Genomic DNA, 55,406 nt, shown 5'->3' with positions numbered 1-55,406 from the left:
CTCCGAGGCCGCTATGAACACGGACACGACCCGCTGGTAAACCGGTTACATCCCGCAGCGAGCCGCGCGCCCTGGCTACAGGATCGCCCGACGCCGCCGCATCCTCACCGGCAAGCTCCCCACTCGGCTGCTCGGCCAACATTCGGCCACCGTCGGCGGCTCTTACCGCCTAGATGATTGATGCGAAGGGTTGGTGGTCGTAGGCGGTCAAGGAGCGCATGACGGGTTGGCCGGTGTGGTCGTTGTGCCAGATCGCGCTGGTCAGGGCGAGGATGCGTTGCAGGACCCGGACTGTCACCCCGGTCGGGGTGCGGCCCTGGTGGCGTTCGAGGTCGAGTTGGGCCTTGAAGGTCTGGTTGACGGAATCGATCACCTGCCGCAGTGGCTTGAACAGGCCGGATCCGGCCCGTGGGGGGCTCGCCCTTGCGGGCCGGCGGCAGCAGGTGGAGTCCCCACTCGGCCAGTTCGTGCTCGAACGCGGCGCCGTAGTAGTGCCGGTCGGCGATGAGGGTCTGTCCCGGGCGGGTGTGGACGAGGCCGGGTTCGGCGTGGAGCATGCCGAGCAGGGTCTGGCGTTCGTCGGCCTTGGCTCCGGTGAGGGCGAAGGTGACGGGCAGGCCGTGCAGGGTGCACACCAGGTGCAGGCGAAGGCCCCAGAAGTAGCGGGAGTGGTTGGCGCAGTAGCCGTACTCGGTCCATCCGGCCAGGTCGGAGCGCTTCGCGGTCTCGCGTGAGCGGCCGCATTCCACCGGGGTGGAGTCCACGACCCACACGCTGTCGCTCCACAGCGAGGTGTCCGTCGCGAGCAGGCGGTTGATGTGGGCGATGAGGTCGGCGGCCTTGCGCAGCCGCCTGTTGTGGCCGGACTGCCCGGGCAGGTACGGGAACAGGTGCCGTAGGTGTGCGGTGGCGTGGCGGAGCCAGCGGCGCTCGGGGGTGAAGCCGAGCAGGGCCTGCATCACCGCGAGGGTGACCAGTTCGTCGTCCGTGAGCCGGGGCTCGAGGCCGACCGCGGGCAGCCAGGGCGCCAGGTGCGGCGATTGTTCAGCAGGTCGTCGGTCTTCACGTAGAGTGCGGTCGCGAGGGAGTCCAGGTCAGGCGTCACAACCGACCTTTGGACTCCCCCGCTTCATCTCATGCGCGCCAGCGAGCCCTTCGCATCAATCATCTAGAAAGCTCGCTGTGGACCGCGCCCGGCCGGCCCGGCCACGGTCCGTGCCCTCGCTCGCAACTCGTCCACCTGCGCCAGCGTCGCCGCCTCCCGGCGCTTCAATTTCGGTTCGGAGTTTTGGCCCTGCTGTCATTGGTTCAAGTGAAAGAATCGGCCCGGCTGCCATGCGCATCAAGATCCGCGCGCTCGCCGGCTGAAGTGTTCGCGACGAGGGCCGCAGACGAGGATGCACCTGATCATGAGCAATGAAGCGATCCGCGATGCACTCGCGGCGGTTGGCTACGAGTTTGTGCAATTCGAGCCTCCCATCCCCGGCGGGAGAGACAGATGGCGTCCCGACGTCGTGGCGTGGGCCGCTGACTCCAACGGTGCCCTGACGCCTCGGGTGGCTATCGAAGTAGTGAAGTCGCGCGCGCCTATCCGCCCCGAAGCTGGTCTCCGGGCATTGGCCCGTGCCCGAGACATGCTCGGTACCGCTGACCATTATGTCGTGGTCAACGATGCCGAGTGGTACCGGGCCGACCCGGGACTACAGCGGCTAACGCAGGTGGAAGGGCCGGAAGCCCCGCCCAATGGGGGAGAGGGTGAGATCGAAGACGTGGAGCTCGTCACGGCACTGCTCAGCCATGAGCTTTGGAAGACGGCTTCACGCGCTCGCGACAGTGGTTCGCATGCCTCCGACTCCAGCTTCAACCTCGGTGCGGCGATCGACCTCACGGGCTTCCAAACGTTGACCAGCTCAGGGGTGCGGGTTAGCCCGGAGACGCTCTGGCAGGCACGACGCCGGGCCGTTGTTGACTTCGAGCGTCGCCACAAGGAGGCAGGGGAGTTCACCAGCCACAAGGGCGTCTCCAAGGCGGTTGCCCATCTGGCAGGATCCAGGCTGACGCGGGATCTGCTCGATCCGTTCTGCGGCGCGGGCTCATTCCTCTGGGAAGCCATCGATTACGCGCAGGACCACGTGACCGGGCTTAACACGGTCCTCGGTTACGACGTCAACCAGCGGATGGCGGACGTTGCCCGTTCGATCGGGAGCGTTTCGCCGGTCCCGGTGGAGATCATTACGGGGGATGCCTTCAAGACTGATCTGCCGCCTTCGACCTGCTTGGTGTCGGCACCCCCGTTCTCGCTCAGACTGCAGAAGCACTACGAGCTGCTTGACGGGTCAACCACGCGGGACGGTGACCTGGCCGTCCTCGACCGCGTCGTGCGTCTATTGGGTGAGGGCAGCCGGGCAGTACTGCACTTGCCAGCTAGCGTGACCTATCGCAGCAACGGCGAGCCTTACCGACGCTTTCTGGCGTCGCGTTTTCGCGTAGCTGCAATCCTCGGCCTTCCTCCGGGGGTCGTGGCAGGTACGGCGATCCGATCGATCCTGATTGTCATCGACAAGGCCGAGCCGGGTGACACCTTCATCGCGCAATTGGGAGAAGACTGGGAGTCGCAGCTCGCACCTGGCGGCGCGGCACTCGAAGCGGCGCTGGTGCACGTTGACGGAGCACGGCCGTGATCACATCGGCGGTGGTATCCCTCAGGGATGAGCGGTCCTGGGATCCCTCGATCCTCACTGCGGCTGCACTCACGTGGGCTGGGGGGCAAAGCGTGACGCTCCCACTGCGTGAACTGGCGTCATCGCTGCCGACTGACAGTTGGGTCGAGCGAGAGGTTCCAGTGATCACCCCGGCAAGCCTAGATCCGATCAGCGGTGGCGTACGCAGGCGCAGCCGAAGGTATCGCGGGGCGGTCTACCAGGTGCGGGAGTCCGAGCGGGGACTTCGACCAGGCGATCTGCTCGTTCCTATGAACCCCGAACTGCCGCTGCTGATCGTGCGCCCTGACCATGTTGGCTCGCTCGTGTCGTCGGCCTTCCTTGCGCTCCGCCCCCGTGACGGGCTGGGCCCTTGGATCTGGGGCGTGCTGACGAGCCGAACCGGTCGTGCCTTCCGCGTGCACTTGGCGACTGGCGCCATCGGGCGGGCGACCGCCAAGACCGTGCTGCTCGATCTAATGATTCCGATCCCCCCGCTCGCCGAAGTCCGTGTCGTCGAGAAACGGCTTCTGCGCATCGAGACTGCGACTCATCGGGAAGAGGAAGAGGCCAGCGAGACCTGGTGGCGCACTGCTGACCTCACTCGGGGCGAATGGTCGATTGCTCTCGCTACGCCGAACCCCGATGTGCTGGACGTAGGCATCCCGCTTGGCGATCTCTGTAGCGAGATCACCCGAGGACGCCATGTCTCGCTTGAGGAGTACCGCGACCAACCAGGGCCCGATCTGATGCCGCTCACTGACATCGCCGTGCTCGGTGGCAAGCCGGTACGTCGTTGGGTGCGGGTTGAGCCACGGACCGTGATTGCCCAGTCGGCTGATGTCTTCGTCGCGGCAGTGGGCGCCCGCCCCCACGCTATGTTGGCGACCGAGACGACGGTGGTCGACCGTAACGTCTTCGTCCTCCGCCTCCGAGACCAGGGCCACGGGCCGGCGATCGTGTATTACCTCAACGGCCAGACCGGCTACGGCCTTCGCCAGGTTCTCCTGACCGGCGACTTCATCCCCGGGATGCGCAAGGACAACCTGGCGCGTCTGCCCGTGCCGCCTGAAGCTCTCGACTTCACCGGAAGCACCGAACAGCTGGTGCCTTTGGACCTGCAGTTGGAGCGTGCGTTGTGGGGCTGAACTGTGAGCTCTCGCCGCTCGTCTTCGCTGTACTGTATCGGATGCTCGCCGCGGATAGTGGCCGTTCTGAGCTGCTGGAAGACCGGCTAGCCGAGGTTGGACTCGAGCTGACCTGGCTGGAGGAAGCAGTGGAGCGGTACGAGGCCGCCTGGCAGGGCAACCGGCGTAGGGGGGCCGAGCTGGGCGGTCTGATCGGCCTGACTAATGACCACTCACTGTTGGCGAGCTGGATCCTCGCAGCGCTGCGGGGCAGCGGTTCCAGTCACGACTTCGGTGATGATCTGCGCGCGGCCGTGACCGAGCGAGCCGTTGCCGAGATCGCGGACCCTCCCGCAGAGTTGCCGAGCCGCTGGAAGCCTGTGGTATTCGGTTGGACCTTGGGCAAGGTGGTGGGGCGCGTCGACCACAGCCTTCCGGTGGCGCCCGCGATGCTCCCGACCGACGTCAACGTCCGCGCCGCGTACGAAGGTCTGGTTGAACACGTGCTCCACCTTGGGACGTTGCAGGAGCCGTGGCCGGAGATGATCGGTACATCCACCTTTTGGCGAGGGGCTGGGCTTGCCGAGGGCTTGCTTCCCGAAGCGCGGAACGGACAAGACGCTATCAAACAGCTAGTTGTCGAGGTTCGACGGATCCTGCCTGAGCACATGGGAACGCTGATCGGGCGGCACTTTTCGCAGTTTGCCGAGCGGCGGAACACACTGTCGCATGTAGCCGACATGCCTGACCGGCCGCGCTTTATCGATGTGAAAGAACTAGCTCGTGACTGGAATCAGGTCCGGCTCACGATTATGGGCATCACGCAGTTCCTGTGCTCTCAGGTCGCTCTGGAACTCAAGGAGTCGGCTTCCCGGGCGGTCCGGGAAGGAACCTGGGACGATCTTGTATGGGAACTCGTCGCTTTCGATGACTGAGTTGAGAGGCCGTGACCGGCCGACTGATCGGCGCCGTTGGCGGACGTCAGTCAGGCGGGGCGTACCAGGGCGTCGAGCATTTTCTCCAGTAGGTCGTTGTTCGCGTTGAAGCTGGCTACCGATGCGGCGATGTTCTCCTCTTGGTCCATGTCCTGCCAGGAGATGGTGTATCCGGCTTCGCGGGCGAGTTGGGCGAGGAAGGCGCGCTGGGTGCGGCCGTTGCCTTCCCGGAAGGGGTGGATGGCGTTCACGTCGCCGTACAGGTCGGCCAGGGCTCGGATGAACTCCGGGCGGTCCAACCTATGCAGGTGGTCGTTGTTGGCGAGCTTGCCGAACACGTCCTCCGCGAAGGAGACGATGTGGATCGACGGGCAAAACGATGTGCCCTTGGAGATCTCAATGGTGCGCAGCTCCCCGGCCCACGGGTACACGCTGCCGAAGATCTGCCGGTGGAACGCTTGCAGGTGTGCGAGGTCGTAGCTACCGGGTAGCGGCTCGGCGTCCAGGATGGCGAGTTCCACGGTGGCGATGTCCGCTTCGGCTTCGGAGAGTTCGGTTGCATCGGTGATGCCGAGACTGTTTCGGAGGACGCCATTGGGTTCGCTGTAAGGGTCGGTCACTCAGCAGCCTTGCGGGTGTAGCGGGCGAGGGTGCGGGCTCGCAGGGCCGCGGCGTCGAGTTCTCCGTGTGCGTAGGCGTCGAGGTCGGCGGTGGTGTCTGCGCTGACGCGCAGCCCCTCGGCCTCGGTGGAGCCAATGGCGGAGGCGACCGCCGCTTGGCGACGTTGAGTCTGCTCGTTCTGTTCGCGTCGCCGGTAGTCCTCCAGGGACGCGACGTCCACACGGCGATGGGTGCCGACCATGCGGTACTCGATCGCGCCCTTGTCGAGTAGCTTGACCAGGTGGGGCCGGGAGACGCCGAGGGTCTTCGCAGCCTGGATAGTGGACAGCTCCATACTTTTGGCGATTACCTCGACCGCGCGGCCGGAGGTAATGAGCGCCATGGTCTCCATGAGGACCGCCAGGGCTTCGCGCGGTACCTCCATGGTGACCTTGCCCGCTTCGGCGACGGTGATGTGGAACGTCTCGGCACTGCTGGTGAGTGCGTCACGCAGGCGCGGCACGGCCTCCTCGACGCTGCGCTTGCGCTGCTCCCTCCGCGTCCGCTGCGCTTGGGTCCCACGTAGTGCCGGCGGGTTCTCAACAGGGCGCCGGCGCAGCAGCCTCTGCTGGGTGCGGGAGGTTTTGATCTCGTAGCCGAAGGTCGTCGTATTGTCGCCGGTGGGGTGCTTCTTCTGCTTGGCCGGTTTCTGTTCCTGGTGGGTCACGGGCATAGGTGCGTCCCCAGCTTTGAGTGGCTACTACCCCCAATCATATGAAACAAGTGAACCAAGTGCAATATGTGCAACTCTGTGGAGTTGTGGCGCCGCCCCCTTGGGGCGTCGTGCAGGGCGGTCCGCGCCTTCCTCCTCAGCTGGACGAGGAGGACCTTCGGGGGCCCCGGGAGTGTTGGGGAATCGTGTTCGTGTAGCCGGGCAGTGCGGAGGGTCTGTCTTGCTGGCTACACCGAGGACTCGTGGGGGGTGCGGCGATGAGATCCCGATAGGGAAGTGGGCTGATCAACGTCCGCGAAGATCGCCCGGTGGTCGGACGCCTCATTGCTCGCCGCGCTCACATGGACCCCGTAGTGCTTCACCGCGGGGGCGACGGGCCGGGTGGCGAGGATGAGGCCGATCCGGCGCGACCCCCACGGGTGCGGGTCACCGCGCCCGCGCCCGTCCTCCCAGTGGCCGACTGTCGGCTGCCAGGGCGCGCCGACGTGTGCAGCGACGTCCACCATGTACCCGCCGTGTAGCAGAGCCTCCGTCAGCCGCCGGTTGGCCAGCTGTTGACCGCCGACCGTGCCGGCCGCGAGCTGGTACTCCAGATCGTCGTGGTCCTGCGTCAGGTACGGCTCGGTGTCGTAGTAGCGCGGTGCGCGACCGGGGTCGGCCACTGTCGCGGCCAAGAGGGCGTTGAAGTCACCGAGGGCGGAGGCCGACGAGTTCTTAGATTCCCGACGCGTTCCGAGCCTGAACCCAATGCCCATCGTCATGGGAAAGGCTACCGTCCGTTGGGTTCCGAACATCAGGAATCCTGCGGGTATGGCCGGGAGCGGGCTAGAGTCCCGACATGTCATCAACTTCACGGCCACAAAACGCCTCTGGACCTTGGGGGCCGTGGCAGCGTTGTGGCTTGATCGACAAGAAGGTCAAGCACATCATCCGCGTTGCTGACCGCTCGGGATGCGAGGGTGTATTGAAGCTGCCACGTAAGGACGACGAGGTGACGGTCCGGCGCTTCCGTGAGGAGGCGCGTCGGATGCAAGCACTGACTGAAGCAGGTAAGGCAGGCATCCTGCCGGTGCTGGACATTGACCTTGGGTCGGAGCCTGGCTGGTTCGTCATGCCGACGGCACGGATGTTGTCCGATGTGCTCCGCGAGCGGAACGAGGACGGGGCGCCCAATCTCTGGGACGTGGTGGCCGCAGTCGCCGAGATCGCGTCGATCCTCGCCAGGCTGGCCGAGCAGAGGATCGCGCACCGCGACATCAAGCCACCGAACCTCTTCTGGCTCGGCGACAAGCCGGTTGTAGGTGACTTTGGCATCGCGGCGTGGCCCGACCGACCCGGGCTGACGCTGACTGGCGAGAACGTCGGACCGATGTACTTCATCGCGCCTGAGATGAGGCAGCGCCGCAAGTTTTCCCGAGACTTTCCGGCGGACGTCTGGTCCCTGACGAAGACCCTCTTCGTGCTGGCGCGTGGGCTCCGTTATCCGCCGGAGGGAACCCACTACGTGCAGGGACCCGAGTTCGATCTCTGGAACAGGGGAGGACCGGCGGCCATCGACCTTGCTCGAATCCTCGAGGCCACCACTGCCTACCGCCCTCACGAGCGGCTCACCATGGCAGAGTTCACCAATGAGTTGAACACCTGGCTCAGGCAGCACGCTCGAGACACTGTCGTGCCCAGGACCTTCCGCACTGGCTGGGCCTCGATCGACATGAGTATGGAGCAGGCCCGGCGGTATAGTCGCGGCCTTCGTCAGCTTCTGCCTGATGCCGCCCACGAGTTGGCGTTGGCCCTACATGGCGACGCGAGCCACTGGGAGGCGCCCGAGGAGGGGAAGCACCGGCCTTCCGATGTAAGTCTGCTTGCTGATCACGGCCTTCCTGAGAACTCTCGGGACGGCTTCGAGCCGGATGACATCTGGGTCCTTAGTACGAAGCCGGACCCAGTCGGCCGACGTATTGCCCTCGGTGGCCTCCTTCTTGGCCCGGAGGCCATGCTGGTCGCCGAGATCCAGCGAGTGGAGAACGGCAAGGTCGTGGTGAAGGCCCACTGGAGACGCGACGGACGGGTGCTGCTGTCGAGCGGGGCGGCGGCCCGAGATGCATTGGTGACAGAGGTCGAGGCTTGGCTGCGAAGTTCATCTGAGAACCGGCCGTGACTTGCAAGTACGAGTCCTGGTCCCGGCTCACTGAGCAACTCGGCGGCATCGAGCGGCAGATGAGGCAACTGGGTTAGCCCGCCGTAGTGAGGCCCGAGTGATCTCTGACGACGGCTGGTCCCGGCTCCACGCCGCGCGCACCGACTGCCTGTCCAATGTGTCAGTTGCCCACGACGCGGTGCTGCTGGAGGTCTCGCAGCGCATCGCCTTCTCCGGCAGCATCGGAAAGTCAGACATCGGCGCCCTGCTGTTCTGGAAGCGCCTTCGAGCGAACACGCGATGGGCAGCTGCGTTGCTGGCAATGCCGGACGAGGCTGTCCGGAGGGTGACGGCGCCAGCTGTCGAGTCGATGCGCGATGAGCGACTGGCACTCGCTGAGGCCGCTCGGCAGGGTAGGGCAGCGCTGACCTCGCTGCCGGGTTTCAAGAATGGCGATGCCCTCGCGTCGGCCTTGCTGACCGCAGCGGCTCCTCACCGCATGGCCGTGTACGACGAGAGGGCGCAGTCGGGCCTTGAGCTCTTGGGCCTCTCCTTGACCTCACCCAAGGAATGATATGGCAGGTGCATGAAGATTGTAGAAGACCTGGTTGTTGCCGGCCGGGAGCGCCACGAACAGTGGACCTCGCGTTGTACTGGCTTGGCCGGCCTTCGGCCACGTGAGATGTTCAAGCTTCGAGCACTGGAACCCACAGTGAGAGGCGAATCGGTCTCGGGGTTCCAGAACCGAGGTCAGCGGTGCCGTGGATGCTCCTTACTGTTTGTTGGGCGGCATCATGAGGATGAAGGGGTATCTGCCATGAGGGAGCGCCCGCAGCTGGTTGTTACCAGGCTGCTCCGGCAAGTGGTGAACGCCGAGATCGAGGTCGAGGTTTCGCCGACCTGGTTGCTGCGGCCGGGGCGCGTCGAGTGCGCTGGCGCCTGGGAAGCCGTGAGCCGGATCTACGCTGAGCTAACCGGATTGGCGCTCCCCGAACACGCTCCGCCCCGGGAACGCCGTCGCCTGGATGTTGTACTGACCCACCTGAGCGGAAGGCGGCAGGTCCTAGAGGTCGACGAGCGCCAGCACTTCACAGCGGCCCGGGCTACCAGCCTTGAGCACTATCCGCCGGGCGCGCTCCTCGGCTTCGAAGTAGCAGCGTGGTTGGAGCGGTCGCGCGAACTGTCTGGACGTGAACCTGGCGGCGGCTTCGCCCGGCCTCGACCGCCCTTGTTCCCAGGCGACGGCGGCCGCCACCGCCAGCGCGCCTTCCGCGACGCCCTCGCCGACCTGTTGCCACCGGAGTACGGCTGGCTTCCCACCATCCGAATCAGTGACACCGAGGCTGAGGCCACAGCGGCTGCCGTGAGCCCGATCGCAGCCCTAACGGCCCTGCTGGCTGAGCGAGGAATACCAGACACCGAACTCCGTTCAGCGTAGGCCCAACGGGTTGCAGCGCCAGCGTCCTCCCGCTGAGCTGCTGTTCGCCTGGTCGGCATCGGCGGATCGGCCTTCCCAAATAGGACGGCGGAGCTAGCGTTGCTCATCGACCAAGTGCAGGTCGCAGGCGTGCAGTTGACGACTGTGGTGCAGAGCCTCAGCAAGCCGCCGGCAGGGTGCTGCACAGGGCCGAAGCGCTCAATCCATCGGCCATTCGAGTGCTCGTGGCGATACCATTCGCGAGCGGGACGAACGCGGGACTCGCGCAACGCCTCGCAACCCTTGTGGAGGTGTCGACGATGGTTCTGCCGCGCGTCCCGCTCGTCATCATCATCGGCAGCGGCATCACGGGAGCTTGCGGCGTGGTTGCGGGCGCCGTCGGTGGCGTGCAGGTCAAGCGTGCTCGAGTGCAGATCCGACGTCACACGACACGCTACGAGAGTCGCCACACCGCTCACCTTGCCAAGGTCGAACGAGCGAACGCAGCGATGCAGTCGCTCGGTCGAACGCAGGAACGAGCACAGCGCGACGTCATATTCCGGATGCGAGACTTCCTCGAGCGCCATGCCAAGCAGGTTCGAGCGCATGAGCAGCTCATCCTCGACGGAGTCGACGCCTCAAACACCACCCAGGTCGTAGGGATAGCGAAGCTCGATCCAGATATCGCGGGTTGGGTCCGAGGCATCGTTGGCGCAGCCTTAATCGGGAGCGCAACTCCGGCGGCCCTCCGTAAGGCCGTTAGCCAACTGGCAAAGGCAAGCACTGGGGCGCCGATCGCGAACCTCCGCGGAGCAGCGGCAGAGCGTGCAACGCGTGCATTCCTCGGCGGCGGAAGCCTCGCTTCTGGCGGCGGTGGGATGGCGCTCGGAGCGACGGTCCTCAAAGTCTCAGCCGCTGGCCCCAGCGTCCTCGTCGCAGGCCTCACGATGAAGAATCGAGGAACCAAGGCACGAACTGAGGCTGACAACCTCCGGACAGCAGTCGACGTCGCCTTCGCGCAACTCGACGTTCGTGACCAACTCCTCCGTGGAGTGAGGGAGCGAGCGCATGAGCTGGACGACATCCTCATTCGGTTGGTTTCACAGGCAACGAATGCTCTCGACCTGCTCGAATCCGAACCTTTCGACATCGACGCGCACGGCAAGTGTCTCCAAACGGCTCTGGTCCTGGTCACGTCGGTGCGGAATGTAGCCACGGCACCCGTCGCTGACGAAGACGGCAACCTCGACATGAACACCGAGCAACTCATTTTCAATTATCGCGACGCGCGCAAGGAGACGACGGATGCCTGATCAGAAGGGCTTGCCCAAGGGCACCCCCCTGCCTGCGAAGGCAACCGAGCCAGTGGTCGGGGCGGCCGGAAGGCTCAGCGCGGCAGACGCGCTCAACGCACTCAACCAACTCGTTAGTGCTACGCGCGAATCGATTCAGATCCACGAAACGGAGAGCACAAAGCGCGAAAAGCTCAGGACGTACCGGGAGACCGAGGTCGCGCGAATCAAGGCGTCCGAGAAGTCTCTGCGGGACTACTTCGACCGCGCCTTCGAAGAGCGGCGCGAGACGCACAAGCGGCTATTTGACGGCCTTGACCGGGCACTTGAATCTGGCGACGTCGCAGCGATGCAGATCGTCGTCGGGGGAATCATCGAAGTGGCACGCACATCGCCTCTCGCCATTATCGGAAACATCGGCGAACTGAGGCGCGCCATGGACGACCCCAACACCGTGTTCGAGTTCTAGGGCGTGTATCTGGTTGTGATCAATTTGCGGGTTTCGCTCTCGTGGTGGCCCTTGGTTCGGTAGATCGTGTGGTGTGACGCGAGTGCAACTGACAGATGCCGAGTGGGAGTTCATCGAGCCGTACCTGCCGGTCGGTGAGTACGGCCCGTACCCCGAGCGGTTGCGTCGGCAGTTCGAAGGCGTGATCTGGCGGTTTCGGACGGGCGGGCAGTGGCGGGAGGTGCCGGGCGAGTTCGGGGCCTGGTCGACGGTCCACAACCGCTTTCGGCAGTGGAGGGACGCCGGCGTGTTCGAGGCCTTGCTGGAGGGCGCGATCGCGGAGGCAGCGAAGCGGGGCGAGGTGGACCTGTCCCTGGTCGGCGTCGACTCGACCACCGTGAGGGCCCACCACGACGCCGCCGGGATGCACCTGGACCCCGACACTCTCGCCGACCTGGAGAAGGCCGCCGAGGAAGCGGAGAAGGCCCGGCAAAAGGGGGCTGCACGGAGGGACAGGACGGGCAGGGCGCCACGGACGAGCGGCGGCGTGTGCGCCGCAGACGCCGGCTCCGCCTGAAGGCCGCCCTGCTCGGACGGTCCAGGGGCGGCCAGACCAGCAAGGTCCACGTCGCCGGCGAGCGCAGGTGCCGTCCGCTGGCCTTCGTCCTGACCGAGGGCCAGGCCGCCGACAGCCCGCAGTTCATCCCCGTGCTGAAGAGGATCCGGGTTCGCGGGCCGGTCGGCCGCCCGCGGACCCGACCCGGCGCGGTCGCCGGGGACAAGGCCTACTCGTCCTGCGGCAACCGCGCCTACCTGCGCAAACGCCACATCAAAGCGGTCATCCCGGAGAAGAAGGACCAGGCCGCCAACCGCAAGAAGAAGGGCAGCGAAGGCGGCCGCCCCGTTGGCCACGACACCGAGCTCTACAAGGACCGCAACACCGTCGAGCGCCTGATCAACAAGCTGAAGGCCTGGCGAGGCATCGCCACCCGGTACGACAAGAAGCCCGAGAGCTACCTCGCCGGCCTCCGCCTTCGCGGCGCGATGATCTGGCTCAAAGACCTCACCAAGCCCACCCCTTGATCACGACCGAATACGCCCCCTAGTGCGATGTGCCCACCCCGCTGGGGCGTCGCGCGGCCAGGTCGGTGCGGGCCATCGCGCCCGCGAGAACGTGCCTGCTCCTTCGCGGCAGCGTGAGCCATCCGCTGGTAGCTCGCGAACCACCCCCTCGGCATCGCCTGTCCGCACCAGCTCGATCAGGCTCATAGCCTGGCCTCCGCGATCTTTTCCAACCCGCTCAGATGTCACAGACCGTAAACCACGGGACGGAGAGTCACTCTCCGTTCCGCCAGGCGTCGGCTTGGCCGGGGGAGTGCAGGCGAGGAGCTCACCCTGCCAGGGCGTCAAATGGTTGATGCCGTGAGGGCCCCGGTGACCGAAGACCAGTGGAGGCCATGCTCTCCTGATCGGCGCCTCGAAACCGCGGCAGCAAGACACCTGTCCAGACGTGGCCGGAGGCGTGGCAGGCGATGCCGACGGCCGGAGTGTCGACCACCTCCCGAACATTCGTCAGGGGTGAGCAGTGGAAGGTTTGTCGAACGGTGCGGGGAGGTCGAGCGCGCGGGCGAAGGCGGTGGTGACGGCAGCGGCGTGGTCGGGGAGGTGGTGGGCGGCTCATATGGCGGTAAGGCGGAAGAAGCCGGCGAAGTCGTGTTCAGTGTCGGCGAGGAGACGGCGCAGGTCGGCGACGGGTAGGTCGGTCGTGGGGCTGTCGGCGCGGTCGCCGTCGACGGTCAGTCGCACGGTGTCGCCGTGGCGTTCGGCGAGCCGGAGCGGATCGTGGCCGAAGAAGGCCTGCCTTTGGCCGTCACCGTCCATCACGTCCAGCCAGCCGCGCCGCCGGTTGAGGCCTGTGCAGCAGCCGGGCGCGAAGATGATGCCGGTGGCGGTGGCGGTAAGGCGCAGCCCGCCCGGGGCGAACGGGTTCTTCACCGTCAGCAGCGCGTGCAGGAAGGCCCCGAGCGGGTCGGCGGGCTGCGGTGCGCGGCGGAGGGCCTTGGGTGAGAGGACGTGGCAGGCGGCGATGCTCATCAGACCGTGCCGACCTCGGCCCGGTCGAGTGCGCAGTTCAGCGGCGGGAAGCGCTGCTCCCATGTCACGACCGGCCGCAGGGAGAAGTTGTCGGGGCCCCAGATTTCGAGAATGGGCTCTATCGCAATCACGGGGTGAGTCTGCCGCCATAGTCGACCGCTGGTTCGAGGTGCCGATCTCGATCGAAAGTCCCCGAGAAGTCCCCAGCGGTCGGATCGGACCCCAGATCGCGCAAATTACCTGGTCAGGCGGATCGGGAGGTGATCGTCGCCAAGGTTGGACCAATGTCGGCGTACAGGCCGACTCGTCCGCCGCCTTCCGCTTCGAAGGGCCCGGCCGCGCACGCGCGCGGCCGGGCCCTTCGGCGTGGGCGGGGACGGCCGGGGTCAGCCGACCGAGGAGTTGTAGCTGTCGATGGCGGGCTGGAGTTCCTTGGCGGCGTCGGTCAGGGCCTGCTGGGCGGTCTTGGAGCCGGAGACGGTCTGTTCGATGGCGGTCTCCACGCCCTTGCGGGCCTGCGGCATGACGCCGAGCAGGCAGCCGGCGGTGGCGGGGGTGGGCTTGGTGGCGGCGAGTTGGTCGACGGCGGTCTGGAACTGCGGGTACTTGGCGATCCACTCCTTGTCGGTGGGGACGTCCAGCGACTTGGTGTTGACCGGGAAGTAGCCGGTGCCGACGTGCCAGGCGGCCTGCTGTTCGGGGGCGGTGAGGAACTTCTCGAGCTCCCAGGAGGCCCGCTTCTGGGCGTCGGAGTGGCCGGGGCCGGAGATCCAGAGGGAGGCGCCGCCGATGACCGGGCCGCCCTGGTCGCCGGCGGCGGTCTTCGGGAACGGCGCGGTGCCGACGGTGAACTTGGCGGCCTCGGTGTAGCCGCGCAGCACGCCGGTGGACTCCAGGTGCATGGCCACCGTGCCGGCCTTGAACGCGGCCTGGGCGTCGGTGGTCTGACGGCCGGTGTTGGCGGCGTAGCCGTTCTTGACCAGGTCGGCCCACCACTGGACGATCTCGGCGCCCTTGGCGGTGTCGAAGCCGACCTTGGCGGCCTTGCCGGTGCGGCCGTTGCCGTTGTCGCAGTACAGCGAGCCGGACTCGGCCATCAGCTCCTCGACGAACCAGCCGTAGACGGCCGCGCCGAAGCCGTAGCGGACGGTCTGCCCGCTGCCGTCCTTCTTGGTCAACTGCTTGGCGAGGTCGCCGAGTTCGGCCAGCGTGGTGGGCGGCTTGGCCGGGTCGAGGCCGGCCTCCTTGAAGGCGTCGTCGTTCAGGTAGAGCAGCGGCACCGAGGAGTTGAACGGCATCGAGGCGAGCTTGCCGTCCACCGAGTAGTAGTTGCGGATGTTGGGCTGCAGGTCGTCCAGCGCGTAGCCGTCCTTGTCGGCGAACGCCTGGGCCGGGACGGTCTGCTTGGAGTCGATCATGAAGCGGGTGCCGATGTCGTAGACCTGCACCAGCGCCGGGGTGGCCTTCTGCTGCACCGACGCCTTGTACTTGGCGATCAGGTCGTCGTAGGTGCCCTGGAAGACCGGCTTCACCTCGATCCTGCCCTGGTGCGCGGCGTTGAACTGGGAGACCAGCGCGGTCAGCGTCTCGGCGTTCTTGCCCGTCATCGAGTGCCAGAACTCGACGGTGGTCACCCCGGACGCCTGGTCGAGCGCGGAGGCGGCGGGCGCGGCGGCGTCACCGGAGGCGCCGCCGCCCCCGGAGCCGCCGGAGCTGCAGGCCGTCAGGGCCAGGCCGGACACCAGCAGGGCGGCGAGCGCGCGGGCACTCTTCTTCACGGGTTCTTCTCTCTTCTACGAGGGTGGGTGCCGGGAGAGTCGAGCGGAGCGGGAGGGCCGGCCGTCAGCGGACGGCGCCGGTGGTCAGGCCGCGGACGATGAAGCGCTGGCCGAACACCACCAGCGCCAGCGTGGGCAGCAGCGACAGCACCACGCCGGCCAGGATCAGGCCGGGGTCGGCCATCTCCGAGTCGCGCAGCGTGGACAGGCCGATCTGCAGGGTCTGCATCTCGGCGGTGCGGGTGATGATCAGCGGCCAGAAGTACTGGTTCCAGGCGGACAGGAACACGTAGACGGCGAGCGCCGCCAGCACCGGCCGGTTCAGCGGCACCAGGATCCGCCACAGGAACCGCCAGTGGCCCGCCCCGTCGATCCGGGCGGCGTCCCGCAGTTCGGCCGGGAACTGCCGGAACGACTGCCGCAGCAGGAACGTCCCGAAGCCGGAGGCCAGGAACGGCAGCACCAGCCCGAAGTAGGTGTTCCCCAGGCCCCAGCCGGACAGTGTCAGGTAGTTGGGGATGACCACGGACTCCCACGGCACCATCAGGGTGGCCAGGAACAGCCCGAACACCGGCTTGCGGGCCCGCAGCGGCAGGAACACGAAGGCGTACGCAGCCAGCACCGAGGTGAACAGCTGCGCCGCGGTGATCACGCCCGCCACCAGCACCGAGTTGGCGTACTGGCGGACCAGCGGCACCGCGTGCACGGCGCCGGAGAAGTTCCGCCCGGTGACCGAGTGCGGCACCAGCGCGGGCGGGTAGCCGGCGATCTCGTCCGGGCGCATGAAGGCGCCCGCGAACACGTAGTAGACCGGGAACAGCACCGTCAGCGCGGCGGCCAGCAGCAGCAGGTACACCGCGGCCCCGGCCAGCGCGCTGCGCGGGTGGACCCGGCGGCGGGCGGCCCGGGCGGGCGCGGCGGCGGGCGCCCCGGGCTCGGTGAGGGCGGCGGTCATGCGTAGTGCACCTTCCGTTCCAGGGTGCCGAACTGGACGGCGGTGCAGGCCAGTACGACCACCAGCAGCACCACGGCCTGGGCGCTGGCGGTGCCGAAGTCGCTGGAGCCGTAGGCGAACGCCTTCTGGTAGACGGAGTAGACCAGGGTGCGGGTCGAGCCGTCCGGGCCGCCCCGGGTGAGGATGTGGATCTGGCCGAAGCTCTGCAGCGCGTTCACCGTGGAGACCACGACCAGGAAGAACAGGCTGGGCCCGAGCAGCGGCACCGTCACCGAGCGGGCCAGCCGCAGCCCGGAGGCGCCGTCCAGCCGGGCGGCCTCGGTGATCTCGTCCGGGATCGAGCCGATGCCCGCCGAGAGCACCAGCACGTTGTAGCCGAGGTTCATCCAGACCGTGGACGCGGCGACCGAGAGCAGCGCGTACCGGGAGTCGGTGAGCCAGCCGACCGGGCCCAGGTGGAACTGCGACAGCAGCCCGTTGAGCACCCCGCTGGCCGGGTTGTAGAAGACCGAGAACACCACCGAGGCGCTGGCCACCGAGAACGCGAACGGCAGCGCGAAGGCCGAGCGCAGCAGCCGCACGCCGCGGATCCGGCTCTCCAGCAGCAGCACCAGGAACAGCGCCCCGAGCACCCCGGGCACCACCGTCAGCAGCACGAACAGGGCGGTGGTGAGCAGGGTGTCGCGGAACTCGGCCGAGGCCAGCAGGTCGGTGTAGTGCTGCAGGCCGACGTACCGGGAGGGCGCGCCGAACAGGTCGTTGGCGTGCGCGCTGAGGTAGAGGGTGCGCCCGAGCGGATAGCCGATGAACAGGGCGAAGACGGCGACCGAGGGCAGCAGGAACGCCCAGGCGAGCCCGTGCTCCCCGAGGCGGCGCGGCGGCGCCTGCGCGGGTGGTGCGGTCGGCATGGGGCGCGTCCGCCTTTCGTACGTCGGTTCCGGCCAAACCGTGTCGCGCCCGAACGACAGGCCGGCGAGGGGAGGGTGAGCGGAGCGTGTCGCGTTTCTTACGCGTTCGCGTCACACCGGGCGGGCCCCGTGTGGCTACCCCCCTCCCGCCACTTCTGCACCTTCCGGATGTCACCGGTTCGCCGGATTCCGCGGTTGGCCGGATCCGTGCGGCGCGGGGGAGCCGCGGTACGGGCGGGCCGGGCCGGTCGTCGCTGTTCGGTTGTCAAGGAGCGGTGGTGCGTCGGGAGTTCAGCGCAGCAGGCGGCGCTCCTTGGCGATCGCCACCGCGCCGGAGCGGGTGTCCACGCCGAGCTTGGCGTAGATCCGGCCGAGGTGGGTCTTGACCGTCGCCTCGCTGATGAACAGCGCCCGGGCGATCTCCTTGTTGCCCAGCCCCTGGCCGAGCTGGTCCAGGATGTCCTGCTCGCGGTCGGTCAACTGGGGGAGCGGGGAGCGCATCTGGGCCATCACCCGGGAGGCGATCGGCGGGGACAGCGCGGGCCGGCCCGCCGCCGCGGCCCGGATCGCGGCGAACAGCTCCTCCGGCTTCTCGGCCTTCAGCAGGTAGCCGGTGGCGCCCGCGTTGATCGCCCGGCTGATGTCGGTGTCGGTGTCGAAGGTGGTCAGCACCAGGACGTGGCTCTCGCCGGGCCCGGCGAGGACCCGCCGGGTGGCCTCCACGCCGTCGATGCCGTCGCCGAGTTGGAGGTCCATCAGGACCACGTCCGGCCGGAGGGCGGCGGCCAGCGAGACCGCCTCCTCGCCGGTGCTGGCCTCGCCGACCACCTCGATCGCCGGATCGCTGGACAGCAGGGCCAGCAGCCCGGCCCGGACCATGGCGTGGTCGTCGCAGATGACCAGCCGGACGGTGTCGCTGCGGACGGTGTCGTTCATGAACCGCTCCTTCCGTGTGCTCCTCGGCGGCCGACGCTACCGGCCGGGGCCGTCGGACCGGGGCCACCGCCAGGGCCGGTGCCGCTGCCGTGCCCGGCGCCCCCGGCCCGGGTTCAGCGGCCCTCCAGCGGGATGGCCGCCGAGACCACCGTGCCCTCGCCCGGGGCGGACTCGATGGTCAGCGTGCCGCCGAGCTGGCGCAGCCGGGCCCGCATCGCCGGGAGCCCGTGCCCCCGGCTCCCGCCGGCCGGGCGCTCGCCGCGCTCGCCCCGCCCGGCCCGGCCCGGGGCGAAGCCGCGCCCGTCGTCCGCGACGTCCAGCACCGCCTGGTCGCCCAGGTAGGAGAGGGTGATCGAGGCGTGCTCGGCCTGCGCGTGCTCCCTGGTGTTGGCCAGCGCGCCCTGGGCGATCCGCAGCAGCGCGGACTGCGCGGCGGCCGGCATCGGCGCGGGCGCGCCGTCCAGGTGGAAGCGGACGGCCAGGCCGCTCTCGGCGGCCTCCCGGTCGGCCAGCGCGGCCAGCGCGGCCTCCAGGGTGCCCTGCTCCGCGAGGTCGGCCGGGGCCAGGTCGTGGACGAAGCGGCGGGCCTCCGCGAGGTTCCGCGCGGCGATCGAGGCGGCCGTCCGGACGTGGCCGCGGGCCGCCGCCGGGTCCTGCTCCCACGTCCGGTCCGCGGCCTGGAGCAGCATCTGCTGGCTGGACAGGCCCTGGGCGAGGGTGTCGTGGATCTCGACGGACAGCCGCTCCCGCTCGGCCAGCGCGCCCTGCCGGCGCTCCACCGCGGCCAGCTCCCGCCGGGTGCGGATCAGGTCGATGATCAGCTTCCGCTGCCGGGCGCCCTGCCGCTGCATGTACAGGAACACCGCGGTGGCCAGCGCGGCGACGGCGGGCGGCAGCAGCAGCATCGTCGGGTCGAAGCCGCCGGGCAGCCGCAGTTCGGAGACCACCACCAGCACCGTCAGCACCGTCACCAGCGGGATCGCGGCCCGCGGCGGCAGCGCCCGGAGCACCGTGTACACCAGCGGGACCGCGCACCAGGCGAAGCTCGGCGCCATCAGCACCAGCACCGCCCAGCTCGCCAGCACCGCCGCCAGCCAGCCCTGCCGCCGCTCGGACAGCCCCGACAGGTGGCCCACGGCCAGCGCCAGGCTCAGCCCGACCACCCAGGGCGTCAGCGGGCTGGAGAGGTGGTGCGTCAGGTACCTGGCCAGCGAGGTGCCGAGCAGCAGCAGGAAGGCCAGCCGCATGACGACCGTGAGCCAGCCCGCGTCCGGGTCGACCGCCCGGGACAGGGGGTGACGCATCATGGCTGCCTCCTTACGTGCCCAGTGCTCCGTGTACTCCGGGTGCGCCGTGTTCTCCGGCTGCTCCGGCTGCCCCGTGTGCTCCGGGTGCCCCGGGTTCTCACGCTGCGTCACGGCCGTCATAGCGATGGTGGACCGGGCCGGCGCCCCGCGCATCAACCGATCGGTTGACACGGTTGTCGTCCATCATGCTCCGCGGAGCGAGCCGGTTCGCCGATCCGGGGAGGGGGTGCCGGGGCGAAGTATGGATGGCGAGGCCGGAGCGCACAGGAATCCGGCGCCGAACCGAACCCCCTCGATACAGGAGCCGAAAATGAAGAAGCTGAGCACCCGCACCCGCGTCGTCACCGGTGCCGTTGCGGTCGCCGCGGTCGGAGCCAGCGTCGTCGGTGCCGTCTCCGCCAACGCCGAGACCCCGAACGCGGCCCCGGCCACCGCGGTCAACTCCGACGTGCAGAACAAGAACACCTTCCAGTCCACCCACCTGACGGTCGAGGCCGCCACCAAGGCCGCCCAGGCCAGCCTGGACGCCGCCGCCAAGGCCGGCCAGAAGATCTCCGTCGCCGTCGTCGACCGCAACGGCAACGTGATCGTCGAGCTGCGCGGCGACGGCTCCGGCCCGCAGGCCTTCGAGTCGGCCGAGCGCAAGGCCTACACCGCGGTGTCCTGGAACGCGCCGACCTCCGAGCTGGTCAAGCGCCTGGCCCAGGCCCCGAACCTGAAGGACATTCCCGGCACCCTGTTCCTGGGCGGCGGCGCCCCGGTCCAGGTCAAGGGCGCCCCGATCGCGGGCGTCGGCGTGGCCGGCGCCCCGAGCGCGGACCAGGACGAGCAGTTCGCCCAGGCCGGCGTGGACGCGCTCAACAAGTGACCCGCCCCGCGTGACGCCGCCGGCCGCCCCCCACGGCCCGGCGGCGCACAGCCCGCGGGCCCGCTCCGTCCCGGAGCGGGCCCGCGGGGCCCTTCGGTGCGTGCCCGTACCGGCACGGGCGGGTGAGGGCTCAGTCCTCCCGGTAGACGCACAGCGCCCAGATCACGAACACGTCCAGTGCGATGATCACCAGAGCCCACAGCGGGTAGTACGGCAGCGCCAGGAAACTGCCGATCAGGCTCAGCGAGGCCAGGAAGATACCGGCGATCCTGGCCCAGGCCGCGCCCTGGATCACGAAGAAGCCGACCAGCGCGACCAGCGCGCCGATCACCAGGTGGATCCAGCCCCACCCGGTCAGGTCGAACCGGAAGACGTACCGCGGCGTGCTGACGAACACGTCGTCCTCGGCGATCGCCATGATCCCGTGGAACACCTCGAGGATGCCGTTCACCAGCATCACCACACCGGCGAACAGCACCATCCCGGAGACCCACCCCTTGTTGCGGGGTGCCCGGGCACTGCCGGCGGGAGCGCCGGGGGGCGGTGTCGCGGTCGGACCGACAGACGAACTCATGGAACCTCCTAGGCCGGAGCAGCACTTGCCCCCGACCCTCCGGCACCGCCCGCCCCCGGGCATTCGGGCGACTCCGTCCGAGTGAATCCGGCGGCCCCCGCCGGTGCCCCGCCCGGCCGCCCGGCACCGGATCGCCCGAACCCCTGGCGCTGTGTTTACTGGTCACAGAGCCGGGTCGGCCGGACCGGGCCCCGGCGAGGAGGTGCGCCCGCCATGGCCGAGGACCTCTGGAGCGCCCTGCCCCGGCCGCTGCGCCAGGTGCTGGACGGCACCGACGCCGGCGTCGCCGTCCTCGACACCGAACTGCGCTACCGCTACGTCAACCCCGCCCTCGCCGGGATGAACGGCCTGCCCGCCGAACACCACCTCGGCCGCACCATCGCCGAACTCCTCCCCGACATCGACGCCCGCGAGGACGTGCTGCGCGCCGTGCTCGCCGACGGCCGGTCCCGCGAGGTCACCTCCAGCGGCCGCACCCGGGCCGCGTCCACGCTGCCGCGCCGCTACTGGCACGGCGCCTACCACCGGATCGACGGCGCGGACGGCCGTCCCGTCGGCCTGGTCGGCATCGTGCTGGAGGTCACCGCCTCCCGCCGCCAGCAGCACGAGCTCGAACAGGCCAGGTCCCGGCTCGCCCTGCTGGACGCCGCCGCCACCCAGGTCGGCACCACCCTCGACGTCGACACCACCTGCGGCGAACTCGCCGCCTTCCTGGTCGAGCACCTCGCCGACGCCGCCACCGTCGAACTCCTCCCGCACCCCGACAGCAGCCACGCCCGGCCGCGCCCCGACGGCAGCCGCCGGCTGCGCCGCGCCGCGCTGGCCGCCGCCCCCGAACTGCTCGACCAGGTCCGCCGGCTCGGCGCCCCCGGTGAGCACATCGACTACCAGCCCGGCTCCACCATCCGCCGCTGCCTGGAGGCCGGCCGCCCGATCATCGAGAACCTGCTGAGCGACGAGGAGTTCGGCCGCTCCGCCCCCAACGCCGCCCGGGTCGCCCTGTACCGGGAGATCGGCATCCACTCCGGCCTGGTGGTGCCGCTCACCGCCCGCGGCCACCGGATCGGCGCCGTCACCCTGATGCGGATCGGCGCCTCCCCGGGCTTCGGCCCCGACGACGCCGTCTCCGCCCAGGACCTGGCCGGCCGCGCCGCGATCACCCTCGACAACGCCCGCCGCTACAGCCGCGAGCACGACGTCGCCGCCCGCCTGCAACGCGCCATGCTCGCCGAACCCGGCAGCCCGCACCCCGACCTCGACGTCGCCTTCCGCTACCGCCCGGCCGGCACCGGCGCGCTGATCGGCGGCGACTGGTACGAGACGGTCGCGCTGCCCGACGGCCGCACCGTACTGGCCATCGGCGACGTGATGGGCCACGGCATCGAGGCCGCCGCCCACATGAGCCACTACCAGGCGATGCTGCGCGCCATGGCGCTGCTCGAACCCACCGCCGACCGGCTGCTGACCCGGCTCGACCACCTCGCCTGCGAGGTCCACGACTACCGGCCCTCCACCTGCCTGGTGGTCTACGCCGAACCCGCCCGCGGCCGCTACGCGCTGGCCAGCGCCGGCCACCTGCCGCCCGCCGTGGTCCGCCCCACCGGGGAGCTCGCGCTGCTCCCGGTCGAGCCCGGCCCGCCGCTCGGCACCGGCCTGAACGGCTACGCCCCCACCACCGTCGTCCTGCCGCCCGACCACGCCCTGCTGCTGTACACCGACGGCCTGGTCGAGCGCCGCGACGAGGACATCGACCGCTCGCTGGCCCGGCTCACCGCCCGGCGGCTGCCGGCCGGCGCGGGCCCCGCCGGGCTGCTGGACGCCGTCCTGGCCGGGGCCCCCGACCCCGCCGAGGACGACATCGCGCTGCTCGCCGCCGCCCCCGCCGACCCGTACCCGGGGCGCCCCCGGTACCGGGAGGTGCTGACCGTGCTGACCGGCGGCCGCCGCACCGGGCCGGGCTGAGCGGCACGGCGGACCGGCAGCGGCTACCGGCCGTCGGGCAGCAGGGCGTGCAGCGCGGCGGCCCGCAGGTCGGCCAGCCGGGTGCGGTCCCAGCCGTGGTAGACGGCGTTGGTGCACAGCACCACGAAGCGGCGGGTGTCCGGGGCGAGGTAGAGGCTGGTGCCGGTGAAGCCGTGGTGGTAGGCGACCGGGCCCCGTTCGGCGACCAGCCAGGCCAGGCCCCGGGACAGGCCGGGTTCGACGGCGGCCAGCGGGCGGCGGCTCGACGCGAACCACCCGGGCAGCCAGGAGAGTTCGGACGGTCCGGACGGTCCGGGCCGCGCGGGCGCCGAGGCCGGCCCGGCCCGCTCGGGCTGCGGCCCGGCCGGCTCCGCGGGCCCGAGCAGGTGCTCGGCGAAGGCGGCCAGGTCGGCGGCGGACGAGAACACCCCGGCGTGCCCGGCCACCCCGCCGAGCAGGGCCGCGCTCGGGTCGTGCGGGATGCCCCAGGTCCGGGGCGCGCCGCGCAGCCGCTGCTCGGTCGGGGCGAGCCGGACGTCGCGCGGCAGCGGGCCGTACGCGGTGGCGGTCAGGCCGAGTCCGCGCCACAGCTCGTCGGCGAGCACCGGCAGCGGGCGGCCGAGCAGTTCGGGCAGCAGCAGGCCGAGCAGGATGAAGCCCCGGTCGATGTACCGGTGGTGCGCGCCGGGCGGCGAGACCAGCGGCTCGGCGCACAGGTGCTCGACCAGCGGGCGCCCGGTGTGCTGGTAGCGGGCCAGGCCGGTCTGCGGGAGCAGCCCCGAGGTGTGGGTCATCAGTTGACGCACCGTCAGGTCGCCCCCGGGGGAGGGGAGTCGGGGCAGCGCGGCGCGCAACGGGGCGTCCAGGTCGAGCAGTCCGGCGCGGACGGCGGCGCCGACCAGCGGCCAGGTGGCGAGCACCTTGGTCAGCGAGGCCAGGTCGTAGCGGGTGTGCTCGTCGGGGCGGACGTCGCCGCACTCGGGGGCGACCAGCCCGCGGCCCACCACCGCCCGGCCCGCCCCGGCCTGACCGACCACCAGCACCCCGCCGGGGAACCGGCCGGCGTCCACCGCGGCCCCGAGCCCGGCGCCCAGCACGGCGGCGGTACCGGCCACCCAGTCAGCGGCGGCCGGCTCCGGGACGGCCGGTTCCGGGGCGGGCCGGTCGGTGGGCGGCTGCGGATCGGCTGACACGGCGTCCCTCTCGTCCGGACCGGCGGGGCCTTCCTCCGGATTGTCGCCCGCCCGGGCCGCCGGGGCCAGGGCGCCTGCCGGGCCCGGCGGCCCTGAGCCCGGATCAGAGCTCAGAGCTCAGAGCTCAGAGCTCAGAGCTCAAGGCCCAGGGCTCAGGAGCGGGACGCCGCCAGCGAGTTGAGCGTCTCCAGGGCCCGGTCGGCCTCGTGGACGGGGACGAACAGGTGGTCGTGGTGGAAGCCCGCCACCACGTTGCAGCTGATCCCGCGCTCGGCGAGGGCGGTGGCGACGGCGGCGGTCAGCCCGACCGCCTCCAGCGCGGAGTGCACCCGCAGGGTCAGCCAGGCGGCGACGTACGTGTACGGCAGGCCGAGCGCGTCGGCCTCCTCCTGGGCGACCACGAAGGTCACGCCCTCGGGTTCGGCCACCGTGACCACCGGCCGCAGCCCGGCGGGCACCCGGCCCGGGAGGGTGCAGTACACGTAGCGGCCCGGGTTGTGGACGGGGTCCATGCCGGAGAGCAGTTCGTCGAGGTCGTGTTCGCCTGCCATGGCGTCACGGTAGCGGGCGCGGACCGGCCCGGCGGGGACGGCGCGGCCCCGTGTCGCGGCGTCCGCCACTCCTGCCACTTCCGCCCCGCAGGCCGCACTGGTGTGTCAACTGCCGGAACAGAGAAGGTAATTGACGGACCAACATCTTTGTTTGGTAACAACGCCGGAGCCTGTTGCCGAACCGTCCCGGGCAGGTGCAAGCTCGGAGCATGAACGCTCGACGTTCGGCGGTGACCGAATGAGCACGTTCGATCCGGGGGAGCCCACGCCCGCCGAGGCGCTCGGCGGGAAGCCGCCGATGACGCCCACCTTCGCCCGGCCCGGCACGCCCGCGGTGCCCGCGTCCGCTCCGGCCGCGCCCGCTGCGCCCGCCGCTCCGGCGCCGGCCGGCAGCACCTGGGCGTCCCCGCCGGCGGTGCCGCCGCAGCCGACCGCGCGGGCGGCCACGGACGCGACCCGGTTCCTGTGCGCCGCCGTCCAGTTGGACGGGGCCCTGGGCAACCGGGTGGTCGACGCCGTGCTCAAGGAGCCGTACCGGGCCGTCGCGTTCTCGCCGGGCGTCGACCTGGTCTGCGTCCTGCGGTACGCGCTGGCCGCGCAGGCCCGGCAGGCCACCGCCCGGGGCGTGCTCACCTGCGTCGCGCTGGTGCTGGTGTCGCCGCTGCTCCTGCAGGCGCCGCCCCCGGTGCCGCTGCCGGTGTTCGTCCTGCTGCTGCTCGTCGTGGCCTGGGCGACCGTGCTGACCGAACGGCTCGTCACGTTCTACGGGGTGCTGCGGCCCCGGCTGAGCCGGCACGCCTTCGACCCGGCCCGGGCGCCGCACGCCCAGCCGGCCGAGGAGAAGCTGCTGGGCGAGGTCGCCGCGCAGGACCGGCAGGGGAACGTCTCGGTCTTCGCCGGGTTCGACCCGTTCCTCGGCTACGGCAAGCTGGTCTCCCCGTGGAACTTCACCATCGCGGTGGACCGGCCCGACGAACAGTCCGACCAGGTCCTCCCGTTCACGCTCGCGGAGCTGAACACCGAGGTGACCGGCGTGCTGCGGGCCCTCGGACTGCCCGGGGTGACGGTCGCCGAACGGGTCTTCGTGAACGGCGCCGACCTCGCCCAGGGGCTCGACCCGGCGCTGCAACGGCTGCTGCTGCCCAGGCCCGACGGCCGGCCGCGGACCGACCTGCCCCCCGACACCCTCGACCGGCTGCGCGAGGACGGCGCGGGCCGGGCCCGGCCCTACCTGATGACCACGGTCTCCGGCTGGAGCGGCGAACTGGTGGTCGGCACCGTCACCCGGTTCTCGCTGAGCGCGGCCCGCGACCTGCTCTTCGTCGAGGGCGGCACCACCGTCCTCCCGCCGCTGCACCACTGGTACCACCAGGTCGACCACCTGCTCGACCGCCCGACCTGGCGGCAGCTGCTCACCCTGCTCGGCTCCTCGGCCGCCGCCGTGCCGGGCCGGCTGCTGGCCGCCCCCGGGGAGGTGCTGGGCCGGCTGGCCGAGGGGCCGGCCGAGCGCCGCAAGAAGCGCGAGCAGCTGCGCCGGATCGCGCTGGGGGCCTTCAACTACGGCGCCGAGCTGAGCATCCGGGAGGCGGCGGCCGAGCCCGGCTTCCACCGGTACTTCCAGCAGGTCGACAGCCAGATGTACACCAAGATCGTCGAGCGCCGGGTGCTGGACGCGCTCACCGACTTCCTGGCGGACCACCAGGTGGACGTCTCCGAGCTCCGGGAGCGCCAGAACGTGATCTACAACGGGGGGATCTTCACCTCCGGCAACGCCAACGTCAGCTTCGTCAACTCCCCGGTGGCCGCCGGTGTCGGCAGCCGGATCATGCGGATGGCCGGCCGGGCCCCGGGCGGCCGGAAGAAGGAGGACAGATGACCGAGCAGCGCAACGTCACCGGCGGGCTGCACATCAGCGGCAACGCCCAGGTCACCATCACCGGCGCCGGGATCGCCGCGGGCCAGAACTCCTCGGCCACCGTCCACAACACCGCGGTGGACGAGGAGGCCCTGGTCCGGCGGGTGCTGGCGCTGGTCGAGCAGCTGCGGCAGAGCGCCGAGCCCGCCACGGTGCGGGCCGCGGAGGAGCTCGGGCAGGAGGTGGCCGCGCCCGCCCGGCGCTGGGAACGGGTGCTGGCCTACCTGACCCGGGCCGGCCAGGGAGTGGCCGCCACCGCGGCGGTGGCCACCGAGATCCAGGGGCTGGAGCAGTCGGTCCGGGCCCTGCTGCAGTAGCGCCCGCCGGGCAACGGCCCGGGACGGGAAACCGAGTGTCGCACGGGCGACGTGAAGGGGGAGAGGGTGGCCGAGACCAGGGGTGTGCTGTTGCCCGCCTACGTGCTGGCCGACGAGTCGGCCTCGATGGGCCCCTACCGCAAGGAGCTGTCCGACGGCCTGGTCTCGCTCTGCGAGGGACTGCGGGCCGAACCGATGATCGCCGCGAAGCTGCGGCTGGCCGTGCTCGGCTTCTCCGACACCGTGCAGGTCCGGCTCGCGGTCGCCGACATGCGCACCGAGACCACCCTGCCCGAGGTGGTCATCCGGGGCTCGACCCGGTACGGGGCGGTCTTCGAGGACCTGCTGCAGCGCATCCCCACCGACGTGCAGTGGCTGCGCGGCCAGGGCTACAAGGTGCACCGCCCGGTGGTGTTCTTCCTCAGCGACGGCCAGCCCACCGACGGCAACGGCTGGCGGCGCGCGCACGGCGAACTCGTCGACCGGACCCGCACCCCCACCGCCCCCAACATCATCGCCTGCGGCATCGGCGACGCCCAGGCCCGGACCATGCTGGAGGTCGCCACCCGGCAGGAGTTCGCCTTCGTGGCCCGGTCCGGGACGGACATCGGCCAGGCCGTCGCCGAGTTCTTCCAGTCGCTCACCGCCAGCCTGGTCGCCTCCGGCCACGCGCTGAACTCCGCCGAACCGCAGCTGGTGGTCAACCGGCCGGACCGGTTCACCATGGCCATCGACGAGGTCGGCTAGTGGGTCCGCACGGGGGCGGCGGCGGCACCCCCGCGCCGCTCCCGCCGCCGTCGCTCCCGTCCCCGCCGGTCCCGCCCCCGCCGTCCGGGCCGCCACCGGCCGGGCCGCCGCCCTGGCAGCGGATCGCGGTCGGCACGCCCGGGGCCGAGTTCGAGCCCAGGCCCCCCGGCGAGGACGCCTACGACGTGCCCGACACCGAGTGCGACGGCTGGTCCACCGCCGAGTTCACCCTGCGGCTGGCCTCGGTCCGCGGCGCCCAGCACCGCTACTACCGCCGCCCCCGGCAGGACGCCGCCCGGGCCGTCCCGCACGGGGACAGCGGCGCGGTGGCGTTCGCCGTCGCCGACGGCGTCTCCAGCGCCACCCGGGCCGAGCGCGGCGCCGCCGAGGCGTGCCGGGCCGCCCTGGAGCGGATCCTGCTCCAACTCGCCTGGAGCCCGGCCGCGCTCGACCACCGCGACGTGGCCGGGCACGCCGCCGAGCGGCTGCACCGGCTGGCCCGGGCCCGGCTGCACCGCGCCGACCCGTCCCCGGCCGAGGTCGCCGGCCTGTACGCGACCACGCTGGTCGCGGGCCTGGTCCGGCCGGACCCGGCCGGACCGGTCGTCGAACTGTTCCGGATCGGGGACTCGGACGCCTGGCTGCTCGACCCGCACCGGGGCGGCTACCGGCCGCTGTTCCCGTCGAAGACCGGCGCGGACACCCTGCTGGTCTCCAACGAGGTCCGGCCGCTGCCCAGCGTCCCCGACCCGCTCGAACAGGCCACCGTCCGGCTGGCGCCGGGCCAGGTGCTGCTGGTCGGCACCGACGGCTTCGGCGACCCGCTGGGGGACGGGGACGGCCTGGTCGGCGCCCTGTTCGCCCGTCAACTCGCCACGCCCCCCTCACCGTTGTGGCTCGCCCAGGTGCTGGACTTCTCCCGGGAGACCTTCGACGACGACCGGACCCTGCTCGCCCTCTGGCGGCGCGACCCGGCGGCGCGGTGAGCACCGCCCCCGGCGGCTCCGTCGACCGCGCCGCCCTGGTCCTGGACCGGCGGCTGGGCCAGGGCGGCCAGGGCGTCGTCCACGCGGTGGCCAACCGGAGGATCAACCGGGCCGCCGCCGACGGCGGTTGGGACGTGGTCTACAAGGAGTACGCCCCGGAACTGCTTGCCGCGCTCGACACCGCCGCACTGACCGCCATGGTCGACCTGCTCGGCGAACTGGACGGCGACGAGGGCCGGTGGCTGTGCGAGAAGGCCGCCTGGCCGGCCGCGGTGGTCCGCCGGGCGGGCGCGGTCAGCGGGTTCCTGATGCGCTCCGCCCCCGACCGCTTCCGGTTCGACTTCCGCAGCCTGCGCGGCCCGTCCGGCGGCACCCGGCGGCTGGCCAACCTCGAGTTCCTGCTCAACGACGACGCGTACGTGGCCGGCATCGGACTCACCGTCAGCGAACGCGACCGCCTGCTGCTGCTGGCCGACCTGGCCGGCACGCTCGAACGGCTGCACCGGCTCGGCATCGCGGTCGGCGACCTCTCCCCGAAGAACCTGCTGTTCGCCGCCGACGGCCGGCCCGAGTGCTTCCTGATCGACTGCGACGCGATGCGGCTGCGCGGCGCCAGCGTCCTCCCGCAGGCCGAGACGCCGGACTGGGCGCTGCCGCCCGGCGAGGAGAAGGCCACCCCGGCCGGGGACGCCCACAAGCTCGCGCTGCTCGCCGTCCGGCTGGTCGCCCGCGACCAGGGCAGCACCGACCCCGCCGCGCTGGCCGCGCTGAGCCCGGCCCTCGGCGACCTGGCCCGCCGCGGCCTCGACCCCGACCCGCAGCGGCGGCCGGCCCCGGGCGAGTGGGCCGAGCACCTCCAGGCCGCCGCCGAGACCGCCTCAACCATCCCCGCCACCGCCCCCGACCCCGGGCCCGCGCCCGCCCCGAAACCCGTACCCGTGCCCGCGCCGGGGTCCGCCCCGAAGCCCGGGTGGGTGCGGGCCGCCGCCCCGGCCTTCGCCCTGGTCGCGCTGCTCGCGGGCTTCCTGCTGCTGGTGGCCCAGCCCTGGAAGGACACCGGCCGCACCGCGACGCCCGCCTACAGCTACTCCCCGACCCCGTCGCCGTCGCCGAGCCCGTCCCCGTCGCCGAGCCCGTCGCCGTCCCCCACCCCGTCGGTGGAGAGCAGCCCGGCCTTCGACCCCGCCTCGCTGGACCTCGCGCGGACCGACGGCACCCCGCTGACCGCGAACGCGCTGCTCCCGACGTCGTTCACCGACGCCAAGGGCGTGGAGTACACCCGCAACAGCGGCTCGGCCCAGGGCTGCCTGGACAGCACCATCGCGGACAACGTCAAGACGGTGCTGAGCCGGGTCGGCTGCGACCGGCAGGTGGTCGGGACGTACACCGACTCCAAGGACCGGATCATGGTGGTGGTCCTGGTGATCCCGCTCGCCGACCGCAAGACCGCCGAGGACGCCGACGACGCCCTGGCCGGGGCCTCCACCACGGACTGGGGCTTCTGGTGCCCCAAGACCGGCCCCGGCTCCGAACTCTGCGACGGCGGCACCGACCTCACCGGCGCCACCCAGAGCGGCTACCGCGGCCACCACCACCGCTACCTGCTGCACTCGCTGGCGATCTACCTCAGCCTCGGCAACGACAGCAGCCTCGAAGAGTGGACGAAGGCCGCCGCCAGCGCCGCACTCGACGAGGCCGGCCCGTCGAACTACCCGGGCAACCACTGACCCCTCCGCCGTCCCCGTCGTCCCCGTTGACGGCCGACTGTCGGAACGGCATTGCCATCCGATAGTTAACGATATATCGTCGAGGTATCGAGATGCTTCGTTGAGTGGAGCGTCCATTCCTCTGGGAAGACAGGTGTTCGTCATGCGGTACGACAAGCGATTCGGTGGAGAAGGCCGGCGTCGTTGGGCCGAGGGCCCGGGGCGGCCGGGGCGTGCGGGGGTGCCCGGTGAGGGTGTCGACGAGTTCGAGGGGCGGGCGGCGTTCGGGCCGTTCGGGGCGCCGGGGCGGCCGATGCCGCCGTTCGGGCCGGGGTTCGGGCCGCGCGGCCGGGGGTTCGGCGGGCACGGTCCGCGCGGGCACGGGGGCGGGCGGCGGGGCGGGCGGGCCAGGCGCGGTGACGTGCGGGCCTCGCTGCTCGCGCTGCTGCGGGAGCGCCCCATGCACGGCTACGAGATGATCACCGAGATCGGTGAGCGGACCGGCGGGGTCTGGCGCCCCAGCCCCGGGTCGGTCTACCCGACGCTCCAGCTGCTGGAGGAGGAGGGGCTGGTCAAGGCCAACGAGGAGTCCGGCAAGAAGCTGTTCGAACTGACCGAGCAGGGCCGGGCCGAGGCCGAGCAGAACAGCCCGTCCCCGTGGGACGAGGCCGGCCGGCGGGACGACTGGGAGGCCGTGCAGGAGGTCGGCGCCGCGCTCGCGGCGGTGGACCACGCGGTGCGGCAGGTCATGACGACCGGCACCGAGGAGCAGCGGACCAAGGGCCTCGCGGTGCTGGCCGAGGCGAAGAAGAAGCTGTACCTGATCCTGGCCGAGGAGGACTGAGCCCCGAGGAGGGGCTGACGGCCGGTCAGGCGTCGGCGTCGTACTCGTAGCGCCAGCGGTAGCGCCCCTTGGGCCCGTACTCCTTGGCGCGGCGGTAGACCAGGACGGTCGCCGGGGTGTCCCCGTGCGCGGGGACGGGCACCCGGTAGACCTTGGGGACGCTGTGCATCATGCCCAGCAGGACCGGCAGGACCCGGCCGTCCAGCGGGCCCCCGGAGAACTCGGTGTCGGCGCTCTTCACCCGACCAGGGTAGGCGCGGCGCGGCCGGGGCGGAGCGGGCGGGTGTGTCCGTTCCGGGACGGGGGTGTGGAGCGGGTGTGACGGGGACGGCACGCCCCCGGTCATCCGGAGGGCTCCGGGAGCCTTATCCTGCTACGTACGCCCCCGGGGTCCACCCCGGGTCCGCGGGCCCGTACGGGCCGGGTGGGGCGCGCCGTGGTGCGCCCGCCCGGCGGGCGCGACTCTCGTCCCCCGTACCCGACCCCGGACGTCGGCCGCCCGGAGACCCCGGCCCGGCCGGCGGCAGGACGCCCCCGCGCGCGGTGCACCCCTCGGGAAGCAGCGGGCGGCTCCGTGCGTTGGCGTCGGTTGTTGCGTCGGTGGCCGTGCCGTACCTGGCACGGCAGCTCAGGCAGGTGCGTGCGGAAGGGGCCAGATGGAAACCAGCAGCAGGTGGACGTCCTGGTGGCGGCGGGAGCGGCGGGAACGCCCGGGGCCCGCCGGCGGGGACGCGGCCGCGAGGCTGGACCTGTTGCTGGGGGCGGCCAGGGCGGGGTTCCCGGTGGCGCCCGCGGCGCACCCGGCCGGGTACCGGTGCTCGTGCGACCGGGTCGGCTGTCCGGCCCCGGCCCAGCACCCGCTCTCCTTCGCCTGGCAGTCCCAGGCCACCACCGACGCCGAGCAGTTGGCGCGCTGGCTGTCCCGGGACCCGGAGGCGAACTTCGTCACCGCGACCGGCCGCGCGCACGACGTGCTGGACGTGCCGGCCGAGGCGGGCGTGCTCGCCCTGCAGCGGCTGGAGGCGCTCGGCGCGGTCGGCCCGGTGGCGGCGGTCGGCGCCGACCGGTACCTGTTCTTCACCGCGACCCGCGGCACCCCGCAGGACGAGGACGAGTGGTGGACCAGCGCGCTGGACTCCACCCCCGACACCGTCTCCGAGCACCCCGGCCTGCGCTGGCACTGCCGCGGCTCGTACACCCTCGTCCCGCCGGCCGCGCTGCCGGACGGCTCCGAGGTGCGCTGGCTGCGCGGCCCCGAGCTCGCGCTGCCGGACCCGCTGCGGGTGCTGGACGTGCTGACCGACGCCTGCACCGAGGTCGGCGCGGTGGCCCAGGAGCAGTGGCTGATCGGCTGAACCGGCGCAGGAACGATACGGCGGCGGCCCGCCACCCCGGCAGTGCGAGGGTGGCGGGCCGCCGCCGTGGTGCGGGGTGACGGGCCGTCAGGGCAGCGTGAGGATCTCCGCGCCGTCCGCGGTGACCAGCAGGGTGTGCTCGAACTGGGCGGTGCGCTTGCGGTCCTTGGTGACCACCGTCCAGCCGTCCGGCCAGACCTCGTAGTCGTAGGTGCCCAGGGTGAGCATCGGCTCGATGGTGAAGGTCATCCCGGGCTTGATCACCTCGGTGGCCCGCTCGCTGTCGTAGTGCGGGACGATCAGGCCGGAGTGGAACGAGGTGTTGATGCCGTGGCCGGTGAAGTCGCGCACCACCCCGTAGCCGAACCGCTTGGCGTACGACTCGATCACCCGGCCGATCACGTTGATCTGCCGGCCCGGCCGGACCGCCTTGATCGCCCGGTTCAGCGACTCCTCGGTGCGCTCGACCAGCAGCCGGGACTCCTCGTCCACCTCGCCGCACAGGTAGGTGGCGTTCAGGTCGCCGTGCACGCCGTGGATGAACGCGGTGGCGTCGATGTTGACGATGTCGCCGTCCTGCAGCACGGTCGAGTCCGGGATGCCGTGGCAGATCACCTCGTTGACCGAGGTGCAGATCGACTTCGGGAAGCCCCGGTAGCCGAGGTCCGACGGGTACGCGCCGTGGTCGCACATGTACGCGTGGGCGACGGCGTCCAGCGCGTCGGTGGTGGTGCCGGGGGCGATCAGCTTCGCCGCCTCGGCCATCGCCCGCGCGGCGATCCGCCCGGCGATCCGCATCTTCTCGATCGTCTCGGCGTCCTGCACCTCGGGGCCGGTGTACGGCGTCGGCGCGGGCTTGCCGACGTACTCCGGACGCGCGATGTGCGCGGGGACCTTGCGGGTGGGGGACAGCGTGCCGGGTACCAGAGCCATGACGGCGAGTGTATCGGCCGCCGCCCGCCCGGCCCCGGGTCGCGTACGGGGCGGGGCAGCGGGAAGGATCACCGGTGACCGCCGCGGTACCCAGCACAGGACGGGAGACGCAGACGATGGTGTTCGGCCGCAGCAAGCCCACCGGGCAGCCGGGGGAGTGGTTCTACTGCATCAAGCACGGCAAGGTCGAGGAGGGCCCGGAGTGCCCGGCCAAGGACCGGCTCGGCCCGTACGCCAGCCGGGAGGAGGCCGCGCACGCCCTGGAGACCGCCGCCGAGCGCAACCAGGAGTGGCGGGACGACCCGCGCTGGAACGACGAGGAGCCCCGCGGGGGGAACTGACGGCGGCTCAGGACCCCACGGAGACGCCCGCGGCCTGGCGCTCGTGCTGGGCCCGCACCGCCAGCGCGTGCGGGTCGGTGCGCGAGTCCCAGGCCAGCAGCTTGGGGATCGCCGCGGTCAGCGCCAGCACGCCCGCCACGCACAGCAGCCCGCCGGCCCAGATCGAGCCGCGCACCCCGGCCAGCGCCGCCATCCCGCCGGCCCGGACCTGGCCCAGCTGCGGGCCCACCGAGTACGAGAGCAGCTCCACCCCGGCGAGCCGCCCGCGCAGTTCGTCGGGGATGGACTGGTTCCAGATCGTCGACCGGGCCACCCCGCTGATCTGGTCCGCCCCGCCGGCCACCGCCAGGAACAGCAGCACCAGCCAGATGTTCCCGGCCAGCCCGGCCAGCGTCATCGCGCCGCCCCAGCCGAGCGCCGCGAACAGCAGCATCCGCCCGTGCCGGTGCACCCGGGCCGTCCAGCCGCCGGTCGCGGCCACCAGCAGCGCCCCGGCCGCCGTCGCCCCGTACAGCAGGCCCAGCGCCCACTCGGCGTCCAGCGACGAGGCCAGGAACGGGTACAGCGCCACCGGGTAGGCGAACAGCATCGCCACCACGTCGATCGCGTAGGTGCCCAGCAGGTCCTTGCGGCTCCAGGCGTACGCCAGGCCCTGCCCGATGCTGCGCAGCGACGGGGCCCCGGCGCTCTCGGCGGGCGGCACCGGGCGCATCCGGGAGATCAGCGCCAGCGAGACCAGGAAGGTCAGCAGGTCCAGCGCGTAGGCGCTGCGGGCCCCGGCCACCGCGACCACCACGCCCGCCAGCGGCGGGCCGGCCACCGAGGCGACGTTGCGGTACAGCGAGTTGAGGGCGAACGCGGCGGGCAGCTGGTCGTGCGCCACCACCCGGGGCACCATCGAGTCCAGCGCCGGGCGCTGCAGGCCGTCCAGCGCCGCGACCAGGGCCGCGACCAGGTAGATCGGCCACAGCATCGGGTGCGGCAGCAGCGCGTTGGCCAGCATCAGCGCCGACAGCAGGGCCAGCCCGGCCTCGCTGAGCAGCACCAGGCGGCGCCGGTCCAGCGCGTCCGCCAGGGCGCCGCCCCACAGGCCGAACACCACCAGCGGCACCAGCTCGCACGCGCCGACCAGGCCCACCGCGAAGGTCGAGCCGGTCAGCTCCTTGATCTGGATCGGCAGCGCCACGAACGACAGGAAGCTGCCGAAGCCCGTCACGCACCCCGAGACCCAGAGCAGCCGGAAGTCCCGGGAGGCACGCCAGGGCGTGAGGTCCGGAAGGATTCTGCGCAGCAGCGGAGCGGTACGGGTCACATGGCCAGATGCTGCGCGCCCGGGACGGGCCGGGGCAAGCGGTTTTCCGCCCGGCCGGGGCGGCCCCCGGCCGGGCGGGGGCTACCAGCGCAGCACGGGGGAGGCGGTCAGGCGCTCGGTCAGCCGGGCCAGCCGGGAGCGCGGCGGGGCCGCCGAGGCGGCCGAGCTGACCAGGTGCTGGACCAGCTCGAACGGTTCCTCGGCGGCGCCGGGGACGGTGAGCCGCTCGTGGGCCAGGTCGGTCAGCTCCGGGTCGCCGTCGTCCAGGGCCAGCAGCACCGCCCCGGCCCGGCGGGCACCGTCCAGCCGCTCCAGCAGCGGCGCGTCGGCCGGGCCGGGCGCCACCAGGAGCACCGTCGCGCCGGCGCGCGCCTCCGCGAGCCGGGGCAGGCCGCAGGCCAGGTGCTCCGGGGCGCCGGTCGGGACGGCGTGCCGCAGCAGGGTCGGGGCCAGCTCCGGCAGCCCGCCGTAGGCGGCCTCGTCGCTCAGGTGCGCCGCCAGGTGCCACGGCTCGTAGCGGGGGGTGCCCACCAGCAGCAGGCCGCTCGCGCTGCGCCTGGTCACCGAGCCGCGCAGCGCGGCGGCGAAGGCGCCCGCCCGTTCGGGCCAGCCGGTGCCGGCCAGCGACTGCCGGAGTGCGGAAACTCTCACCGCGTCCATGCGCGACAGCATGCTGCTCCGGCGGCCGGTTTGGCAGGATCTTCGGCATGACGCAACCCGATTCAGTGAACGCGACGGCCGGACCGGGCCGGAACCTGCCCGACGTCTCCCACCTCGTGGTGGGGATCCTCGGCGGCACCGGCGACCAGGGCCGCGGCCTCGCCTACCGGTTCGCCAGGGCCGGACAGCAGGTGGTGGTCGGCTCCCGCAGCGCCGAGCGCGCCGAGTCCTGCGCCGCCGAACTGGGCCGGGGCGTGCGCGGCGCCGACAACGCGGCCTGCGCCGCGGCCGCCGACGTGGTGATCGTCGCGGTGCCGTGGGACGGCCACGCCGAGACGCTGGCCGGGCTGCGCGCCGAACTCGCCGGGAAGATCGTGGTCGACTGCGTCAACCCGCTGGGCTTCGACAAGCAGGGCGCCTACCCGCTGCAGGTCCCCGAGGGCTCGGCCGCCCAGCAGGCCGCCGCGCTGCTGCCGGACTCCACCGTCACCGCGGCCTTCCACCACCTGTCGGCGGTGCTGCTGCAGGACGAGGCCGTGGAGCGGATCGACACCGACGTGATGGTGCTCGGCGAGGACCGGGCCGCCACCGACACCGTGCAGGCGCTGGCCTCCCGGATCCCCGGCATGCGCGGCGTCTTCGCCGGGCGGCTGCGCAACGCCCACCAGGTGGAGTCGCTGGTCGCCAACCTGATCTCGGTCAACCGCCGCTACAAGGCCCACGCGGGGCTGCGGATCACCGACGTGTGAGCGCCCGGCGCGCGCCGCGGTCCGCCCCGCGCTCCCGGCGCGCGCCCCCGGGTGCCCCACCCCCGGCCCCGGCGGCCCCGTTCGGTCGGCGAGAATGGCCGGGCACACCACCGCCCCGAGGAGCCCCCGCCATGCCCCGCAACGCCCTGTACGCCCTGACCGTCCTCGTCCTGGCGGTGACCGCCGCGGTGGTCTCCTTCATGAAGGGCAACTGGCTCGGCGTGGTGTGGATCCTGATGGCCGGCGTGGCCAGCAACATCGCCTGGTACTACCTCCGCAAGGACCGCGCCGAGCGCCGCGCCGCCGCCGCGGGCCGGGGCTGAGCCGTTACTTCCAGAACGTGAACAGATCGTGGCCGAGGCTGATGTACCGGGGGTCGGCGCCGAACAGGTCGAAGATCCGCACCGTCAGGTCGAACAGCCACTGGCCGACCTGGCTCTGCCACACCAGCGCGAACAGCAGCAGCATGCCGTAGGGCGCGTACGGGGCGACAGCCCGGCGGGCCTTGTACGACAGCCAGGGTTCGAGGATGCCGTAGCCGTCCAGGCCAGGGACCGGCAGCAGGTTCAGGATCGCCGCGGTGACCTGGAGGTAGGCGAGGAAAGCCAGCGCTGCGGGCAGCGGTGAGACGCCGTACGCCTGGTCGCCGATGACAGCGGGCACGTCCGGGTCGTTGAACCAGCCCTGGCTGACGAGCACCAGCGTCACCACGCCGAACGCCACGTTCACCAACGGACCGGCCGCCGAGATCAGGCTGTGCTTGAGGCGGCCCGAGATCCGGTCCCGCTCGATGTACACCGCGCCGCCGGGCAGGCCGATCCCGCCCATGATCACGAAGACCACCGGCAGTACGAAGCTCAGCACCACGTGCCCGTACTTCAGCGGGTTCAGCGTCAGGTAGCCCTTGGCACCGACCGTGATGTCGCCGCCCGCCAGCGCGGTGCGGGCGTGCGCGTACTCGTGCAGGCAGAGCGAGACCATCCAGCCGGAGACCACGAAGAGGAACACGCCGATGCGCATGTTCCCCCACGCGGCGGCCAGCGCCCAGCCGGAGGCGATCAGTGCGGCGGCCAGCGCCAGGAAGATCGGGCTGACCCGGTGCTCCGCGCTGCGCTGGCCGGTACTGGCGTACGTCATGGTGGAAGGGCTCCGGAGGTGGTGGCGGGACGGGCGTCCGATCATGCTGCCGACCGGGGGCGCCGGACAAGCGGCCCCGGGTGAACGTACGGGAGCGGGCGGACGTTCCGCCGCCCCGGCCGCGCCCGGCGGGGGCCTTCGCACGGGTGTGCGCCCCGGGGCGGTGGCGCGTCCCCCAGAATGGGCGGGTGCACTACGGCATCCTCGGCACCACCACCGCCCACCACGACGACGGCACCCCGGTCGCGCTCGGCGGCGCCCGGCTGCGCGCCCTGCTGGCCGCGCTCGCCCTGCGCCAGGGCCGCCCCGTGCCCGCCGAACTGCTCGCCGACGAGGTGTGGGCCGACGAACCGCCGCAGGACGCCGCCGCCGCGCTGCAGACCCTGGTCGGCCGGCTGCGCCGCACCGTCGGCCGGGCCGAGATCGGCTCCGGGCCCGCCGGGTACTGGCTGACCGACCCGCGCACCGACGTCGCCGAGTTCCAGCGGCGCTCCGCCGACGGCGCCCGCGCCCTGCAGGGCGGCGACCCGGCCGCCGCCGCCGAGCAGCTCACCGCCGCGCTCGCCCTGTGGCGCGGCCCCGCGCTCGCCGACCTGCCCGACCGCACCGCCCCCGCCGCCCGGCTGGAGTCCCAGCGCGCCGAGGCCCGCCGGCACCGGCTGACCGCCGACCTCGCCCTCGGCCGCACCGCCGAGGTCACCGCCGAACTCGCCGAACTCTGCCGCGACCACCCCTTCGACGAGCAGCTCCAGGCCCTCCAGCTGCGCGCCCTGCGGGCGGCCGGCCGCACCGCCGAGGCGCTCGGCCGCTACGAGGAGGTCCGGCGCACCCTGGCCGAGGAGCTCGGCACCGACCCGGGCCCCGAACTGCGCGCCCTGCACCGGGAGTTGCTCACCGCCGACGCGCCCCCGGCCCCCGCCCCGGCCCCCGCTCCCGCGCCCCCGGCCGCCGCCCCCGCCACCGGCAACCTGCGCCCCGGCCGGACCAGCTTCGTCGGCCGGGACGGCGAACTCGCCACCGTGGCCGACGCCCTGACGGCCGGCCGGCTCACCACCCTGACCGGCCCCGGCGGCTCCGGCAAGACCCGGCTCTCGGTCGAGGCCGGCCGGATCGAGCAGGACGCCGCCCGCTGGCCCGGCGGCGTCTGGCAGATCGAGCTCGCCCCGCTGGAGGACCCGGCCGCCGTCCCCGACGCGGTCGCCTCCGCGCTCGGCCTGCGCGAGACCGTGCTGCACACCGGCGGCGCCGTCGCCGAGGCGATCGAGGGCGGCCGCAAGGACCCGGTCTCCCGGCTCGTCGACCACCTCGGCCGCCGCCGCGTCCTGCTGCTGCTCGACAACTGCGAGCACGTCGTCCAGGCCGCCGCCGACCTCGCCGACCGGCTGCTCGCCGACTGCCCCGGCGTCACCGTGCTCGCCACCAGCCGCGAACCGCTCGGCGTCCCCGGCGAGAGCGTGCTGCCGGTCGAGCCGCTGCCCGACCCGTCCGCGCTGCGCCTGCTCGCCGAGCGCGGCGCCGCCGCCCGCCCCGGCTTCCGCACCGACCAGGACCCGGCGGCCTGCGCCGAGCTGTGCCGCCGCCTCGACGGCCTGCCGCTGGCCATCGAACTCGCCGCCGCCCGGCTGCGCGGTCTCACCCCCCGCCAGCTCGCCGACCGCCTCGACTCCCGGTTCGCCCTGCTCACCGCGGGCTCCCGCACCCTGCTGCCCCGCCAGCAGACCCTGCGCGCCGTCGTCGACTGGTCCTGGGACCTGCTCGGCAAGCGCGAGCGCGCCGTGCTGCGCCGGCTGTCGGTGTTCGCCGGCGGCTGCACCCTGGAGGCCGCCGAACAGGTCGTCGCCGACGGCGCGCTGGTGCGCCGCGAGGAGGTCGCCGACCTGCTGCTCTCGCTGGTCGACAAGTCCCTGCTGGTGGCCGGGCTGGGCGAGCAGCCCCGCTACTGGATGCTGGAGACCATCCACGAGTACGCCGCCGAACGCCTCGCCGAGGCCGCCGAACCCGACACCGCCGACCGGCACACCCGGCACTACCGGGAGCTCGCCCGCACCGCCCACCTGAACCTGCACGGCCCGGGCCAGCTCGACGAGCTCGCCCGCCTCGACCGCGAGCAGGAGAACCTGCGGGCCGCGCTGCGCCGCGCCGTCGACACCGGCCAGGAGCAGGAGGGCCTGGCCCTGGCGCTGGCGATGGCCGGCTACTGGATGCTGCGCGACTACCGCACCGAGTCCCGCACCTGGTACGAGGCGGTCTCCGCGCTCGGCCCCGACCCGTACGCCGACGGCGCCCCGCCGCCCGTCCCGCTCACCGCCAACCCGCTGGACGCCCCGCTGCCGATGCCGCCCGACCTGCTCGACGAGGCCCGCCGCCAGCTCGGCCTGCTCCGGTTGATCAGCCTGTTCTCCGGGGACATGAGCATGCTGCACAGCTCGGGCGCGCTGGACACCGCCGAACGCATCCTGGCCGCCTACACCCCCGACCTGCCGCAGTCCTACCGGCAGCCGGTGCTCGCCCGGATCTTCACCGTCTTCCTCACCGGCGAGATGGAGCGCACCCGCGAGGTGATGGACGACGCGGTGGCCGGCGCCCGGGTGCACGGCGACCCGCTCGACCTGGCGTTCGCCCTGCAGCTGCGGGCCCGGCTGCTCAACGACCTGGCCGGCGGGCTGGACCAGGCGATCGCCGACAGCGAGGAGGCGCTCGCCCTCTACACCGCGCAGGGCGACCGCTGGGGCATGTCCGACGCGCTCTCCGGCAAGGCCGAGAACGCCACCAAGTCCGGCGACGCCGCCGAGGCCGAGGCGGCCTTCCGGCAGGCCATCGAGCTCTCCACCCAGCTCGGCGCGCACCAGGAGGTCCCGATGCTGCGGGCCCGGCTCGGCGAGGTGCTGGCCGAACGGGACCCGGAGGCCGGCGAGCGGATGGTCCGCGAGGCGGTCGCCGACGCCTCCGGGGAGCACACCGACGCCGAGGGCGCCCGGATGTACGGGCGGCTGGTGCTGTGCAACCTGGCGGTGCGCCGCGGCGAGTACGCCGAGGCGCTGGCCGTGCTCGACGAGCTGCCCGCCGACCCCGGCGCGCGCGGACCCGTCCCCTCGGTGTTCGCCGGCATCGTCGGCTGCATCCGCGGCTGGGTGGTGGCCCGCTCCGGCGACCCGGCCGCCGGCCTGGAGCTGATGCGGGCCGGCCGCCGCACGATGACCGAGGTCGAGGGCGGCCCCACCATCTTCGTCGAGCACATGGCGATGATGCTGATGACCCCGCTGGCCGGCGCCCTGGTCGAGTACGCCCGGGCGTACGGCGAGCCCGCCGCGGCCCGCCGCGCCGCCGCCCTGCTCGGCGCCCACGAGGGCATCAGCGGCATGCCCGGCTCGTTCATGGAGCGCAGCGAGCACGCCCGGTGCGCCGCCGCGGCCCGCGAGCTGCTCGGGGCGGACGCGTACCTGGCCGCGTACGAGGAGGGCGGACGCCTCACCCTGCGCGAGGCGTCCGCCCTGCTGAACGATCCCGGCCCGTTCCGCGCCGGGGGCGCCTGACCCACCGTCAGGTGCGCTTGCGGAAGCGGGCCACCGCGAGCGGCGCGGTCACCGCGGTGATCCCCGCGGCCCAGAGCAGCACCGTCAGCACCGAGTTGCCGACCGGCTGGTCGTTGATCAGCGCCCGGCAGGCGTCGGCCAGCGCGGAGAGCGGGTTGTGCCGGGTGAACGCCTCCAGCCAGCCCGGCATGCTGGTCGGCTTGGCGAAGATCGAGCTGCCGAACTGCAGCGGCATCATCACCAGCATCGACATGCCCTGCACCGCCTGGGCGCTGCGCAGCGACATGCCCAGCAGCATCGACACCCACATCAGCGAGGAGCCGAACAGCAGCGACAGGCCGACCGCGGCCAGCAGCTTCAGCGGCCCGCCCGCGACGTCCAGGCCGAGGGCCATCGAGAAGCCGATCAGCACCGCGAAGGCGACCACCGCGCGCAGCGTCTCGGCGATCATCTTGGACAGCAGCACCGCGGAGCGCCCGATCGGCAGGGTGCGGAAGCGGTCCATCACGCCGGTCTGGAAGTCGGTGTTCAGGCCGGTGCCGAGCGCCATCGCCAGGTTCAGGCCGGTGGTGCCGAGCAGGCCGGGCACCATGTACTGCATGTACGTGTGCTGGTCGCCGGCCATCGCGCCGCCGAACACGTAGACGAACAGCACGATCATGATGACCGGGACCAGCAGCGCGTCCAGCATCGACTCCGGGTCGGCCTTGATCCGCATCAGGTTCCGGCGGGTCAGCGCGCCCAGGTGGCGCAGGTTGCCGCGCAGGCCGATCCGGGTGTCGTCGGCGCCGGCGGGGGCCGCGGCGGGCGCGGGGGTCAGGGTGGCGGTGCTCATGCGACGGGCTCCTTGTCACGGTTCCGGGCGGGGACGGCGGACTTGCCGGTGATGGTCAGGAACACCTCGTCCAGGCTGGGCAGCTCGGTGCCGATGCCGGCCACCCCGAAGCCGCGGGTGCCCAGCACCCCGATCACGGCGGTCAGCTGGTGCTCGTCGGTCAGGTGCACCGAGAGCAGGGCGGACTCGGCGGAGAAGGTGGCCGGGATGCCGGACTCCTGCAACGCCCGGGCCATTTCCGGCAGTTGGGCCGGGTCGGCGGGCCGCACCTGCAGGCTCTGCCCGCCGACCTGCTTCTTCAGCTCCTCGATGCCGCCGTTGGCGATCACCCGGCCCTTGTCGATCACGGTCAGGGCGTGCGCGAGCTGCTCGGCCTCCTCCATGTACTGGGTGGTCAGCAGCACGGTCGAGCCCTCGCCGACCATCCGCTGCACCTCGTCCCACACCTCATTGCGGGTGCGCGGGTCCAGGCCGGTGGTGGGCTCGTCCAGGTAGAGCACCTTGGGGCGGCCGATCATCGACGCGGCGAGGTCCAGGCGCCGCCGCATGCCGCCCGAGTAGCCCTTGGCGGGCCGCTTGGCCGCGTCGGTGAGCGAGAAGCGCTCCAGCAGCTCGGCGGCGCGGGCCTTGGCGTCCTTCGCCGAGAGGTCGAGCAGGCGCCCGATCAGGTAGAGGTTCTCGTAGCCCGACAGCAGCTCGTCCACCGAGGCGTACTGGCCGGTCAGGCCGATGGTGCGGCGCAGCTGCTTGGGCTGGCGCAGCACGTCGTAGCCGCCGACGAACGCGCTGCCCGCGTCCGGCTTGATCAGCGTCGACAGCACCCGCACCAGGGTGGTCTTCCCGGCGCCGTTCGGCCCGAGCAGCCCGAGCACCGTCCCCTCGCGCACCGTCAGGTCGACCCCGTCCAGGGCCTTCGTCTCCCCGTAGTGCTTCACGATGCCGTGGACCTCCACGGCGTTCCGCTCGATTCGTGTCATGGCAACCACCGTGCCGGGGGCGGCTGTCACGGCGCTGTCAGCCCGCTGTCAGGGGGGATGACGGCGGGCTGACGGGGAGACTGCCGGCGGTGAGCCGCCGTCAGCGTTCGGCGGGCTCCTCGGCCAGGACCAGGGCGAGCAGGCCGGGGAAGCGCCGGTCGAACTCCGCGCGGCGCAGCCGGTTCAGGCGCCGGGCGCCCTCGTCGCGCTGCTCCAGCAGGCCGACGGCGCGCAGCGCCGTGAAGTGGTGGGTCCGGGTGGCCTTGGACACGGGCAGGTCGATGGAGCCGCAGGCGTGCGTCCAGTCGGGGGCCGCGGCCAGGGCGCGGACGATGAGGCGGCGCACCGGGTCGGCGAGCGCGTCCAGGGCCGCCTGCAGGGGGACCAGGTCCGGGTCGGCGGGTGCCGGTTCCGTGCCGCGTGCGGGCATCGCGCTCCTCCTTGCCGGGTGTTCGACAACCATCGTACAGTTCGGGTGTTCGATCCGTGTCGAACATCCAGCCGCCGTACCGCCCCACCCCTTCAGGAGCAGCCGTGCCCTTGGTGCGCATCGACCTCGCCGACTCCCGTCCCGCCGACCTCCGCCGGGCCATCGCCGACGGCGTCCACGACGCCCTGGTCGCCGTCGTCGGCATCCCGGCGGGCGACCGCTTCCAACTGCTCACCGTCCACCCCGCCGACGAGCTGGTCTTCGACGCCGACCACCTCGGCATCCGGCGGCTGGACGTGGTGTACGTGCAGATCACCCTGGTGGCGGGACGTCCCCGGCCGCTCAAGGTGGAGCTGTTCCGGCGGATCGCGGCGAACCTCGCGGCCGTCGGCGTCCGGCCCGAGGACGTCCACGTCACCCTGACCGAGAACACCGTCGAGGACTGGTCGGTCGGCAACGGCGAGGCCCAGCTGCTCGCCCTCGGCCCGGTCGCGGGCACCGCGGGCTGAGACCGGCCGGCCCGCGGAGGGCGGCGTCAGCGCGCGGGGCGCCGCTCCGGCCGCCGGCCCCACGGCTTGAACACCGACAGCACCACGTCGGCCAGGTGGAGCAGCAGGGCCACGGTGCGGACGATCACCAGGTGGTAGCGCAGGAACCCCGGCTCCACGGCCGGGACGGAGCCCGTCGGGTGCCGCTCGGCCGCCCGCGCCGCCTCGTGCAGCCGGGCGGTGAGCGCGAGGACCGAGGCCGCCGTCGCCGCCGGTGTCAGCCAGAACTTGACGGCGACCCAGCGGAACCGGAACAGCCCCCACCGGGTGCCGCTCGGCCGCCCGCGCCGCCTCGTGCAGCCGGGCGGTGAGCGCGAGGACCGAGGCCGCCGTCGCCGCCGGTGTCAGCCGGAACTTGACGGTGACCCAGCGGAACCGGAACAGCCCCCACCGGGTGCCGAGCGCCAGCGCCACCCCGCTCGCCAGGCTGGTCGGGCTCGGCGGGACGACCGGCGCGTCGCCCGGCATCGCCATCGCCCGGTAGGCGGTCCGCGCCGTGCCGGCGTCGTCCGTCGGCAGCGCCCGCACCGCGAGGGTGAGCAGGCACAGCATCAGGGCCGGCCGGCCGAGGCGACCACGTGCACCGCCAGCGTGCCGTGCCGGGCCCGCGGGGACGGCCGCCGGCCCGTTCCGGCCGGCCGCCCGGCGCCGCGGTCGCCGGCCTTCCGGGCTGTCGTCGGTCCGGCGGACGGGGACGTGCGCACCTCGCTCGGCCCGCGGGTCACGGACGGACCCCGGCCTCCTCCGCCCGTCCCGCCCGGGCGTCCTCCGGCGGGAGCAACTCCCCCTGCTCCCGGCCGAGTACGCCCGTCCGCCCGCCCCGGGGGAGGGGCGGGCGGACGGGCGTGCACGGGCGCTAGCTGAAGCTGTGCTCCGGGCCGGGGAAGGTGCCCTCGCGGACGTCGGCGGCGAACTCGGTCGCGGCCTGGGCGAGCGTCGCGCGGAGGTTCGCGTACTGCTTGACGAACTTGGGGACGCGGCCGGCCGTCATGCCGGCGAAGTCGGTCCAGACCAGGACCTGCGCGTCGGTGCCGGGGCCGCCGCCGATGCCGACGGTGGGGATCGCGGAGTGCTCGGTGACCTGCGCGGCCAGCTCGGCCGGGACGGCCTCCAGGACGACGGCGAAGGCGCCGGCCTGCTGGACGGCCTTGGCGTCGCGCAGCAGCCGGTGGGCGGCCTCGTCGCCGCGGCCCTGGACGGGGTAGCCGCCGAAGGCGTGCACGGACTGCGGGGTGAGGCCGATGTGGGCCATCACCGGGATGCCGGCGTCGACGAGCAGTTCGATGGTGCGGGCGCTGCGCTCGCCGCCCTCCAGCTTGACGGCCTGGACGCCGGCCTCCTTCATCAGGCGGGCGGCGTTGTGCAGGGCCTGGGCGGGGGACTCCTGGTAGGAGCCGAACGGCAGGTCGCCGACGACGAGGGCGCGCTTGGTGCCGCGGACCACGGCGGCGGAGAGCATCACCATCTGGTCCATGGTCACCGGCACGGTGGTCTCGTAGCCGAGGTGGCAGTTGCCCGCGGAGTCGCCGACCAGCAGGACCGGGATGCCGGCCTCGTCGAAGACTCCGGCGGTGAGGGCGTCGTAGGCGGTGAGCATCGCCCAGCGTTCGCCGTTGCGCTTGGCCTTGGCGAGGTCCCGGACGGTCACCCGGCGGCTGGTGACGCCGCCGTAGAGGGTGGTGCCGGCGGGGGCGTCCTGCGTCTGGGCAGGCTGAAGCGGAGAGGCGTTCATCGAACAGACTCCAAGTGTGTGTCGTCTCGTGGCGCCGTGCGGCGTCCCCGGATCTGGCTCCATGCTTGCACGCCGCGGGCCGTGCGCAAAGAGTCGGGAGCCCGGTCGTGTCCGGCCGCGCCCGGCGGCGGACGGGCCGATGGGGCCGACGGGGCGGGTCGGCGGGCGGTGCGGGCGCTTGGGGAAGTCTTTACCCTTCCTTGACTTCAGAGTACCGATACGAGACCGTCTCGTATTGGAAAGGGGTCTAGGCTGTCCGTATGACCTCGCCGACCGCCGCTGCCCCGGTATCCCGGGTGCCGGAAGCCGTACACCGCCGACGCTGGTGGATCCTGGGCACCCTGGTGCTCGCCCTGCTCGTCGTCGTCCTCGACAACTCGATCCTCAACGTGGCGATGAAGACCATCGCCACCCCCGCCCCGGTCGGCCTCGGCGCGAGCCAGAGCGACCTGGAATGGGCGATCAACTCCTACACGCTGGTCTTCGCGGGCCTGCTGTTCACCGCGGGCCTGCTCGGCGACCGGTTCGGCCGCAAGTGGACGCTGCTGGCCGGCATGCTGGTCTTCGGCCTCGGCTCGCTGCTGTCCGCGCTGGCCGCCAGCCCGGGCGAACTGATCGGCTACCGCGCGGTGATGGGCCTCGGCGGCGCCTTCGTGATGCCCGCCACGCTGGCCATCATCATGAACGTCTTCGAGCGGCACGAGCAGCCCAAGGCGATCGGCATCTGGGCCGGCGCGGTCGGCCTGGCCATCGCCATCGGCCCGATCACCGGCGGCCTGCTGATCGAGCACTTCTGGTGGGGCTCGGTCTTCCTGGTCAACGTCCCGATCGTCGTCGTGGCGCTCGGCCTGATGGGCTGGCTCGTCCCCGACTCCAAGGACCCCAACCCCGGCAAGCTCGACCCGGTCGGCGTGCTGCTGTCCATCGTCGGCCTGGTGGCGCTGATCTACGGCATCATCAAGGGCGGCGAACTGGCCGACTTCACCGACCCGAAGGCCTGGATCCCGACCCTGGTCGGCGTGCTCGCGCTGGTCGCCTTCGTGCTGTTCGAGAAGCGCACCCGGTACCCGGCGCTGGACGTCACCTGGTTCCGCAACAAGGTGTTCTCGGCCTCGATCGGCGTGGTCGGCATCGTGTTCTTCGCGCTGATGGGCGTCTCGTTCTTCGGCGTCTTCTACATCCAGAGCGTGCGCGGCTACAGCGCCCTGGAGGCCGGCGAGCTGATGCTGCCGCTGGCCGTCGCCCAGCTGGTCTTCGCGCCGCGGGCCCGGTTCGTGGTCGACCGCTTCGGCATCCGCGCCACCTGCGCGGGCGGCATGCTGCTGGTCACCGTCGGCTTCCTCGGCTACGCCTTCCTCACCGCCACCAGCCCGATCTGGCTGCTGATCGTGCTCGGCTTCGTGATGGGCACCGGCATGGCGCACGTGATGCCGCCGGTGACGGTCGCCATCATGGGCGCGCTGCCGCGCGAGAAGGCCGGCGCCGGCTCCGCACTGAACAACACCTTCCGCCAGGTCGGCGGCTCGCTCGGCATCGCGGTGCTCGGCGCGCTGCTGTCGACGGTCTACCGCAACGGCATGGACGACCACCTGGCCGCGGTGCCCGAGCAGGTCCGCGACCGGGCCGGCGAGTCCATCGAGTCCACCCTCGGCGTCGCCGAGAAGCTCCACCTGCCCGCCCTGGTCGACCCGGCCAAGGACGCCTTCATCCACGCCATGCACGTGGTCTCCGGCGTCTCGGCCGGCGTCACCGTGCTCGGCGCGGTGCTGGCACTGCTCCTGCTGCCCGGCAAGGTCGCCGCCCCCGGCGGCCCGGGCGCCCCGGCCCCCGGCCCGCAGGACCGCAGCGGCTCCGGCGCGAGTGCAGCCAAGGTCTGATCGCGAGGGTGGAGAATAGGGCCATGACGAGCGCCGAAACTCCGCTCCAGCCGTGCCACGGCCCCGCCGCGGAGCAGGACGCTCCGCGGCGGGGCCGCCCGCGCAGCGAGGCCGCCGAGCAGGCGATCTACCGCGCGGTGGAACAGCTGATGGAGGACGGCACCGGCCTGTCCGAGCTGTCCATCGAGCGGATCGCCGCCGAGGCCGGCGTCGGCAAGGCCACCATCTACCGGCGCTGGCCCAACAAGGAGGCCCTGCTGGTGGACGTGGTGGCCCGGCTGGAGGAGCCGCTGCCCCCGCTGCTCGGCCCGACCTACCGGGACGACCTGATCAACGCCGTCGACTACATGCGCCGGCGCGGCCTGATCAAGCGCTCCCGCTGGATCGTCAAGTCCGCGCTGGGGCAGATGAACACCTGGCCGGAGCTCAAGCACACCTACCAGGAGCGGGTGGTGCAGCCCCGCCGCGAGATGGTCCGCCAGATCGTCCGGCGCGGCGTCGACGCCGGGGAACTGCGCGCCGACCTGGACGTCGAGCTGCTCTGCGAGCTGCTGATCGGCCCGATCCTGGTGCGCACCGTGCTGTGGGACGACTCCCCGCTGGAGGACCCGGACCTGCCCCGCCAGATGGTCGACGCCGCGCTCCAGGGCATCGGCGCCCGCCCGGCCCCGTCCCCCGCGCACTGACCGCCCCGCGGTCGCCCCGCCACCACCGCCGCCGGCCCCGTCCGGCGCAGGACCGGAACTTTCCGGGCACTTCGCCGCGTCCATCCCGTCATAGGCTGATCCGGGAATCGGATCGGATCGGGGCAGGTCGGGGCCGCCGTCGGCGGCGCGGCCGGCCGGTGCGGCGGTGAGGAGCGGGCGATGGTGCGGGCGGACGGCCCGGCGGTGGCGACGGCGTCGGACGAGCGGGCCGCGGCCCGGTGGGAGGGGCTGCGCCGCTGGTTCGCTTGGCGCCGCGGGTGGCCGCTCACCGTGCTCGGCCTGCTGGTCACCCTCCTGCTGGTGTGCCACGCCCAGGTGCCCAACGCGGTCGGCAACCTGGGCAGCCTGCTGGAGACCTTCCTGCCCTGGCTGGGGCTGGCCGTCCCGGTGCTGCTCGGGCTCGCGCTGTGGCGGCGGGCCGGGATGGCGGTGGTCGCCGCGCTGCTGCCCGGCGCGGTCTGGCTGAACCTGTTCGGCGCGCTGCTGGTCGACAAGAGCAGCGGCCCCGGCGACTTCACCGTGCTCACCCACAACGTGGCCGCCGCCAACGACGACCCGCAGGGCACCATCCGGATGCTCGCCGGCTCCGGCGCCGAGATCGTCGCGCTGGAGGAGCTGTCCGCGTCCGCCGCCCCGGTGTACGCCGAGGGGCTGGCCGCCGCCTTCCCGTACCACGTGGTGGAGGGCACCGTCGGGCTGTGGTCCGGCTACCCGATCGACGAGGTCTCCGTGGTCGACCTCAAGATGGGCTGGACCAGGGCCTTCCGCGCCCGGGTCAGCACCCCCAAGGGCCCGCTGGCGGTGTACGTCGCCCACCTGCCCTCGGTCCGGGTCAAGTTCGACAGCGGCTTCACGGCCGGGCGGCGCGACGTCAGCGCGCAGGCCCTCGGCGACGCGATCGAGCACGAGCCGCTGCGCAAGGTGCTGCTGCTCGGCGACCTTAACGGCACCATGAACGACCGCAGCCTGGCCCCGATCACCTCGCAGCTGCGCTCCGCCCAGGGCGCGGCCGGCGACGGCTTCGGCTTCTCCTGGCCGGCCTCCTTCCCGACCGCCCGGATCGACCAGATCCTCAGCAAGGGCGGCCTGGTCCCCACCGACTCCCGCACCCTCCCGGCGGACGCCAGCGACCACCTCGCGGTGGCCGCCGACTACCGCTACTAGGCTCTGCCCCTACCGGGCCCGGACGCCGATCACCACGGTGGCGTCCCGCTCCTCGTCCTGCTCCGTGTGCGCTTCGAGGCCCTGCCCGGCCAGCAGGGCGGCGGTCGCCGGGGCCTGGCGTCCGCTGGTCTCGATCAGCAGGCGGCCGCCGGGGGCCAGCCAGCGGGGGGCGGCGGCCGCGACCCGGCGCTGGACGGCCAGTCCGTCGGCGCCGCCGTCCAGGGCCGTCGCGGGCTCGTGGTCGCGGGCTTCGGGCGGCAGCAGCGGGATCTCCCCGGTCGGCACGTACGGGGCGTTGGCCAGCAGCAGGTCGACCCGGCCGCGCAGGGCGGGCGGCAGCGGGGCGTCCAGGTCGCCGAGGTGGACCAGGCCGCCGTACGGGGCCAGGTTGCGGCGGGCGCAGGCCACCGCGGCCGGGTCGACGTCCGCGGCGTGCAGGACGGTGTCCGGGCCGAGCCGGGCGGCCAGTGCGGCGCCGATCGCGCCGGAGCCGCAGCACAGGTCGAGCAGCACCGCGCCGGGGCGGCCCAGCGCGGCGGCCCGCTCGACCAGGAACTCGCTGCGCCGGCGCGGCACGAACACCCCGGGGGCGAGCGCGATGCGCAGTCCGGCGAACTCGGCGAAGCCCACCACCTGTTCCAACGGGTGCCCCGCGCAACGGAGTTCGAGCATCCGATCGAGTTGCGCGGGGTCGGTGGCGGCGGCCAGCAGCAGCCGGGCCTCGTCCTCGGCGAAGACGCACCCGGCGGCGCGCAGCCGGTCGGTGAGCAGGGCTGGGGGGAGTGACACGGGGACCTCTCGAAGAGCCTGGCGGGCTCCCCGTCCGGTCAGGCCGCGACCCGGCGGCGGGGGAGCACCTCGACGACCTGCACGGTGATCTCTCCCACCTCCTCGGTCCGGCGCGCCCGCCATGACCGGACGCGTGCTGCGGCGCTCACCCTAACCCGTCCGCCCCGCACTGTCAGCCCTGCCGCCAGCGGTTGGTGATGGGCAGCCGGCGGTCGCGGCCGAAGTTCTTCGGCGAGACCTTCGGGCCCGGCGGGTACTGCCGCCGCTTGTACTCGGCGGTGTCGACCAGCCGCACCACCCGGTCCACCACCTCGGCCGGGAACCCGGCGGCCACGATCGCGTCCCGGCCCTCGTCGCCCTCCACGTACCGGGCCAGCACGGCGTCCAGCAGGTCGTAGTCGGGCAGCGAGTCGGTGTCCTTCTGGTCCGGCCGCAGCTCGGCGGACGGCGGCTTGGAGATGGTGTTCTCCGGGATCGGCGGCACCTCGCCGCGGGCCTCGGCCGCCGCGTTGCGCCAGCGGGCCAGCTTGAAGATCAGCGTCTTGTACACGTCCTTGATCGGCCCGTAGGCGCCCACCGAGTCGCCGTACAGCGTCGAGTAGCCGACCGCCAGTTCGCTCTTGTTGCCCGGCGCCAGGACCAGCTGCCCCTCCTGGTTGGAGATCGCCATCAGCAGGGTGCCGCGCAGCCGCGACTGCAGGTTCTCCTCGGCCAGGCCGGTCAGCTCGGCGGCACTCATGTAGGCGTCGAACATCGGGGCGATCGACACCGTGCGGAAGTGCAGGCCGGTGCGGCGGGCCAGCTCGGCCGCGTCGTCCCGGGAGTGCTGCGAGGAGTAGCGCGAGGGCATCGAGACGCCGTACACGTGCTCCGCGCCGATCGCGTCCACCGCGATCGCCGCGACCAGCGCCGAGTCGATGCCGCCGGACAGGCCGATCAGCACCGAGCGCGCGCCGTTCTTGCGGACGTACGCCCGGGTGCCCTCGACCAGCGCCGCGTACACCTCGGCCTCGTCGTCCAGCCGCTCGGAGACCTGCGGCTCCAGCGGCTGCGCGGGCCGCTCCTTGGGCGCGCCGCCCAGGTCGACCCTGGTCAGCTTCAGGCCGTCGGCGAGCACCGTGCCGTCCGGCAGGCCGTCCTCGTTCGCGGCCGGCAGGTCGAGGTCGACGACCAGCAGCGCCTCCTCGAACTGCGGTCCGCGGGCCAGCAGTTCGCCGCCCTCGGTGACCACCATCGACTCGCCGTCGAAGACCAGCTCGTCCTGCGCGCCGACCATGTTCAGGTACACCAGCGGGCAGCCCGCCTCGGCGGCCCGGCGCTTGACCAGCTCCAGCCGGACGTCGTCCTTGTCGCGCTCGTACGGCGAGCCGTTGACCGACAGCAGCAGGCCCGCGCCGGCCTGGCCGGTGGCGGCGACCCGGCCGCCCTCCTGCCAGATGTCCTCGCAGATCGCCAGCGCGACGTCCACGCCGTGCAGCCGCAGCACCGTCAGCTGGTCGCCCGGCACGAAGTACCGGTACTCGTCGAACACGCCGTAGTTCGGCAGGAAGTGCTTGGCGAACCTGGTCACCACCGCGCCGCCGCGCAGCACCGCCGCGCAGTTCTGCGGCTTGCCGGCGTACCGGGTGCCCGGCTCGCCGCGGCCCAGGTAGCCGACCACCACCGGGGTGTCGCCCAGGCCCTCGGCCTGCAGCTTCGCCGCCAGGTCGACCAGCGCGGCGCGGGAGCCCTCGACGAAGGAGCCGCGGAAGGCCAGGTCCTCCACCGGGTACCCGGTGAGCACCATCTCGGGGAAGGCGATCAGGTCGGCGCCGGACTCGGCGGCCCGCTTCGACCAGCGCAGCACCTCCTCGCTGTTGCGGGCGAGGTCACCGACCCAGGGGTCGATCTGGCACAGGGCGAGACGCAGATTCGGCATGCCCCCGAGTGTAATCGTCTAACTGACGCTATGTCGCGGGGGTACCCCCGTCGGCACGCCGGACACCCAGCCGGCACCCAGGTTCGCCCCGCTGCCCGCCCGGGATCGGCAAGCGGGCCCGGATCCGCCATGATGGGTGGCGACGCGGTCAGGGCGAGGTCTTCGCCGGGCCGGCCGGCCGGTGCGGGCGGCGTAACACGGGCGTAAAGAGCAGAGGTGAGACTGTCCCCATGGGCAAGCAGCAGGAGTTCGTGCTTCGCACGCTCGAAGAGCGTGACATCCGGTTCGTCCGGCTGTGGTTCACCGACGTGCTCGGGTTCCTCAAGTCCGTGGCGGTGGCCCCGGCCGAACTGGAACAGGCCTTCGAGGAAGGCATCGGCTTCGACGGCTCGGCGATCGAGGGCTTCGCCCGGGTCTACGAATCCGACATGATCGCCAAGCCGGACCCGACCACCTTCCAGATACTGCCGTGGCGCTCCGAGAACCCCGGCACCGCCCGGATGTTCTGCGACATCCTGATGCCCGACGGCTCGCCCTCCTACGCCGACCCGCGCTACGTCCTCAAGCGCACCCTGGAGAAGGCCTCCAACCTCGGCTTCACCTTCTACACCCACCCCGAGATCGAGTTCTTCCTGCTCAAGGACCTCCCCGGCGACGGCACCCCGCCGACCCCCGCCGACCAGTCCGGCTACTTCGACCACACCCCGCGCGGCATCGGCCACGACTTCCGCCGCCAGGCCATCACGATGCTCGAATCCATGGGCATCTCGGTCGAGTTCAGCCACCACGAGGGCGCCCCCGGCCAGCAGGAGATCGACCTGCGCTACGCCGACGCGCTCTCCACCGCGGACAACATCATGACCTTCCGCCTGGTCATGAAGGAGGTCGCCCTCGAACAGGGCGTCCACGCCAGCTTCATGCCCAAGCCGTTCTCGCACTTCCCCGGCTCCGGCATGCACACCCACGTCTCCCTCTTCGAGGGCGACCGCAACGCCTTCCACGAGTCCGGCGCCGAGTACCAGCTCTCCAAGGTCGGCCGCTCCTTCATCGCCGGCCTGCTCAAGTACGCCGCCGAGACCGCCGCCGTCACCAACCAATGGGTCAACTCCTACAAGCGCATCTGGGGCGGCTCCCAGCGCACCGCCGGCGCCGGCGGCGAAGCCCCCTCCTACATCTGCTGGGGCCACAACAACCGCTCCGCGCTCATCCGCGTCCCCATGTACAAGCCCGGCAAGCAGGGCTCCACCCGCATCGAGGTCCGCTCCCTCGACACCGGCTGCAACCCCTACCTCGCCTACGCCGTCACCCTCGCCGCCGGCCTCAAGGGCATCGAGGACAACCTCGAACTCCCCCCCGGCGCCGACGACGACGTCTGGGCCCTCACCGACGCCGAACGCCGCGCCCTCGGCATCCAGCCCATGCCCCAGAACCTCGGCGAGGCCATCGACCTCATGCAGCGCAGCGAACTCGTCGCCGAGACGCTGGGCGAGCACGTCTTCGACTTCTTCCTGCGCAACAAGCGCCAGGAGTGGGAGGAGTACCGCTCCGAGGTCACCCCGTTCGAGCTGCGCAAGGTGCTGCAGGTGCTGTAATCCCTGGCCAGCGGCCTGTTGCAGGCAAGTCGAAGGCCCCGAGCCCGTGGAACGCCCCCGCGGGCTCGGGGACTTCGCGATTTCCGGGGCCGTTTGCGGGCCGTCAGGCTTCGTGACGACGGGTGCCGACCACATCGTCGATGGCATGGCCGAGATCGCGTCAGCCTTGCGCGCTCGGCTCCATGGAGGGGGGATGCGGTAAGGGAGCTGTTACGAGTTTCGCTACTTCACCACTAACAATTTCGGTCAGGCCCAAGCCCGAGGTGGACAAGTTGCTGGTCAAAACTGCTCCACCACCTTCAGGATGAGTGCGCTACCGGTCCGATTCGAAGGTGCCGCGTAGTGCCGTGGTCAACTGAGTATGTTGCCGAGTTGTGAACATCACCCTGATCGCGAACGCCGTGGAAGTTGATGCGGGCGTCAAGCGCCTGTCGATGCGGTTCATCAAGCAGTGTGCCGCTCCTGAACGCGAGAGGCTCAGCCCGGAACTCTGCGAGCAGATCACCGATGCCTTCGAGGGGCACGGGCTCTTGACCGTGCCGAGGAAACTGCCGACTTCCGAGAATGAGTGGGTGTTCGTCCTCAGCAAGGACAGTCCGCTCGGGCAGGCCGTCAGTCTTGCGGGCGCCGTCATCGCGATGAGCTTGTTGGGGATACCACCGCTTCCGGACGACCTCGATGATCGGTTTCCTGAGTTGGTCAGCCTCGGCAAGGGACAGGGTGAATGGCTTCGGGGCATCCGGAAATGAGTGCGCCCGGAAGGCCGGCGTCTGGCATCAGTCCCTGATCAACCTACGCCGGGAGTGGGAGGAGGGCGTCCCTGCGGGGGCTCGATGTTCTGCTCCAGCGAGAGTGTGCGGCGGATCCACTTTGGCAGGCCGGGGTCCGGCGGAGCCGTTTGTCGTTGCGGGGGTTGAACAGCCACTTCACCGCGGATCCTTCCGCTCGGCCGTGGATGACGGCCCCATCCTCGTAGAGTGGTGGGACGGGCGAAAGTCGGCGGTCTGTCAGGTCGTCTGCCGAGCAACGTACTCGGGCCGGAGCCGTTCGTTTTCGCGGCGGATCCGGGTAAGGGGACGGGGTGGGGCACGGTCGGACTGGTGCGGGGTCGGGAGGGGCTGGGGATGGAACTGCGGCTGCGGTACGCGCCGGAGGCGGTGAACGCCGGGAGGTTCGCGGCGGACATCGTGGTGTCGGCGGCGCAGGTGAGCGGGGTGGAGCTGGACTACTCGGTGGGGAGTCTGGCGGTGGTGGACGGGATCATCGAGGAGTTCCGGGAGAGCGGGATCGTCGGCGAGCAGGTCGGGGAGACGCTGTTCGGGTTCGGCTGCTACGTCGGCGAGGTGATGGTCCGGCAGGGCGGGGCGGCCTGGCGGGGCGTGGGCGGGGAGGAGGCGGTGGCGTTCGGGTTCCCGCTGGTGGTGGACCTGCCGAGCGGGCAGGTGGGCAATCCGATCGGGAAGGTGTTCCGGCGGTTGGAGAACGGGCCGCAGGACAGTCTGCCGTACTTCTACACGGTGTTCGCGGAGCCGTGGCGCCGGGTGTAGTTCCCCCGGGACAGGTGGGCTGCGGGGGCTCTCTGCGGTGCGCACCGGACGGTGCAGTACGCGAGGCAGGAAGGGAAGCGGCCCTGGAAGCTGGATGCATTGGTCGGTGCAGCGGATCGGGGTGCGGATGGCTTCTGGGAACGACCCGAGCTTCTTCGGGAACGTGCTTGCGTCCGTCATCACTGCGACGGTGGCGTCGGTGCTGGGCGCCGCGGGGCTCTCGCTGCGGCAGTGGCGGGCC

55 protein-coding genes and 2 pseudogenes (1 of these 57 cut by a window edge) are annotated in these 55,406 nt (G+C 72.1%); 31 read left to right on the top strand and 26 right to left on the bottom strand.

Annotated features, from left to right (window positions below; all coding sequences use genetic code 11):
• Positions 1-169: 169 nt before the first annotated feature.
• Positions 170-1,105: pseudogene (locus OU787_RS08765) on the bottom strand (IS982 family transposase).
• A gap of 304 nt (positions 1,106-1,409) precedes the next feature.
• Between OU787_RS08765 and OU787_RS08760 the strand changes: the two are divergent.
• From OU787_RS08760 to OU787_RS08750, 3 genes are all read left to right on the top strand, one after another.
• On the top strand, positions 1,410-2,681 hold the full coding sequence (locus OU787_RS08760) for an HsdM family class I SAM-dependent methyltransferase (protein ID WP_268658999.1): 1,272 nt from the start codon (positions 1,410-1,412) through the stop codon (positions 2,679-2,681).
• A gap of 290 nt (positions 2,682-2,971) precedes the next feature.
• Positions 2,972-3,847: a hypothetical protein gene (locus tag OU787_RS08755; protein WP_268658998.1), complete on the top strand. Its 876-nt coding sequence runs from the start codon at positions 2,972-2,974 to the stop codon at positions 3,845-3,847.
• A 41-nt stretch (positions 3,848-3,888) separates the two neighbouring features.
• On the top strand, positions 3,889-4,761 hold the full coding sequence (locus tag OU787_RS08750) for a hypothetical protein (RefSeq protein WP_268658997.1): 873 nt from the start codon (positions 3,889-3,891) through the stop codon (positions 4,759-4,761).
• Positions 4,762-4,811: 50 nt separating this feature from the next.
• Here the strand turns inward: OU787_RS08750 and OU787_RS08745 are convergent, their stop codons facing one another.
• The 3 genes from OU787_RS08745 to OU787_RS08735 all read right to left on the bottom strand — a co-directional run bounded on the left by OU787_RS08745 (position 4,812) and on the right by OU787_RS08735 (position 6,888).
• Entirely contained in the window at positions 4,812-5,381 is a 570-nt protein-coding gene (locus OU787_RS08745; protein ID WP_268658996.1) for a Fic/DOC family protein, read from the bottom strand.
• Positions 5,378-6,088 (bottom strand): excisionase family DNA-binding protein, encoded by a 711-nt coding sequence (locus OU787_RS08740; RefSeq protein ID WP_268658995.1) that lies wholly within the window; start codon positions 6,086-6,088, stop codon positions 5,378-5,380. The genes OU787_RS08745 and OU787_RS08740 overlap by 4 nt, the downstream gene beginning before the upstream one ends.
• Positions 6,089-6,321: 233 nt before the next feature.
• Positions 6,322-6,888, bottom strand: a complete 567-nt coding sequence (locus OU787_RS08735) for a hypothetical protein (protein WP_268658994.1) — start codon at positions 6,886-6,888, stop codon at positions 6,322-6,324.
• A gap of 107 nt (positions 6,889-6,995) precedes the next feature.
• On the opposite strand from OU787_RS08735, the gene OU787_RS08730 reads away from it, so the two are divergent.
• The 6 genes and pseudogenes from OU787_RS08730 to OU787_RS08705 all read left to right on the top strand — a co-directional run bounded on the left by OU787_RS08730 (position 6,996) and on the right by OU787_RS08705 (position 12,471).
• Entirely contained in the window at positions 6,996-8,252 is a 1,257-nt protein-coding gene (locus OU787_RS08730; RefSeq protein ID WP_268658993.1) for a protein kinase domain-containing protein, read from the top strand.
• Between the two features lie 97 nt (positions 8,253-8,349).
• Positions 8,350-8,805 carry a hypothetical protein gene (locus OU787_RS08725; protein ID WP_268658992.1) on the top strand — a complete coding sequence of 152 codons (456 nt, stop codon included), beginning with the start codon at positions 8,350-8,352 and terminating at the stop codon, positions 8,803-8,805.
• 243 nt (positions 8,806-9,048) lie between these two features.
• Positions 9,049-9,669 (top strand): hypothetical protein, encoded by a 621-nt coding sequence (locus tag OU787_RS08720; protein WP_268658991.1) that lies wholly within the window; start codon positions 9,049-9,051, stop codon positions 9,667-9,669.
• A 290-nt stretch (positions 9,670-9,959) separates the two neighbouring features.
• Positions 9,960-10,961: a hypothetical protein gene (locus OU787_RS08715; protein ID WP_268658990.1), complete on the top strand. Its 1,002-nt coding sequence runs from the start codon at positions 9,960-9,962 to the stop codon at positions 10,959-10,961.
• A complete protein-coding gene (locus tag OU787_RS08710) occupies positions 10,954-11,409 on the top strand; it encodes a hypothetical protein (protein ID WP_268658989.1) in 456 nt (151 codons plus the stop codon). The genes OU787_RS08715 and OU787_RS08710 overlap by 8 nt, the downstream gene beginning before the upstream one ends.
• Before the next feature lie 73 nt (positions 11,410-11,482).
• Positions 11,483-12,471: pseudogene (locus OU787_RS08705) on the top strand (IS5 family transposase).
• Between the two features lie 594 nt (positions 12,472-13,065).
• Here OU787_RS08705 and OU787_RS08700 read toward each other — a convergent pair.
• The 7 genes from OU787_RS08700 to OU787_RS08670 form a co-directional block, all read right to left on the bottom strand.
• Positions 13,066-13,482, bottom strand: a complete 417-nt coding sequence (locus OU787_RS08700; protein ID WP_268658988.1) for a hypothetical protein — start codon at positions 13,480-13,482, stop codon at positions 13,066-13,068.
• A complete protein-coding gene (locus OU787_RS08695; protein WP_268658987.1) occupies positions 13,482-13,613 on the bottom strand; it encodes a hypothetical protein in 132 nt (43 codons plus the stop codon). Before OU787_RS08695 ends, OU787_RS08700 begins: the two co-directional genes overlap by 1 nt.
• Positions 13,614-13,868: 255 nt before the next feature.
• Positions 13,869-15,260 (bottom strand): ABC transporter substrate-binding protein, encoded by a 1,392-nt coding sequence (locus OU787_RS08690; protein WP_030460696.1) that lies wholly within the window; start codon positions 15,258-15,260, stop codon positions 13,869-13,871.
• A 64-nt stretch (positions 15,261-15,324) separates the two neighbouring features.
• The gene (locus tag OU787_RS08685; RefSeq protein WP_268658986.1) at positions 15,325-16,215 is read right to left on the bottom strand and encodes a carbohydrate ABC transporter permease; all 891 of its coding nucleotides are present in this window, start codon (positions 16,213-16,215) and stop codon (positions 15,325-15,327) included.
• On the bottom strand, positions 16,212-17,123 hold the full coding sequence (locus OU787_RS08680) for a carbohydrate ABC transporter permease (protein WP_030460698.1): 912 nt from the start codon (positions 17,121-17,123) through the stop codon (positions 16,212-16,214). The genes OU787_RS08685 and OU787_RS08680 overlap by 4 nt, the downstream gene beginning before the upstream one ends.
• Before the next feature lie 291 nt (positions 17,124-17,414).
• Positions 17,415-18,059, bottom strand: a complete 645-nt coding sequence (locus tag OU787_RS08675; protein ID WP_030460699.1) for a response regulator — start codon at positions 18,057-18,059, stop codon at positions 17,415-17,417.
• Positions 18,060-18,172: 113 nt separating this feature from the next.
• A complete protein-coding gene (locus OU787_RS08670; protein WP_030460700.1) occupies positions 18,173-19,366 on the bottom strand; it encodes a sensor histidine kinase in 1,194 nt (397 codons plus the stop codon).
• Positions 19,367-19,676: 310 nt separating this feature from the next.
• Here OU787_RS08670 and OU787_RS08665 point away from each other — a divergent pair, with 310 nt between their 5' ends.
• A complete protein-coding gene (locus OU787_RS08665) occupies positions 19,677-20,234 on the top strand; it encodes a GlcG/HbpS family heme-binding protein (RefSeq protein WP_030460701.1) in 558 nt (185 codons plus the stop codon).
• 130 nt (positions 20,235-20,364) lie between these two features.
• On the opposite strand, the gene OU787_RS08660 is transcribed toward OU787_RS08665, so the two are convergent.
• Positions 20,365-20,808 carry a DUF7144 family membrane protein gene (locus OU787_RS08660; RefSeq protein WP_051817040.1) on the bottom strand — a complete coding sequence of 148 codons (444 nt, stop codon included), beginning with the start codon at positions 20,806-20,808 and terminating at the stop codon, positions 20,365-20,367.
• A 213-nt stretch (positions 20,809-21,021) separates the two neighbouring features.
• Between OU787_RS08660 and OU787_RS08655 the strand changes: the two genes are divergently transcribed.
• Positions 21,022-22,770: a SpoIIE family protein phosphatase gene (locus tag OU787_RS08655; RefSeq protein ID WP_051817041.1), complete on the top strand. Its 1,749-nt coding sequence runs from the start codon at positions 21,022-21,024 to the stop codon at positions 22,768-22,770.
• Between the two features lie 23 nt (positions 22,771-22,793).
• On the opposite strand, the gene OU787_RS08650 is transcribed toward OU787_RS08655, so the two are convergent.
• Together OU787_RS08650 and OU787_RS08645 are read right to left on the bottom strand one after the other, a co-directional pair.
• Positions 22,794-23,963, bottom strand: coding sequence for a serine hydrolase domain-containing protein (locus OU787_RS08650; RefSeq protein WP_268658985.1), 1,170 nt, complete (start codon positions 23,961-23,963; stop codon positions 22,794-22,796).
• A gap of 152 nt (positions 23,964-24,115) precedes the next feature.
• Positions 24,116-24,514: an ACT domain-containing protein gene (locus OU787_RS08645; RefSeq protein ID WP_030460705.1), complete on the bottom strand. Its 399-nt coding sequence runs from the start codon at positions 24,512-24,514 to the stop codon at positions 24,116-24,118.
• 238 nt (positions 24,515-24,752) lie between these two features.
• Between OU787_RS08645 and OU787_RS08640 the strand changes: the two genes are divergently transcribed.
• From OU787_RS08640 to OU787_RS08615, 6 genes are all read left to right on the top strand, one after another.
• Positions 24,753-26,390 carry a hypothetical protein gene (locus OU787_RS08640; protein WP_051817042.1) on the top strand — a complete coding sequence of 546 codons (1,638 nt, stop codon included), beginning with the start codon at positions 24,753-24,755 and terminating at the stop codon, positions 26,388-26,390.
• Positions 26,387-26,746 (top strand): hypothetical protein, encoded by a 360-nt coding sequence (locus OU787_RS08635; RefSeq protein ID WP_030460707.1) that lies wholly within the window; start codon positions 26,387-26,389, stop codon positions 26,744-26,746. Before OU787_RS08640 ends, OU787_RS08635 begins: the two co-directional genes overlap by 4 nt.
• A 66-nt stretch (positions 26,747-26,812) precedes the next feature.
• The gene (locus OU787_RS08630; protein WP_030460708.1) at positions 26,813-27,493 is read left to right on the top strand and encodes a vWA domain-containing protein; all 681 of its coding nucleotides are present in this window, start codon (positions 26,813-26,815) and stop codon (positions 27,491-27,493) included.
• A complete protein-coding gene (locus OU787_RS08625) occupies positions 27,493-28,479 on the top strand; it encodes a protein phosphatase 2C domain-containing protein (protein WP_030460709.1) in 987 nt (328 codons plus the stop codon). The genes OU787_RS08630 and OU787_RS08625 overlap by 1 nt, the downstream gene beginning before the upstream one ends.
• On the top strand, positions 28,476-30,206 hold the full coding sequence (locus tag OU787_RS08620) for a hypothetical protein (RefSeq protein ID WP_268658984.1): 1,731 nt from the start codon (positions 28,476-28,478) through the stop codon (positions 30,204-30,206). The genes OU787_RS08625 and OU787_RS08620 overlap by 4 nt, the downstream gene beginning before the upstream one ends.
• A gap of 142 nt (positions 30,207-30,348) precedes the next feature.
• Positions 30,349-31,029: a PadR family transcriptional regulator gene (locus OU787_RS08615; protein ID WP_081966960.1), complete on the top strand. Its 681-nt coding sequence runs from the start codon at positions 30,349-30,351 to the stop codon at positions 31,027-31,029.
• A 25-nt stretch (positions 31,030-31,054) separates the two neighbouring features.
• On the opposite strand, the gene OU787_RS08610 is transcribed toward OU787_RS08615, so the two are convergent.
• Entirely contained in the window at positions 31,055-31,270 is a 216-nt protein-coding gene (locus tag OU787_RS08610; RefSeq protein WP_051817043.1) for a hypothetical protein, read from the bottom strand.
• A 415-nt stretch (positions 31,271-31,685) separates the two neighbouring features.
• On the opposite strand from OU787_RS08610, the gene OU787_RS08605 reads away from it, so the two are divergent.
• Entirely contained in the window at positions 31,686-32,384 is a 699-nt protein-coding gene (locus OU787_RS08605) for a bifunctional DNA primase/polymerase (protein ID WP_030460713.1), read from the top strand.
• Positions 32,385-32,471: 87 nt separating this feature from the next.
• Here OU787_RS08605 and map read toward each other — a convergent pair whose 3' ends face one another.
• Positions 32,472-33,317, bottom strand: a complete 846-nt coding sequence (gene map / locus OU787_RS08600) for a type I methionyl aminopeptidase (protein WP_268658983.1) — start codon at positions 33,315-33,317, stop codon at positions 32,472-32,474.
• A gap of 116 nt (positions 33,318-33,433) precedes the next feature.
• Here map and OU787_RS08595 point away from each other — a divergent pair, with 116 nt between their 5' ends.
• Positions 33,434-33,658, top strand: a complete 225-nt coding sequence (locus OU787_RS08595; RefSeq protein WP_030460715.1) for a hypothetical protein — start codon at positions 33,434-33,436, stop codon at positions 33,656-33,658.
• A gap of 7 nt (positions 33,659-33,665) precedes the next feature.
• Here the strand turns inward: OU787_RS08595 and OU787_RS08590 are convergent, their stop codons facing one another.
• Both OU787_RS08590 and OU787_RS08585 read right to left on the bottom strand, forming a co-directional pair.
• On the bottom strand, positions 33,666-34,970 hold the full coding sequence (locus OU787_RS08590) for an MFS transporter (RefSeq protein ID WP_030460716.1): 1,305 nt from the start codon (positions 34,968-34,970) through the stop codon (positions 33,666-33,668).
• A gap of 81 nt (positions 34,971-35,051) precedes the next feature.
• Entirely contained in the window at positions 35,052-35,630 is a 579-nt protein-coding gene (locus OU787_RS08585; RefSeq protein WP_030460717.1) for a hypothetical protein, read from the bottom strand.
• Between the two features lie 47 nt (positions 35,631-35,677).
• On the opposite strand from OU787_RS08585, the gene npdG reads away from it, so the two are divergent.
• Together npdG and OU787_RS08575 are read left to right on the top strand one after the other, a co-directional pair.
• Positions 35,678-36,379 (top strand): NADPH-dependent F420 reductase, encoded by a 702-nt coding sequence (gene npdG, locus OU787_RS08580; RefSeq protein ID WP_030460718.1) that lies wholly within the window; start codon positions 35,678-35,680, stop codon positions 36,377-36,379.
• Positions 36,380-36,510: 131 nt separating this feature from the next.
• Positions 36,511-36,702 (top strand): hypothetical protein, encoded by a 192-nt coding sequence (locus OU787_RS08575; protein ID WP_123556034.1) that lies wholly within the window; start codon positions 36,511-36,513, stop codon positions 36,700-36,702.
• A 4-nt stretch (positions 36,703-36,706) separates the two neighbouring features.
• Here the strand turns inward: OU787_RS08575 and OU787_RS08570 are convergent, their stop codons facing one another.
• The gene (locus OU787_RS08570) at positions 36,707-37,516 is read right to left on the bottom strand and encodes a site-2 protease family protein (RefSeq protein WP_268658982.1); all 810 of its coding nucleotides are present in this window, start codon (positions 37,514-37,516) and stop codon (positions 36,707-36,709) included.
• Between the two features lie 188 nt (positions 37,517-37,704).
• Between OU787_RS08570 and OU787_RS08565 the strand changes: the two genes are divergently transcribed.
• On the top strand, positions 37,705-41,049 hold the full coding sequence (locus tag OU787_RS08565; RefSeq protein ID WP_268658981.1) for an ATP-binding protein: 3,345 nt from the start codon (positions 37,705-37,707) through the stop codon (positions 41,047-41,049).
• A gap of 7 nt (positions 41,050-41,056) precedes the next feature.
• On the opposite strand, the gene OU787_RS08560 is transcribed toward OU787_RS08565, so the two are convergent.
• The 3 genes from OU787_RS08560 to OU787_RS08550 all read right to left on the bottom strand — a co-directional run bounded on the left by OU787_RS08560 (position 41,057) and on the right by OU787_RS08550 (position 43,291).
• On the bottom strand, positions 41,057-41,884 hold the full coding sequence (locus OU787_RS08560; RefSeq protein ID WP_268658980.1) for an ABC transporter permease: 828 nt from the start codon (positions 41,882-41,884) through the stop codon (positions 41,057-41,059).
• The gene (locus tag OU787_RS08555) at positions 41,881-42,861 is read right to left on the bottom strand and encodes a daunorubicin resistance protein DrrA family ABC transporter ATP-binding protein (RefSeq protein ID WP_030460723.1); all 981 of its coding nucleotides are present in this window, start codon (positions 42,859-42,861) and stop codon (positions 41,881-41,883) included. The genes OU787_RS08560 and OU787_RS08555 overlap by 4 nt, the downstream gene beginning before the upstream one ends.
• 100 nt (positions 42,862-42,961) lie before the next feature.
• Positions 42,962-43,291, bottom strand: a complete 330-nt coding sequence (locus tag OU787_RS08550; RefSeq protein ID WP_035955575.1) for an ArsR/SmtB family transcription factor — start codon at positions 43,289-43,291, stop codon at positions 42,962-42,964.
• Between the two features lie 104 nt (positions 43,292-43,395).
• On the opposite strand from OU787_RS08550, the gene OU787_RS08545 reads away from it, so the two are divergent.
• Complete coding sequence (locus OU787_RS08545; protein WP_030460725.1) at positions 43,396-43,800, top strand: tautomerase family protein; 405 nt, start codon at positions 43,396-43,398, stop codon at positions 43,798-43,800.
• Between the two features lie 26 nt (positions 43,801-43,826).
• Here OU787_RS08545 and OU787_RS08540 read toward each other — a convergent pair whose 3' ends face one another.
• The gene (locus tag OU787_RS08540) at positions 43,827-43,958 is read right to left on the bottom strand and encodes a hypothetical protein (RefSeq protein WP_268658979.1); all 132 of its coding nucleotides are present in this window, start codon (positions 43,956-43,958) and stop codon (positions 43,827-43,829) included.
• A gap of 188 nt (positions 43,959-44,146) precedes the next feature.
• Between OU787_RS08540 and OU787_RS08535 the strand changes: the two genes are divergently transcribed.
• Positions 44,147-44,323, top strand: coding sequence for a hypothetical protein (locus OU787_RS08535; RefSeq protein WP_268658978.1), 177 nt, complete (start codon positions 44,147-44,149; stop codon positions 44,321-44,323).
• A gap of 372 nt (positions 44,324-44,695) precedes the next feature.
• Here the strand turns inward: OU787_RS08535 and panB are convergent, their stop codons facing one another.
• Positions 44,696-45,571, bottom strand: a complete 876-nt coding sequence (panB, locus tag OU787_RS08530) for a 3-methyl-2-oxobutanoate hydroxymethyltransferase (RefSeq protein WP_030460726.1) — start codon at positions 45,569-45,571, stop codon at positions 44,696-44,698.
• 260 nt (positions 45,572-45,831) lie between these two features.
• Between panB and OU787_RS08525 the strand changes: the two genes are divergently transcribed.
• The 3 genes from OU787_RS08525 to OU787_RS08515 all read left to right on the top strand — a co-directional run bounded on the left by OU787_RS08525 (position 45,832) and on the right by OU787_RS08515 (position 49,319).
• Positions 45,832-47,448, top strand: a complete 1,617-nt coding sequence (locus OU787_RS08525; RefSeq protein WP_030460727.1) for an MFS transporter — start codon at positions 45,832-45,834, stop codon at positions 47,446-47,448.
• 23 nt (positions 47,449-47,471) lie between these two features.
• The gene (locus tag OU787_RS08520) at positions 47,472-48,134 is read left to right on the top strand and encodes a TetR/AcrR family transcriptional regulator (protein WP_030460728.1); all 663 of its coding nucleotides are present in this window, start codon (positions 47,472-47,474) and stop codon (positions 48,132-48,134) included.
• A 180-nt stretch (positions 48,135-48,314) separates the two neighbouring features.
• Complete coding sequence (locus OU787_RS08515) at positions 48,315-49,319, top strand: endonuclease/exonuclease/phosphatase family protein (protein ID WP_030460729.1); 1,005 nt, start codon at positions 48,315-48,317, stop codon at positions 49,317-49,319.
• A 9-nt stretch (positions 49,320-49,328) separates the two neighbouring features.
• Here OU787_RS08515 and OU787_RS08510 read toward each other — a convergent pair whose 3' ends face one another.
• The gene (locus tag OU787_RS08510; RefSeq protein WP_030460730.1) at positions 49,329-50,108 is read right to left on the bottom strand and encodes a putative protein N(5)-glutamine methyltransferase; all 780 of its coding nucleotides are present in this window, start codon (positions 50,106-50,108) and stop codon (positions 49,329-49,331) included.
• Positions 50,109-50,280: 172 nt separating this feature from the next.
• A complete protein-coding gene (locus OU787_RS08505; protein ID WP_268658977.1) occupies positions 50,281-52,026 on the bottom strand; it encodes an NAD+ synthase in 1,746 nt (581 codons plus the stop codon).
• A 230-nt stretch (positions 52,027-52,256) separates the two neighbouring features.
• Between OU787_RS08505 and glnA the strand changes: the two genes are divergently transcribed.
• The 4 genes from glnA to OU787_RS08485 form a co-directional block, all read left to right on the top strand.
• Positions 52,257-53,618, top strand: a complete 1,362-nt coding sequence (glnA, locus tag OU787_RS08500; RefSeq protein WP_014135480.1) for a type I glutamate--ammonia ligase — start codon at positions 52,257-52,259, stop codon at positions 53,616-53,618.
• A gap of 374 nt (positions 53,619-53,992) precedes the next feature.
• Positions 53,993-54,367, top strand: a complete 375-nt coding sequence (locus tag OU787_RS08495; RefSeq protein ID WP_268658976.1) for a hypothetical protein — start codon at positions 53,993-53,995, stop codon at positions 54,365-54,367.
• Between the two features lie 375 nt (positions 54,368-54,742).
• The gene (locus OU787_RS08490) at positions 54,743-55,165 is read left to right on the top strand and encodes a hypothetical protein (RefSeq protein WP_268658975.1); all 423 of its coding nucleotides are present in this window, start codon (positions 54,743-54,745) and stop codon (positions 55,163-55,165) included.
• Between the two features lie 94 nt (positions 55,166-55,259).
• Positions 55,260-55,406 carry the 5' end (the start) of a hypothetical protein gene (locus OU787_RS08485; RefSeq protein WP_268658974.1) on the top strand. 516 nt of this gene lie beyond the right edge of the window, so the window shows 147 of its 663 coding nt (coding positions 1-147); the start codon lies at positions 55,260-55,262; its stop codon lies off the right edge, out of view.

The organism is Kitasatospora sp. YST-16 (genome assembly GCF_026802215.1).
Taxonomy (GTDB): Bacteria; Actinomycetota; Actinomycetes; order Streptomycetales; family Streptomycetaceae; genus Kitasatospora; species Kitasatospora cineracea.
Note: the sequence above shows the minus strand (reverse complement) of the source record. Positions and strands in the feature narration are given on the sequence as shown.

What these genes read in the sequence shown, in the direction of transcription:
- OU787_RS08760 (WP_268658999.1), top strand. Translation starts at nt 1,410, where the DNA reads ATGAGCAATGAAGCGATCCGCGATGCACTCGCGGCGGTTGGCTACGAG.
- OU787_RS08490 (WP_268658975.1), top strand. Translation starts at nt 54,743, where the DNA reads ATGGAACTGCGGCTGCGGTACGCGCCGGAGGCGGTGAACGCCGGGAGG.
- OU787_RS08570 (WP_268658982.1), bottom strand. Translation starts at nt 37,516, where the DNA reads ATGACGTACGCCAGTACCGGCCAGCGCAGCGCGGAGCACCGGGTCAGC.
- OU787_RS08585 (WP_030460717.1), bottom strand. Translation starts at nt 35,630, where the DNA reads ATGGACGCGGTGAGAGTTTCCGCACTCCGGCAGTCGCTGGCCGGCACC.
- OU787_RS08700 (WP_268658988.1), bottom strand. Translation starts at nt 13,482, where the DNA reads ATGAGCATCGCCGCCTGCCACGTCCTCTCACCCAAGGCCCTCCGCCGC.
- OU787_RS08735 (WP_268658994.1), bottom strand. Translation starts at nt 6,888, where the DNA reads ATGTTCGGAACCCAACGGACGGTAGCCTTTCCCATGACGATGGGCATT.
- OU787_RS08635 (WP_030460707.1), top strand. Translation starts at nt 26,387, where the DNA reads ATGACCGAGCAGCGCAACGTCACCGGCGGGCTGCACATCAGCGGCAAC.
- OU787_RS08755 (WP_268658998.1), top strand. Translation starts at nt 2,972, where the DNA reads ATGAACCCCGAACTGCCGCTGCTGATCGTGCGCCCTGACCATGTTGGC.
- OU787_RS08525 (WP_030460727.1), top strand. Translation starts at nt 45,832, where the DNA reads ATGACCTCGCCGACCGCCGCTGCCCCGGTATCCCGGGTGCCGGAAGCC.
- OU787_RS08555 (WP_030460723.1), bottom strand. Translation starts at nt 42,861, where the DNA reads ATGACACGAATCGAGCGGAACGCCGTGGAGGTCCACGGCATCGTGAAG.
- npdG (WP_030460718.1), top strand. Translation starts at nt 35,678, where the DNA reads ATGACGCAACCCGATTCAGTGAACGCGACGGCCGGACCGGGCCGGAAC.
- OU787_RS08655 (WP_051817041.1), top strand. Translation starts at nt 21,022, where the DNA reads ATGGCCGAGGACCTCTGGAGCGCCCTGCCCCGGCCGCTGCGCCAGGTG.
- panB (WP_030460726.1), bottom strand. Translation starts at nt 45,571, where the DNA reads ATGAACGCCTCTCCGCTTCAGCCTGCCCAGACGCAGGACGCCCCCGCC.
- OU787_RS08660 (WP_051817040.1), bottom strand. Translation starts at nt 20,808, where the DNA reads ATGAGTTCGTCTGTCGGTCCGACCGCGACACCGCCCCCCGGCGCTCCC.
- OU787_RS08560 (WP_268658980.1), bottom strand. Translation starts at nt 41,884, where the DNA reads ATGAGCACCGCCACCCTGACCCCCGCGCCCGCCGCGGCCCCCGCCGGC.
- map (WP_268658983.1), bottom strand. Translation starts at nt 33,317, where the DNA reads ATGGCTCTGGTACCCGGCACGCTGTCCCCCACCCGCAAGGTCCCCGCG.
- OU787_RS08595 (WP_030460715.1), top strand. Translation starts at nt 33,434, where the DNA reads ATGGTGTTCGGCCGCAGCAAGCCCACCGGGCAGCCGGGGGAGTGGTTC.
- OU787_RS08640 (WP_051817042.1), top strand. Translation starts at nt 24,753, where the DNA reads ATGAGCACGTTCGATCCGGGGGAGCCCACGCCCGCCGAGGCGCTCGGC.
- OU787_RS08575 (WP_123556034.1), top strand. Translation starts at nt 36,511, where the DNA reads ATGCCCCGCAACGCCCTGTACGCCCTGACCGTCCTCGTCCTGGCGGTG.
- OU787_RS08645 (WP_030460705.1), bottom strand. Translation starts at nt 24,514, where the DNA reads ATGGCAGGCGAACACGACCTCGACGAACTGCTCTCCGGCATGGACCCC.
- OU787_RS08505 (WP_268658977.1), bottom strand. Translation starts at nt 52,026, where the DNA reads ATGCCGAATCTGCGTCTCGCCCTGTGCCAGATCGACCCCTGGGTCGGT.
- OU787_RS08680 (WP_030460698.1), bottom strand. Translation starts at nt 17,123, where the DNA reads ATGCCGACCGCACCACCCGCGCAGGCGCCGCCGCGCCGCCTCGGGGAG.
- OU787_RS08520 (WP_030460728.1), top strand. Translation starts at nt 47,472, where the DNA reads ATGACGAGCGCCGAAACTCCGCTCCAGCCGTGCCACGGCCCCGCCGCG.
- glnA (WP_014135480.1), top strand. Translation starts at nt 52,257, where the DNA reads ATGGGCAAGCAGCAGGAGTTCGTGCTTCGCACGCTCGAAGAGCGTGAC.
- OU787_RS08720 (WP_268658991.1), top strand. Translation starts at nt 9,049, where the DNA reads ATGAGGGAGCGCCCGCAGCTGGTTGTTACCAGGCTGCTCCGGCAAGTG.
- OU787_RS08550 (WP_035955575.1), bottom strand. Translation starts at nt 43,291, where the DNA reads ATGCCCGCACGCGGCACGGAACCGGCACCCGCCGACCCGGACCTGGTC.
- OU787_RS08670 (WP_030460700.1), bottom strand. Translation starts at nt 19,366, where the DNA reads ATGATGCGTCACCCCCTGTCCCGGGCGGTCGACCCGGACGCGGGCTGG.
- OU787_RS08675 (WP_030460699.1), bottom strand. Translation starts at nt 18,059, where the DNA reads ATGAACGACACCGTCCGCAGCGACACCGTCCGGCTGGTCATCTGCGAC.
- OU787_RS08515 (WP_030460729.1), top strand. Translation starts at nt 48,315, where the DNA reads ATGGTGCGGGCGGACGGCCCGGCGGTGGCGACGGCGTCGGACGAGCGG.
- OU787_RS08750 (WP_268658997.1), top strand. Translation starts at nt 3,889, where the DNA reads ATGCTCGCCGCGGATAGTGGCCGTTCTGAGCTGCTGGAAGACCGGCTA.
- OU787_RS08685 (WP_268658986.1), bottom strand. Translation starts at nt 16,215, where the DNA reads ATGACCGCCGCCCTCACCGAGCCCGGGGCGCCCGCCGCCGCGCCCGCC.
- OU787_RS08710 (WP_268658989.1), top strand. Translation starts at nt 10,954, where the DNA reads ATGCCTGATCAGAAGGGCTTGCCCAAGGGCACCCCCCTGCCTGCGAAG.
- OU787_RS08615 (WP_081966960.1), top strand. Translation starts at nt 30,349, where the DNA reads ATGCGGTACGACAAGCGATTCGGTGGAGAAGGCCGGCGTCGTTGGGCC.
- OU787_RS08605 (WP_030460713.1), top strand. Translation starts at nt 31,686, where the DNA reads ATGGAAACCAGCAGCAGGTGGACGTCCTGGTGGCGGCGGGAGCGGCGG.
- OU787_RS08665 (WP_030460701.1), top strand. Translation starts at nt 19,677, where the DNA reads ATGAAGAAGCTGAGCACCCGCACCCGCGTCGTCACCGGTGCCGTTGCG.